Origin of the sequence: Stenotrophomonas sp. 8(2023) (genome assembly GCF_030345295.1) — a bacterium.
Taxonomy (GTDB): Bacteria; Pseudomonadota; Gammaproteobacteria; order Xanthomonadales; family Xanthomonadaceae; genus Stenotrophomonas; species Stenotrophomonas muris.
This window is the reverse complement of the sequence record NZ_CP128404.1, coordinates 3,088,958-3,146,628: the sequence shown is the minus strand read 5'-3', so window position 1 is coordinate 3,146,628 and position 57,671 is coordinate 3,088,958. Positions and strand designations below refer to the sequence as shown.

Annotated in this window: 48 protein-coding genes and 3 tRNA genes (1 of these 51 cut by a window edge); 44 read left to right on the top strand and 7 right to left on the bottom strand. The window is 66.7% G+C overall.

Annotated elements, in window-relative coordinates:
- Positions 1 to 6 precede the first annotated feature (6 nt).
- The 9 genes from QP609_RS14795 to QP609_RS14755 all read left to right on the top strand — a co-directional run bounded on the left by QP609_RS14795 (position 7) and on the right by QP609_RS14755 (position 14,053).
- A complete protein-coding gene (locus QP609_RS14795) occupies positions 7 to 2,019 on the top strand; it encodes a FimV/HubP family polar landmark protein (RefSeq protein WP_046431834.1) in 2,013 nt (670 codons plus the stop codon).
- A gap of 26 nt (positions 2,020 to 2,045) precedes the next feature.
- Positions 2,046 to 2,408, top strand: coding sequence for a VOC family protein (locus QP609_RS14790; protein WP_014647889.1), 363 nt, complete (start codon positions 2,046 to 2,048; stop codon positions 2,406 to 2,408).
- 32 nt (positions 2,409 to 2,440) lie between these two features.
- Positions 2,441 to 3,211 (top strand): tRNA pseudouridine(38-40) synthase TruA, encoded by a 771-nt coding sequence (gene truA, locus QP609_RS14785; RefSeq protein ID WP_014647888.1) that lies wholly within the window; start codon positions 2,441 to 2,443, stop codon positions 3,209 to 3,211.
- Positions 3,208 to 3,864 (top strand): phosphoribosylanthranilate isomerase, encoded by a 657-nt coding sequence (locus QP609_RS14780; protein WP_014647887.1) that lies wholly within the window; start codon positions 3,208 to 3,210, stop codon positions 3,862 to 3,864. Before truA ends, QP609_RS14780 begins: the two co-directional genes overlap by 4 nt.
- 168 nt (positions 3,865 to 4,032) lie before the next feature.
- The gene (locus QP609_RS14775; protein WP_014647886.1) at positions 4,033 to 4,707 is read left to right on the top strand and encodes a hypothetical protein; all 675 of its coding nucleotides are present in this window, start codon (positions 4,033 to 4,035) and stop codon (positions 4,705 to 4,707) included.
- On the top strand, positions 4,704 to 6,722 hold the full coding sequence (locus tag QP609_RS14770; protein WP_014647885.1) for a hypothetical protein: 2,019 nt from the start codon (positions 4,704 to 4,706) through the stop codon (positions 6,720 to 6,722). The genes QP609_RS14775 and QP609_RS14770 overlap by 4 nt, the downstream gene beginning before the upstream one ends.
- Positions 6,723 to 6,807: 85 nt before the next feature.
- Positions 6,808 to 12,195: a DNA repair ATPase gene (locus QP609_RS14765; protein ID WP_197621711.1), complete on the top strand. Its 5,388-nt coding sequence runs from the start codon at positions 6,808 to 6,810 to the stop codon at positions 12,193 to 12,195.
- Between the two features lie 2 nt (positions 12,196 to 12,197).
- Positions 12,198 to 12,899, top strand: coding sequence for a hypothetical protein (locus tag QP609_RS14760; protein ID WP_289213801.1), 702 nt, complete (start codon positions 12,198 to 12,200; stop codon positions 12,897 to 12,899).
- 44 nt (positions 12,900 to 12,943) lie between these two features.
- Complete coding sequence (locus tag QP609_RS14755; protein WP_014647882.1) at positions 12,944 to 14,053, top strand: toxic anion resistance protein; 1,110 nt, start codon at positions 12,944 to 12,946, stop codon at positions 14,051 to 14,053.
- A 71-nt stretch (positions 14,054 to 14,124) separates the two neighbouring features.
- Here QP609_RS14755 and QP609_RS14750 read toward each other — a convergent pair whose 3' ends face one another.
- Positions 14,125 to 15,012, bottom strand: a complete 888-nt coding sequence (locus QP609_RS14750) for a LysR family transcriptional regulator (protein ID WP_032957497.1) — start codon at positions 15,010 to 15,012, stop codon at positions 14,125 to 14,127.
- A gap of 97 nt (positions 15,013 to 15,109) precedes the next feature.
- Here QP609_RS14750 and trpB point away from each other — a divergent pair, with 97 nt between their 5' ends.
- From trpB to glmM, 5 genes are all read left to right on the top strand, one after another.
- Positions 15,110 to 16,327, top strand: coding sequence for a tryptophan synthase subunit beta (trpB, locus tag QP609_RS14745; RefSeq protein ID WP_032957499.1), 1,218 nt, complete (start codon positions 15,110 to 15,112; stop codon positions 16,325 to 16,327).
- On the top strand, positions 16,324 to 17,004 hold the full coding sequence (locus QP609_RS14740) for a hypothetical protein (protein ID WP_014647879.1): 681 nt from the start codon (positions 16,324 to 16,326) through the stop codon (positions 17,002 to 17,004). Before trpB ends, QP609_RS14740 begins: the two co-directional genes overlap by 4 nt.
- A gap of 1 nt (position 17,005) precedes the next feature.
- A complete protein-coding gene (gene trpA / locus QP609_RS14735) occupies positions 17,006 to 17,815 on the top strand; it encodes a tryptophan synthase subunit alpha (RefSeq protein ID WP_014647878.1) in 810 nt (269 codons plus the stop codon).
- A gap of 261 nt (positions 17,816 to 18,076) precedes the next feature.
- Positions 18,077 to 18,952 (top strand): acetyl-CoA carboxylase, carboxyltransferase subunit beta, encoded by an 876-nt coding sequence (gene accD / locus QP609_RS14730; protein WP_005410473.1) that lies wholly within the window; start codon positions 18,077 to 18,079, stop codon positions 18,950 to 18,952.
- On the top strand, positions 18,952 to 20,313 hold the full coding sequence (gene glmM / locus QP609_RS14725) for a phosphoglucosamine mutase (protein ID WP_046431825.1): 1,362 nt from the start codon (positions 18,952 to 18,954) through the stop codon (positions 20,311 to 20,313). The genes accD and glmM overlap by 1 nt, the downstream gene beginning before the upstream one ends.
- 78 nt (positions 20,314 to 20,391) lie before the next feature.
- Here glmM and QP609_RS14720 read toward each other — a convergent pair whose 3' ends face one another.
- Genes QP609_RS14720 through QP609_RS14710 form a run of 3 tightly spaced genes read right to left on the bottom strand, consistent with a single transcriptional unit; the run spans position 20,392 to position 24,285 of the window.
- Positions 20,392 to 21,249, bottom strand: a complete 858-nt coding sequence (locus QP609_RS14720) for a polysaccharide deacetylase family protein (RefSeq protein WP_049407821.1) — start codon at positions 21,247 to 21,249, stop codon at positions 20,392 to 20,394.
- On the bottom strand, positions 21,242 to 22,387 hold the full coding sequence (locus QP609_RS14715; protein ID WP_014647875.1) for a glycosyltransferase family 4 protein: 1,146 nt from the start codon (positions 22,385 to 22,387) through the stop codon (positions 21,242 to 21,244). Before QP609_RS14715 ends, QP609_RS14720 begins: the two co-directional genes overlap by 8 nt.
- A 20-nt stretch (positions 22,388 to 22,407) precedes the next feature.
- The gene (locus QP609_RS14710) at positions 22,408 to 24,285 is read right to left on the bottom strand and encodes a sulfatase-like hydrolase/transferase (RefSeq protein ID WP_197621564.1); all 1,878 of its coding nucleotides are present in this window, start codon (positions 24,283 to 24,285) and stop codon (positions 22,408 to 22,410) included.
- A gap of 194 nt (positions 24,286 to 24,479) precedes the next feature.
- On the opposite strand from QP609_RS14710, the gene QP609_RS14705 reads away from it, so the two are divergent.
- From QP609_RS14705 to QP609_RS14565, 29 genes are all read left to right on the top strand, one after another.
- Positions 24,480 to 25,415 carry a 2-oxoglutarate and iron-dependent oxygenase domain-containing protein gene (locus QP609_RS14705; protein WP_014647873.1) on the top strand — a complete coding sequence of 312 codons (936 nt, stop codon included), beginning with the start codon at positions 24,480 to 24,482 and terminating at the stop codon, positions 25,413 to 25,415.
- A 668-nt stretch (positions 25,416 to 26,083) separates the two neighbouring features.
- On the top strand, positions 26,084 to 26,839 hold the full coding sequence (gene tpiA, locus QP609_RS14700) for a triose-phosphate isomerase (RefSeq protein WP_014647872.1): 756 nt from the start codon (positions 26,084 to 26,086) through the stop codon (positions 26,837 to 26,839).
- A 31-nt stretch (positions 26,840 to 26,870) separates the two neighbouring features.
- Complete coding sequence (secG, locus tag QP609_RS14695) at positions 26,871 to 27,308, top strand: preprotein translocase subunit SecG (RefSeq protein WP_014647871.1); 438 nt, start codon at positions 26,871 to 26,873, stop codon at positions 27,306 to 27,308.
- A gap of 51 nt (positions 27,309 to 27,359) precedes the next feature.
- Positions 27,360 to 27,444: transfer RNA gene (locus tag QP609_RS14690), tRNA-Leu, on the top strand.
- Positions 27,445 to 27,555: 111 nt separating this feature from the next.
- Positions 27,556 to 27,912 (top strand): NADH-quinone oxidoreductase subunit A, encoded by a 357-nt coding sequence (locus QP609_RS14685; RefSeq protein ID WP_008265012.1) that lies wholly within the window; start codon positions 27,556 to 27,558, stop codon positions 27,910 to 27,912.
- Entirely contained in the window at positions 27,903 to 28,457 is a 555-nt protein-coding gene (locus tag QP609_RS14680; RefSeq protein WP_005417936.1) for an NADH-quinone oxidoreductase subunit B, read from the top strand. Before QP609_RS14685 ends, QP609_RS14680 begins: the two co-directional genes overlap by 10 nt.
- 33 nt (positions 28,458 to 28,490) lie before the next feature.
- Positions 28,491 to 29,240, top strand: coding sequence for an NADH-quinone oxidoreductase subunit C (locus QP609_RS14675; RefSeq protein ID WP_014647869.1), 750 nt, complete (start codon positions 28,491 to 28,493; stop codon positions 29,238 to 29,240).
- A complete protein-coding gene (locus QP609_RS14670) occupies positions 29,237 to 30,544 on the top strand; it encodes an NADH-quinone oxidoreductase subunit D (protein WP_014647868.1) in 1,308 nt (435 codons plus the stop codon). Before QP609_RS14675 ends, QP609_RS14670 begins: the two co-directional genes overlap by 4 nt.
- 97 nt (positions 30,545 to 30,641) lie before the next feature.
- Entirely contained in the window at positions 30,642 to 31,169 is a 528-nt protein-coding gene (nuoE, locus tag QP609_RS14665; RefSeq protein WP_014647867.1) for an NADH-quinone oxidoreductase subunit NuoE, read from the top strand.
- A 4-nt stretch (positions 31,170 to 31,173) separates the two neighbouring features.
- On the top strand, positions 31,174 to 32,514 hold the full coding sequence (gene nuoF, locus QP609_RS14660) for an NADH-quinone oxidoreductase subunit NuoF (RefSeq protein ID WP_014647866.1): 1,341 nt from the start codon (positions 31,174 to 31,176) through the stop codon (positions 32,512 to 32,514).
- Positions 32,511 to 34,745, top strand: a complete 2,235-nt coding sequence (gene nuoG, locus QP609_RS14655; protein WP_014647865.1) for an NADH-quinone oxidoreductase subunit NuoG — start codon at positions 32,511 to 32,513, stop codon at positions 34,743 to 34,745. The genes nuoF and nuoG overlap by 4 nt, the downstream gene beginning before the upstream one ends.
- Positions 34,742 to 35,836, top strand: a complete 1,095-nt coding sequence (gene nuoH / locus QP609_RS14650; protein ID WP_014037948.1) for an NADH-quinone oxidoreductase subunit NuoH — start codon at positions 34,742 to 34,744, stop codon at positions 35,834 to 35,836. Before nuoG ends, nuoH begins: the two co-directional genes overlap by 4 nt.
- Positions 35,837 to 35,840: 4 nt before the next feature.
- Positions 35,841 to 36,329, top strand: a complete 489-nt coding sequence (gene nuoI, locus QP609_RS14645) for an NADH-quinone oxidoreductase subunit NuoI (protein ID WP_005410456.1) — start codon at positions 35,841 to 35,843, stop codon at positions 36,327 to 36,329.
- Between the two features lie 9 nt (positions 36,330 to 36,338).
- Positions 36,339 to 36,995 (top strand): NADH-quinone oxidoreductase subunit J, encoded by a 657-nt coding sequence (locus QP609_RS14640; RefSeq protein ID WP_014647864.1) that lies wholly within the window; start codon positions 36,339 to 36,341, stop codon positions 36,993 to 36,995.
- Positions 36,992 to 37,297, top strand: a complete 306-nt coding sequence (gene nuoK / locus QP609_RS14635) for an NADH-quinone oxidoreductase subunit NuoK (protein ID WP_005417921.1) — start codon at positions 36,992 to 36,994, stop codon at positions 37,295 to 37,297. Before QP609_RS14640 ends, nuoK begins: the two co-directional genes overlap by 4 nt.
- A 7-nt stretch (positions 37,298 to 37,304) precedes the next feature.
- Positions 37,305 to 39,479 (top strand): NADH-quinone oxidoreductase subunit L, encoded by a 2,175-nt coding sequence (gene nuoL, locus QP609_RS14630; RefSeq protein WP_046431809.1) that lies wholly within the window; start codon positions 37,305 to 37,307, stop codon positions 39,477 to 39,479.
- 23 nt (positions 39,480 to 39,502) lie between these two features.
- A complete protein-coding gene (locus QP609_RS14625) occupies positions 39,503 to 41,011 on the top strand; it encodes an NADH-quinone oxidoreductase subunit M (RefSeq protein WP_019660580.1) in 1,509 nt (502 codons plus the stop codon).
- A 15-nt stretch (positions 41,012 to 41,026) separates the two neighbouring features.
- Positions 41,027 to 42,487 carry an NADH-quinone oxidoreductase subunit NuoN gene (nuoN, locus tag QP609_RS14620; RefSeq protein WP_032957446.1) on the top strand — a complete coding sequence of 487 codons (1,461 nt, stop codon included), beginning with the start codon at positions 41,027 to 41,029 and terminating at the stop codon, positions 42,485 to 42,487.
- A 127-nt stretch (positions 42,488 to 42,614) separates the two neighbouring features.
- Positions 42,615 to 42,691, top strand: a tRNA-Met gene (locus QP609_RS14615).
- Positions 42,692 to 42,773: 82 nt separating this feature from the next.
- Positions 42,774 to 42,850: transfer RNA gene (locus QP609_RS14610), tRNA-Met, on the top strand.
- Positions 42,851 to 43,216: 366 nt separating this feature from the next.
- Positions 43,217 to 43,807: a ribosome maturation factor RimP gene (gene rimP, locus QP609_RS14605; RefSeq protein WP_014647860.1), complete on the top strand. Its 591-nt coding sequence runs from the start codon at positions 43,217 to 43,219 to the stop codon at positions 43,805 to 43,807.
- Between the two features lie 4 nt (positions 43,808 to 43,811).
- Positions 43,812 to 45,323: a transcription termination factor NusA gene (gene nusA / locus QP609_RS14600; protein WP_014647859.1), complete on the top strand. Its 1,512-nt coding sequence runs from the start codon at positions 43,812 to 43,814 to the stop codon at positions 45,321 to 45,323.
- A 92-nt stretch (positions 45,324 to 45,415) separates the two neighbouring features.
- A complete protein-coding gene (gene infB, locus QP609_RS14595) occupies positions 45,416 to 48,061 on the top strand; it encodes a translation initiation factor IF-2 (RefSeq protein WP_197621562.1) in 2,646 nt (881 codons plus the stop codon).
- A 132-nt stretch (positions 48,062 to 48,193) separates the two neighbouring features.
- Entirely contained in the window at positions 48,194 to 48,577 is a 384-nt protein-coding gene (gene rbfA, locus QP609_RS14590; protein WP_005410447.1) for a 30S ribosome-binding factor RbfA, read from the top strand.
- Between the two features lie 107 nt (positions 48,578 to 48,684).
- Positions 48,685 to 49,593, top strand: a complete 909-nt coding sequence (truB, locus tag QP609_RS14585) for a tRNA pseudouridine(55) synthase TruB (RefSeq protein WP_014647857.1) — start codon at positions 48,685 to 48,687, stop codon at positions 49,591 to 49,593.
- Positions 49,594 to 49,766: 173 nt separating this feature from the next.
- The gene (gene rpsO, locus QP609_RS14580) at positions 49,767 to 50,027 is read left to right on the top strand and encodes a 30S ribosomal protein S15 (RefSeq protein ID WP_005417886.1); all 261 of its coding nucleotides are present in this window, start codon (positions 49,767 to 49,769) and stop codon (positions 50,025 to 50,027) included.
- Between the two features lie 151 nt (positions 50,028 to 50,178).
- Positions 50,179 to 52,287: a polyribonucleotide nucleotidyltransferase gene (gene pnp, locus QP609_RS14575; protein WP_046431803.1), complete on the top strand. Its 2,109-nt coding sequence runs from the start codon at positions 50,179 to 50,181 to the stop codon at positions 52,285 to 52,287.
- A 280-nt stretch (positions 52,288 to 52,567) separates the two neighbouring features.
- Positions 52,568 to 53,758: a glycoside hydrolase family 18 protein gene (locus QP609_RS14570; protein ID WP_197621855.1), complete on the top strand. Its 1,191-nt coding sequence runs from the start codon at positions 52,568 to 52,570 to the stop codon at positions 53,756 to 53,758.
- 97 nt (positions 53,759 to 53,855) lie between these two features.
- Positions 53,856 to 54,260 (top strand): VOC family protein, encoded by a 405-nt coding sequence (locus QP609_RS14565; RefSeq protein ID WP_041863657.1) that lies wholly within the window; start codon positions 53,856 to 53,858, stop codon positions 54,258 to 54,260.
- A 24-nt stretch (positions 54,261 to 54,284) separates the two neighbouring features.
- Here QP609_RS14565 and QP609_RS14560 read toward each other — a convergent pair whose 3' ends face one another.
- Genes QP609_RS14560 through QP609_RS14550 form a run of 3 tightly spaced genes read right to left on the bottom strand, consistent with a single transcriptional unit; the run spans position 54,285 to position 56,414 of the window.
- Positions 54,285 to 55,844 carry a PepSY-associated TM helix domain-containing protein gene (locus QP609_RS14560; RefSeq protein ID WP_197621480.1) on the bottom strand — a complete coding sequence of 520 codons (1,560 nt, stop codon included), beginning with the start codon at positions 55,842 to 55,844 and terminating at the stop codon, positions 54,285 to 54,287.
- Between the two features lie 10 nt (positions 55,845 to 55,854).
- Positions 55,855 to 56,118, bottom strand: coding sequence for a hypothetical protein (locus tag QP609_RS14555; protein WP_032957460.1), 264 nt, complete (start codon positions 56,116 to 56,118; stop codon positions 55,855 to 55,857).
- A complete protein-coding gene (locus QP609_RS14550) occupies positions 56,118 to 56,414 on the bottom strand; it encodes a hypothetical protein (protein WP_005410439.1) in 297 nt (98 codons plus the stop codon). Before QP609_RS14550 ends, QP609_RS14555 begins: the two co-directional genes overlap by 1 nt.
- Before the next feature lie 429 nt (positions 56,415 to 56,843).
- Between QP609_RS14550 and thrS the strand changes: the two genes are divergently transcribed.
- Positions 56,844 to 57,671, top strand: the 5' end (the start) of a protein-coding gene (gene thrS / locus QP609_RS14545) for a threonine--tRNA ligase (RefSeq protein WP_032957627.1). 1,074 nt of this gene lie beyond the right edge of the window; the window shows 828 of its 1,902 coding nt (coding positions 1-828); it begins with the start codon at positions 56,844 to 56,846; its stop codon lies off the right edge, out of view.

Sequence of the window (57,671 nt, the reverse complement as noted above, 5' to 3'; positions counted from 1 at the left end):
GTCGCCATGAATAAACGGGCCAGGGGCGCAAAGCGCCCCCTCCTCTATCTTTCCACCGCGCTGCTGGCCCTGGCCAGCAGTTCGGCGCTTGCCCTGGGCTTGGGCGACATCCGTGTCCTGTCCAAGCCGGGCCAGCCCCTGCTGGCCGAAATCCCGGTGGTCTCGGCCGATCCGTCCGAGCTGGAGAACCTGCGTGTCGCGTTGGCCTCACCGGTCACCTTCGAGCGCGTCGGCCTGCAGCGGCCGACCGGGCTGGTCGGCGAACTGCAGTTCGAACTGACCCGCAATGCGCAGGGCAGGGCAGTGGTGCGGGTGACCTCGCAGACGCCGGTCGAGACCCCGTCGCTGAGCTTCCTGATCGAGGCGGACTGGGGCCAGGGCCGCCTGGTGCGCGAGTACTCGGCGCTGGTCGATGCACCGTCCAGCGCACTGGCCGTGGCCGAGCCGGAAATCGTTGCACCCGCAGGTACGCTCTCCAACACCATCGCCCGTGAGGCCGCCCCGGCGCCCGCCGCCGCGGAGAGCGTGAGCGCGCCTGCGCCGTCCACCGCCACCACGCCGGCACCCGCACCGGCTCGCCCGCGTGCAGTGGCTGCACCCGCTGCCGCACCGGCAGCCGATGGCAGCGTTACCGTCCAGCGTGGGCAGACCTTGTCGCAGATCGCCAGCGTGGTGGCCCGCGGCAACCAGGTCAGCCGCGACCGCGCAATGATTGCGCTGCTGCGGGCCAACCCGGAGGCCTTCATCCGTGGCAACGTCAACCTGCTCAGGCAGGGCGCCGTGCTGCGCATGCCCGGCAGCGATGCACTGGCGGCGGTCGATGCCGCCGAGGCCGCCGCGCTGGTGCGCGAGCATGCCGCACAGTGGCGTCAGGCGCGCACCGTGCCGCAACCGGCGGGTACTGTCGCCCCGGTCGCCACGGCGGGAACCACGAAGGCTTCTTCCCCGGCTGCGGCCACTGGGGCACGACTTGAAATCGCTCCGGCGCTGGCCTCCGACGCCGCGCACGCGGGCACAACCACCGGCACTGCAGCCGGCAGCGAGGGTGACATGCTGGGCAACGAACAACTGCGCCAGGCACGCGAGGACATCGCGACCCGCGATGCCGAGATCGGCGAGCTGAAGCAGCGGGTGGCCGACCTGGAAAAACTCAAGGAACAGCAGCAGTCGCTGATCGCGATGAAGGACAACGACCTGGCCGCGGCGCAGCAGCGCCTGGCGCAGGCACCGGATGCCCGCGATGCGGCAACGCCGTGGTACTGGCTGGGTCTGCCGGTGCTGTTGCTGGCGGCCGGCGCGGCCTGGCTGCTGCGTCGTCGCAAGCCGTCGCCACTGCCGCCGCTGCGCGAGGAAGGCGACGCCGCCGGCCTGGCCGCTGCGGTACCGGCCGGCGCGGCGCTGGATACGCTGGCCGAGCAGTCTTCGTGGTCGACGGCGGTGTCCGACAGTGGCCGCCAGGAACCGGCGATGCCTGCCTGGGCGACCGAAGCCGAGGTGCAGGATGACGTGGCTGCCGAAGCGGTCGCCGACGTCGCCGCCCAGACTGACTGGCAGGCGCAGACGCTGCGCGATGACGAAGTAGTGGAGCTGCCCGGGGCCGTGACCGACCTGCCGCGCTGGGACGAGCCGGTGGCCATGCAGGACACCCCCGTGCAGGATGAGCCGCCCGCGCAGGCGGTCCCTGACGAGATCGCAGTACCGGACTACGCGCTGCACGCCGAACAGCAGCCGCAGTTCCGCGGCGTGTTCGACCTGCCGGCCGAGCATCATGACGGCGGGGATTCGAGCGCGGCGCCGCACGACGCGCTGGCCGCGGCCGCGCATGAAGACGGTACTGCCGCGCCGGCCAGCGATGCCGGCTGGGCGCCGCGCGCCGGGCAGGAACGCCTGGAACTGGCCATCGCCTACCTCGACCTGGGCGATGCGCAGACCGCACGGACGTTGCTGCTGGAAGTGGCCGAGGGCGGCGACCTGCACTGCCAGGCCCAGGCTCGCGAATTGCTGGCCCGGCTGCCGTGACCGAACCCGCCGACAAGGACCGTGCCATGAGCCGCGAGCGCCGTATCGACTACGTTGAATTCGCCTCCAGTGACCCGGCCGACAGCCGCGCCTTCTTCGAAAAGGTGTTCGGGTGGTCGTTCGTCGACTATGGCAGCGATTACACCGCCTTCGACGATGGCCGCCTGCAGGGCGGCTTCTTCCGCGGCCAGCCGCAACGGGCCAGTGACAGCGGCGCGCCGCTGCTGGTGCTGTATGCCGACCAGCTGGCGCCCATCGAGGCGGCGGTGCGCGACGCTGGCGGTGAGATCGTACGGCCGGTGTTTTCTTTCCCCGGTGGCAGCCGCTTCCAGTTCGTCGAGCCCGGTGGCAACGAACTGGCGGTCTGGTCCGAACGCGATCCGGCCTGAGCGCCGCCCCTCCCGCAACATCGAGGTAGCACATGCGTTACGCGCTTGGCGTCGAGTACGACGGCAGCGATTTCAGGGGCTGGCAGAACCTCGGCGAGGGTGGTCCCAGCGTGCAGGCCAGCCTTGAGCAGGCCCTGTCGTCGGTGGCCGATGCGCCGCTGCAGGTGGTCTGTGCCGGTCGCACCGATGCCGGCGTGCACGGCCAGTGCCAGGTCGTGCATTTCGACACCGACGTGGTGCGCGATCCGCGCGCCTGGATGCTGGGCACCACCACCCGCCTGCCGCGCTCGATCGCGGTGCGCTGGTGCGTGCCCGTGGCCGATGATTTCCACGCCCGCTTCTCGGCGCGGGCACGCCGTTACCGTTACCGCCTGCTCAACCGCGAAGTGCGGCCGGCGCTGCAGCGGCAGACCCTCAGCTGGGAGCGCCGTGCGCTGGACGCGGGCCTGATGCATGCCGCCGGCCAGGCCCTGCTAGGCGAGAACGACTTCAGCGCGTTCCGCTCGGTGCAGTGCCAGGCGCTGCATGCACGGCGTGAACTGCAGTCACTGCAGGTCAGCCGCCAGGGCGAGGTGATCGAGGTCGCCGTGCAGGGCAATGCATTCCTTCATCACATGGTCCGCAATATCGTCGGATCGCTGATCCTGGTGGGCAGTGGCGAGAAGCCGGTGGAATGGATCGCCGAACTGCTGGCCGGGCGCGATCGCACCGTAGCCGGTCCCACCGCACCGCCGCAGGGCCTGGTGTTCCTTGGGCCCCTGTACCCCGACAACTGGCATCTGCCCGCCGAGGTCACGCTATGAGCCGCTCCTACTACCGCACGCGCATCAAGTTCTGTGGCATGACCCGGGCCGGCGACGTCCGCCTGGCCGGTGAGCTGGGCGTGGACGCGGTGGGTTTCATCTTCGCCCGTGAAAGCAGCCGCCGGGTCGCTCCAGCCGAGGCACGCGCGATGCGCCAGGCGATCGCGCCCATGGTCGACGTGGTGGCGTTGTTCCGCAACAACAGCAAGGAAGAAGTGCGCGAGGTGCTGCGCACGGTACGACCGACCCTGCTGCAGTTCCACGGCGAGGAAGACGAGAGCTTCTGCCGCAGCTTCAACATGCCGTACCTGAAGGCGATTGCCATGGGCGGCCGTGAAGAGATCAACGCCCGCACCCTGCAGCTGCGCTATCCCAGCGCCGCCGGCTTCCTGTTCGACAGCCACGCGCCGGGCGGCGGTGGCGGCACCGGCGTGGCCTTTGACTGGGGCCGGATCCCGACCGGCCTGCATCGCCCGTTCCTGCTGGCCGGCGGCCTGAACCCGGAAAACGTCTACGACGCGGTGCTGGGTACCCTGCCGTGGGGCGTGGATGTCTCCAGTGGCATCGAACTGGAGCCGGGCATCAAGGACGGCTACAAGATGCGCACCTTCGTCGAGGAAGTGCGCCGCGCCGATTGCACGGTTCTCGAGTGATTGGCGTCATTATTTGCCGTGATTTGGACCTGGATTTGAGCCTGCACGCATTCTTCACATAGGATGGTCCCAAGCGCGCCTGCCATGAGGGCTGGCGCGGGGATCGACGGGACGCGCGCGGCGCGCCCCGAACGGGCGGCCGCCGCCCACAGCCTAGGAAGGCAAGCGATGCAGGAGTTTCTCACCGTCGTACTCGGTTACCCGACGCTGCCGTACAGCATTCTGCTGTTGGTGTCGGTGATGTATTGGGCGGTTGCGGCGTTCGGCCTGGTCGATGACGGTTTTGGCAATCTCGGCGCCGATGGCGCGCTCGAGGCGGGGACCGACCTCAGTGGCCTGTCAGCCATGCTGGCGCGCTGGGGCCTGGGTGGCGTCCCGATCATGGTGGTGGTCACCCTGCTGAGCCTGTTCGGCTGGCTCATCACCTATTTCATCCATCTGTTCGTACTGCTGCCGCTGCCGGACCTGCTGCGCTGGGGCCTGGGTACGCTCGTGGCGGTGCTGGCACCGCTGCCAGCGGTACCGCTCATCGCGCTGATCCTGCGCCCGGTCCGGCGCTTCCTGCTGCGCCTGCGGCCTGTGCCGCAGGCATCGCTGCTCGGCCGGGCCGGCGTGGTCGCGTCGCCGAAGGTGGACGCACGCAGCGGTCATGCCACGGTCGATGATGGCGGCGCCGGGCTGGTGCTGCAGATCCGCAGCGACATCGAACTGCAGCGTGGCGAGCGCATCGTGCTGGTCGAGCACATGGCCGAACAACACTATTACCGGGTGGTCCGCGCCGATGCGATCGCCCTCGATTTCCAGGACAACCTGCTTCCGGGCAACAAGGAGACTCATCAATGACGTTGGCATCCCTCTTACCGTTCCTGGCCGTCGCCGGCGGCCTGCTCGTCCTGCTGCTGGGCGTGGCCGGGCTGTTCAAGGCCTTCTACCGCAAGGTCGACCAGGGCGTGGCCCTGATCGTCAACGACATGAGCTCCACGCCCAAGGTGCACTTCACCGGTGCGCTGATCATCCCGGTGCTGTACCGCGCCGAGCTGATGCGGATCAGCCTGATCACCCTGCAGATCGACCGCCGTGGCAAGGAAGGCCTGATCTGCCGCGACAACATGCGTGCCGACATCGCCGTGGCCTTCTACCTGCGGGTGAACGAGACCCAGGCCGACGTGCTGCGCGTGGCCAAGGCCATCGGTGCCGACCGTGCGTCGGACAAGCATGCCGTCGATGAGCTGTTCAACGCCAAGTTCTCCGAAGCGTTGAAGACGGTCGGCAAGAAGTTCGACTTCACCGAACTGTTCGAGAAGCGCCAGGAGTTCCGCGACGAGATCATCGCGGTGATCGGCAACGACCTCAACGGCTATGTGCTGGAAGACGTGGCGATCGATTACCTGGAGCAGACCCCGAAGGCGCTGCTGGACCAGTTCAACATCCTTGACGCGCAGGGTATCCGCAAGATCACCGAGCTGACCGCCGCGCAGAACGTGGTGACCAACGAGCTGGAGCAGAACGAGAAGCTCGCCATCACCAAGAAGAACGTGGAAGCGCGTGAAGCGCTGCTGGCGCTGGAACGCCAGCAGGCCGAAGCCGAAGCACGCCAGAAGCGCGAGATCGAGACCATCCGCGCGCGCGAGGAGGCCGAGACCGCCAAGGTGCAGGAAGAGCAGCGCCAGCTGTCCGAGAACGCCCGCATCGAAGCACAGCAGCTGATCGAGATCCGCGACCAGAACCGCCTGCGCGAAGTGGAAGTGGCCGAGCAGAACCGCCAGCGCGCCGTGGCCATCGAGGCCGAGCGCGTCGAGCGCGCACGCCAGCTTGAGCAGGTCACCACCGACCGCGAAGTGCAGCTGCAGGGCGTGGAGCGCGACAAGGTGGTCGAGCAGGGCAAGATGGACGTGGCCAACATCACCCGCGAACGCATCTCCATCGACAAGACCGTGGCGCAGGAGGAAGAGCGCATCAAGGAAGTGCGCGAGGTCTCCGAGGCCGACCGCCAGAAGCAGGTGCTGATCCTGGAAGCCGAGGCCAAGGCACAGGAATCGCTGGTGCGCGAGGTAAAGGAAGCGCAGGCACGCGAGACCGCTTCCAAGCACCGCGCAGTGGAACTGACCACGCTGGCCCAGGCCGAACACGAAGCAGCCGGCAAGCAGGCCGAAGCCAAGCGCCTGCTGGCCGACGCGCTGCGCGCCGAGCAGGCCGCACCGGGCCTGGCCGAAGCGCAGGTGCGTGAAGCTTCGGCACTGGCCATCGAGAAGGTCGGCATCGCCGAGGCCCGCGTGATCGAAGCCAAGGCCGAAGCCAGCCTGAAGCAGGGCAGCAACGAAGCCCGCGTGCTGGCCGAGACCCTGCAGGCGCAGGCGCAGGGTGAGGAGAAGATGGGCCTGGCCCGTGCCACCGCCACCGAATCGCTGGGCAACGCCGAAGCCGGCGTGGTGCAGAAGAAGCTGCTGGCCGAGGCCGAAGGCCTGGTGCGCAAGTTCGAAGCGATCGCTTCGCTGAGCGACCAGGCACGTGGCCACGAAGAGTTCCGCATGATGCTGGACAACAGCCTGAAGCAGGCGCTGGCCTCGATCGAAGCCGGCAAGGAAGTCTCGCGCGAGAATGCCAACGTCATCGCCAGCGCGCTGCGCAACGCCGATATCGATCTGGTCGGTGGCGACGGCGGCATGTTCGAGAACCTGGTCAAGGCGGTGTCGCTGGGCAAGTCGATCGAAGGCTTTGCCGGCAAGAGCCCGATCGTGCAGGAGCTGATGCAGCGCTACCTGGGCGTGGCCGTGGCCGAACCGGCGCCGCGCCAGATCGCCGAGGATGCCGAAGCGGTGCCGACCGTGTCGGCCACCGTGGTCGACAGCGCCCGTTGATGCATCGGGCGATGGCTGCTGCGGCCATCGCCCGCCCGCGCCGGCCGCAACCGCGGCCGTCCGCCCGTGAGCCGGAAGCCTGCTGATGTCTGATACCCATCCGTCCGCCGAATCCACTGCACCGGAGGCCGGCGGCACTACCGTCGACCAGGCCGTTGCCCAGGGCGGTGCCTATGAAGTCCTGCGCCGCCGCCTGGCCGAGCAGGGCCAGCGCCTGCAGGGCCTGGCCGAAACGCTCAACCGCCAGCGCCTGGCCGAGTTCGGCGACAGCCGCCTGGAGGTAGTCGGGCGCTTCCGCATCCGCAGCGAAAACAACTGCGTCGGCCGTGACATCGTGCAGGTCGGGCCGGACCGCCTGCTGTTCGGCTACAACGTGTTCATCGGGCTGAAGACCCAGACCCGCATCGAGGACGTGTTCGGCCTGTACCGGCTGGTGCAGGGCAGCGACGGCTACGACGTGGCGGCGCTGGAGCTGAAGGGCAGCTTCCTCGACCAGCCCGGCTTCGTGCACGACTTCAACGAACTGTACGCCTACTACAAGCACGCGCGCCTGCTGCAGCTGATCGTGGTGGGCGACAAGCTGCTGGCGTCGTTCCAGATCGGTGAGCGCAGCAGCGACGTGCGCGTGTTCCGCTGGGCGCTGTCGCGCGATGGCGAACTGACCTATCTGGATGCGCGCGGTGAGCGCGATATCGCACTGCCGCCGCCGTTCGACTTCGAATGGACCCGGGCGACCCGCGACCTGGCGGTCAATGGCCGCCATTCGCACCTGAACATCCTCGATACCCTGTTCGTGGAGACCACCGGCGGCGACCTCACGATCAAGGTCGAGAACAACACCGAAACCGGGCAGGGCATCTACAGCGAACCGGTGGAGGACAGCACGCAGTCGCTGGACGACGCCCAGTTCGAGTTCGCCCGGGTCGGCTCGCTGGTGCTGCTGAAAGTGCTGCCGTACCGCGAGACGGAGTGGCGCGGGCTGATCTACAACACGCTGACCGGCGGCATCGTGCGCAACGATGCGATCGTGCAGGCCTGCGTGCAGCTGCCCGAAGACCACGGCGTGATCTTCCCGGGTGGCTATTACCTGCAGGGCGGCGAGCACAAGGCGTTCGACGCCTCGATGGCCGGCATGCAGTTCAAGCGCAGCATCCGTTCGCCCAACGGCGAGGACGTGCTGTACATCTTCTACGAGCGCGAAGGCGGGCGCTCGGCGCTGTTCGTCTACAACACCATCCAGCGCGTGCTGCAGAACCCGGTGTTCGGCCATGGCTACGCCTTGATGCAGGACGGGCGCATGGTGCTGTTCCATGCCGAAGGCAGCGAACCGACCCGCATCCATCCGATGCAGGTCTGGCAGACCCCGTTCAGCAGTGACGAGTTTGCTGCAAGCCGGCCACCCGGCAACACCTTCATGGGCCGCATCGGCAATGCCGAACTGGTGCGGGGCATCTCCAACCTGTTCAACTTGGCGCGCGAGATCGATGGCCAGGACGTGTCGGTGCAGCGCTACCAGCGCCTGGTGGCCGACACCCGGCGCCTGTTCGATGCCCACCACTGGTTGGGCGACGCGGCCTGCGATGGCGCCGAGGCGCTGCTGCGGCAGATCAGCGCCACCGGCGAATCGGTGCTGGACGAGTACGAGAAGGTGCAGTCGATCCGCCAGCAGTCGGCGCAGGCGATGGTCGAGGCAGAGGCCGCGCACAAGGCGCTGCTGGGCCGGCTGCAGCCGCAGAACTGGAACGAGGTGCAGGCCTTCGTCGAGGCCCTCAATGCGATCACCGCATTGCGTGGACGGCTGCTGACCATCCGCGAGCTGCGTTACATCGACACCGCGCGCATCGAGACGATGACGGCCGAGCTGGTGGAGGCGCAGGATCGTGTCGGCGCCGCCACGGGTGACTTCCTCGCCGGCGATGCCGCGCTGGTGCCGCTGACCACGCGCCTGCAGGCGCTGGATGAAGCTGCGCAGCAGGCGCAGAGTGCCCGCCAGCTGGATGAGCAGCTGGAGGGGCTGCGCGGGATGGCGGCCGATCTGGATATGCTGTCTGAACTGATGGCCGGCCTGAAGGTGGACGATGCCACCGCCCGCACCCGCGTGGTCGAGTCCATTTCGGTGCTGTACGGCCGCCTCAACCAGGCCCGCGCGCGTGCCGATCAGCGCCGCAGGTCGCTCGGCTCAGCCGAGGCCGTGGCGCAGTTCGCCGCGCAGTTCGCGCTGTTCTCGCAGTCGATCACCAGCGCGCTGGCGCTGGCCACGGACCCGGAGCGTGCCGACGAGCAGCTGTCGCGCCTGCTGGTGCAGCTGGAGGAGCTGGAGAGCCAGTTCGGCGAACACGAGCAGTTCCTCGGCGACATCCTGAGCAAGCGCGAAGAGCTGGTTGAAGCCTTCGAAACGCACAAGCAGGCGCTGCTGGATGACCGCCAGCGCAAGGCACGTTCGGTGCTGGATGCGGCCAGCCGCATCCTCGATGGCCTGGCCAAGCGCACCGAGCGCTTCGCCACCGCCGATGAGCTCAATGCGTTCTTTGCCGGCGATCCGCTGATCCTCAAGCTGCGTGAGCTGGCCGAACGCCTGCGCGCGTTGCATGACAACGTCAAGGCCGACGACATCGAAGCGCGCCTGAAGGGCGTGCGTGACCAGGCGGTGCGCCAGCTGCGTGACCGCAGTGATCTGTACGAGGCGGGCGGCAACGTGGTGCGGCTGGGGCCGCGCCATCGCTTCAGCGTCAACACCCAGGCGCTGGACCTGACCCTGCTGCCGCGTGGTGACACGCTGGCGATCCATCTGACCGGCACCGACTTCCTGGAGACCCTGCACGATCCGGAGCTGGATGCGCTGAAGCCGTTCTGGCCGGTCACCCTGGACTCCGAATCACCTGCACTGTATCGCGGCGAGTATCTTGCCGGCAGCCTGTTGATGGCCGCGCAGGAGGGGAGCGACGGGCTTGACCTGGCCACGCTGCAGCACGACGTCGCCACGCCCGAAGCACTGGACCAGCGCGTGCGTGCGTTTGCCGCACCGCGCTACTGCGAAGGCTACGAGCGCGGCATCCATGACCATGATGCCGCGCTGATCCTGCGTGCGTTGCTGCCCTTGCAGCAGGCGGCCGGCAGCCTGCGGCATGCACCGCGGGTGCGTGCGCTGGCGGTGCTGTTCTGGGCTGCCGAGCAGCGGCGCGAAGCGGTGGCGCAATGGCCGGCCCGCCAGATGGGTGCTGAAGCGCTGGCACGCCTGCTGGGGTCCGACGAAGGGCGCCTGGCGTTGCGTGCGGAGATGGCCGAGGCACTGCTGGCGTATGCGCAATCCCACGCGTTGCCGTTCGATGCCGATGCCGCAGAGGCCGCGGCCGCTTATCTGGGCGAGGAACTGGCGGCCGGCGAACCGGTGTTCAGCAGCAGCCGCCATGCGGTAGCGCTGCTGGAGGCACTGGCTCGGCAGCTGGAACAGGCCGGGCAACGCGAGGCGGTCGAACGCGCCCTGCAGCGCAGCCAGGATCCGCTGGCCACGCGCTGGGCGCTGGCCGGTCAGTGGCTGCGGGCGCTGGCGCGGATGCCGGCGCATGCCCCGCATGCCGGCTACGTCGACGAGGCTGCAGCACTGCTGCTGGTGCAGCGCCAGCTGCGTACCCGTGCCAGCGACGCCGCGCTGCAGGCGGAGGTCAGTGGCCTGCTGGGTGAACACGCCCGCATCAGCAACGGCACGCTGGTGGTATCGCTGGATGATTTCCTGGCGCGCCTGAAGCAGCACCTGCGTCATTTCGTGCCAGCGTTCCATGCCTACCAGGCGCTGCGCCAGGGCATCATCGGCCGCGAGCGCGAGACCCTGCGGCTTTCCGAGTTCAAGGCGCGGCCGCTGTCCTCGTTCGTACGCAACAAGCTGATCAATGATGTCTACCTGGGCGTGATCGGTGACAACCTGGCCAAGCAGATGGGCACGGTCGGCGAGAACAAGCGCAGCGACCTGATGGGCCTGCTGATGATGATTTCGCCGCCCGGCTACGGCAAGACCACGCTGATGGAATACGTGGCGCACCGCCTGGGCCTGGTCTTCATGAAGATCAACGGCCCGGCGCTGGGTCACGAGGTGCGGTCGCTGGACCCGGCCCAGGCACCGGACGCGACCTCGCGGCAGGAGCTGGAGAAGCTCAACCTGGCGCTGGAAATGGGCAACAACACCATGCTGTATGTGGACGACATCCAGCACACCCATCCGGAGTTCCTGCAGAAGTTCATCTCGCTGTGCGATGGCACCCGCCGTATCGAAGGTGTGTGGCGCGGTCGCACCCGCACCTACGACATGCGCGGCAAGAAATTCTGCGTGGTGATGGCCGGCAACCCGTATACCGAGTCCGGCGAGGTGTTCAAGATTCCGGACATGCTGGCCAACCGTGCCGACATCTACAACCTGGGTGATGTGCTCGGTGGCATGGAGGCGGCCTTTACCCTCAGCTACATCGAGAACAGCCTGACTTCCAACCCGGTGCTGGCGCCGCTGGCTACGCGCGACATGGCTGACCTGTACACGCTGGTCGACCGGGCGATGGGCAAGGAGGTCTCGACCAACGGCCTGAGCCACGCCTACAGCAGCGCGGAGATCAACGAAATCACCGCCACCCTGCAGCGCATGCTGCGCGTGCGCGACGTGGTCTACCGCGTCAACCAGCAGTACATCGCCAGTGCCGCGCAGGACGACCGCTACCGCACCGAGCCGCCGTTCCGGCTGCAGGGTAGCTACCGCAACATGAACAAGCTGGCCGAGAAGATCTCGCCGGTGATGAACGAGGACGAGCTGCAGCAGTTGATCTCCGACCACTACCTGGGCGAGGCACAGCTGCTGACCACCGGCGCCGAAGAAAACCTGTTGAAGCTGGCCGAGCTGCGCGGCGTGCTGGACGACACGCAGGCGCAACGCTGGACGCAGATCAAGCGCGACTTCCTGCGCAACAAGGCCATGGGGGCCGACGACAGCGACGTCGGCGGGCGCGTGGTCGCGCAGCTGGCCGACATCGCCACCGCCCTGCAGCTTCCGCCGCCGGCGCCGGAAGCGATTGCCGTTGCCGACCCGGCACCGTGGCCGGCGTTGCTGGAGGCCCTGCATCGTCTTTCTGAAACACGTCCGGCCGCCGCGCCGGTGCCGGTCGCGGCAGCCGCCAGTGTGCCGACGACGGTCCTGGCCGACGACCTGCAGGCTGGCCTGGCACCGTTGGTGGAACTGTTGGCGGCATCGCAGGCGCAGCAGGCACAGGTGTCGCAGACCCTGGCCGCGTTCGCCGGCTGGGCGCGGCAGCAGGTCGAGCGTGGGGTGCCGAACAGTGCGGTGGCGCAGCGTGCGCGTGTGCGCCGTGCCACGACGCCGGAGGAGCGCGCGCTGGATGAGGCGCTGATGCGTCACTTCTACGGCGAGTCGTTGCCGCCGGACGACGGTGAGGAGATTCCAGCGACGACACCGAAGCCGCCGCCGCTGCCGTGACCATGCAGGCGCCACTGCCGCCACCGAGCTTGCCGGACACGGCCGATGTCGCCGCGCTGGCTGACTATGGTGCGCCGTTGCTGCAGGCGCTGGCGCGGCGCGAAACACCGTTGCCGCCGGGCGCGGGCGCAGGGCTGGTGGCCGCACTGGAACGCATCGCGCTGGCCCTGCAGGCCGATAACCCGGCGCAGATCCGGCAGCAGGCGGGCTGGTGGGGCCGCCTGCTGGGGCGCGATGTCGATCGCGAGGCGGAAGGACGTGCGCTGCAGTCGCAGCTGGGCCTGCTGGCCCTGCAGGCGCGCGAGCAGGCCCAGCAGCTGCAGCAGCAGCTGCAGCTGCGGGTCATGGCCATCGCCGGACATTCAGCGGCGGCCGCAGCGCTGGACGCCTGGGTCGAGCTGGCAGCGGTGCGGCTGGCGTCGCTGGATACCGCCGGCCAGGCCGCGCTGTCGCAACGGCTCGATCACCTGCGCCGGCTGGCCACGCTGCGCCGTCTCGAGGCCGGCCAGTGGCAGCTCCTGCAGGACCAGGACAACGTGCTGCTGCAACGCTTCGCGCGCATCCATGACGTCCTGTTGCCAGCCTGGCGGCAGGCCGCCGCGGCGGGCCAGGCCGCGGCCGGCGCCACATTGGCGGCGAAGGCCGCCACGCTGCACGCACAGATCGATGACGAGGTCGCGGCGGCTCAGGCTAGACTGCCTTGAGCCGGCCGCCGCTGCCGCTTACCCAACTGCAAGGAGACTGCCCGATGACCCAGGACAGCCAGACCCCCGGTGCCCTCGTGCCCGGCACGACTACCGCCGTTCCGCTCGATGAAGGCGCATTGCAGGCGCTTGGCCTGGTCCGCGAGGATCTGCCGCGCATCGCCGAGATCCGTCTGGAGCTGGATGACCTGCGCCCGGGCAACCTGCAGGTCTTTGGTCGCGAAGCGGCCACGCGCACCGCAGCGTTTTCCAGCCAGTTGCTGGACCAGGTGCGCAATCGTGACCTCGATGCCAGCGGCGAGAAACTGGGCGAAGTGGTGCGCATCGCACGCAGCCTGAAGCTGGACGGCTTCGCGCAGCGGTCGAAGGTGCCGGTGATCGGTGGCCTGATCGACCGCCTGCGCGTATCCAAGGGCGAGCTGGTGCAGAAGTTCAGCGACACCAATGCGCAGATCGAGCAGCTGCTGGGTGATGTCGGTGTGCAGCAGGCGTTGATGGGCAAGCGCGTGGGCGAGTTCGACCGCATGCATGACATCGTCCGCGAAGAACGCCATGCGCTGGGCCTGTATGCTGCGGCCGGCAAGCAGCGCCTGGCCGAACTGCAGGCCGAGCAGCAGGCCGGGCAGGGCAGTGAGGATCCGCAGCAGCGCATCCGCCAGAGCGAAGTCGACAACGCGATCCGCCTCCTCGAAAAGCGCGTGTCCGACCTGCAGCTGATGCAGCATGCGGCCGACCAGTCGCTGCCGATGATCCGCCTGATCCAGGCCAACGCGCTGCAGCTGATCGAGAAGTTCAACACGGTGCGCGAGATCACCATCCCGTCGTGGAAGCGCCAGTTCGCCATCCAGCTTTCGCTGGGTGAGCAGAAGGCCGCGGTCGAGCTGTCCACCGCCATCGACGATGCCACCAACGAGCTGATGCGCCGCAACGCCGACCTGCTGCGCCAGGCCTCGGTGGATACCGCGCGCAGCAACCAGCGCGGCGTGATCGACGTGGCCACGCTGCGCCACGTGCACGACCAGTTGATCGCCACGGTCGAGGAAGTGCGCAGCATCCATCGCGAAGGAATGCAGCAGCGGCAGCAGGCCGAAGTCGAGCTGTCGCGCCTGCGCGAAGACCTGCAGCAGCGACTGGCCACCCCGACTGCCAGCTGAAAAAAGGGGACGGAGGGGATTAAGTCGTTTGTGCCACTTGCGACTTAATTCCCTCCGTCCCCTTTTTGTTGTCAGCGCAGTTGCTGGCCCAGCCAGTCGGCCAGCGCATCCACGCGCCCATCTGCCGGTCCATCCGGTCGCGCCAGCACCCAGAAGCCACCGGTGGCGGCAAATCCCCACGGCGCGACCAGTCGCCCGGCGGCCAGGTCCTCGGCCACCAGGGGCTCGGGTGCGATCGCCGGGCCCAGCCCGGCCACCGCTGCCTCCAGCAGGTAGTACAGGTGTTCGAAGGCAGTACCCAGCTGCAGCTTCGAGGTGTCCAGATCGTGCGCTTGCGCCCACGCCGGCCATGCCTGCGGCCGTGAGCTGGTGTGCAGCAGCGTCTCCTGCAGCAGCGCCGAAGGCGGCACATGCCGCAGTCGCTGCGCGGCCGGATGCGAGGGGGCCACCACCACGCCGACCCGTTCCGGCGCCAGCTCACGCACCTGCCAGCCCCGGGGCCACGGCCCCTGCGCCAGCAGCAGCACCGCGTCCAGTGCGGCCTGCGCCTCGGTGAAGCTGCCATCCAGCGCCGACCACTGCAGGCGCACGCCGGGCAGTGCGGCCTGAAGTGCGGGCAGGCGCGGAATCATCCAGCGCGCCAGCACGCTGCCGCTGCAGCCCAGCACCAGCGCCGGGGCCGCGGTCGGCCGGCGCAGTTCGCGCACGCAGTCTTCGATGCCGCTGAAGGCCTCGCTGCACGCTGCCTGCAGGCGCGTGCCCGCAGCGGTCAGGCGCAGGCCGCGACCGGCCCGCTGGAACAGCGCCAGGCCGAGGTGGTCTTCCAGCAGCTTCAGCTGGCGGCTGACCGCGCCGTGGGTCACGTGCAGGTCCTGCGCGGCGCGGCCAACCCCGCCCAGGCGGGCGGTGGCCTCGAACGCGCGCAGCGCATTGAGCGGTGGCAACAGCGAACGGCTCATGTGAGATTTCCTGACGGTATATGCCAGATAATATCCATTTTCCGGTCACGACCCGTGCGCTAGAGTATCCACCTGTCTCGAACCAGCGGTCGCTTCCATGTCTGCCTCCCCCATTGCCGACTACCACGCCTTCCCGGATGCCCAGGGCCATTTCGGCCGCTACGGTGGCAGCTTCGTTGCCGAAACCCTGGTCGGCCCGCTGCAGGAACTCGCCCAGGCCTATGACCAGGCCCGCCAGGATCCGGCCTTCCAGGCCGCCTACGACCGCGACCTGGCCCACTACGTGGGCCGGCCGAGCCCGATCTACCACGCCCAGCGGCTGAGCGACCATGTCGGCGGCGCGCAGATCCTGCTCAAGCGCGAAGACCTGAACCACACCGGCGCGCACAAGATCAACAACACCATCGGCCAGGCGCTGCTGGCGGCGCGGATGGGCAAGAAGCGCATCATCGCCGAGACCGGTGCCGGCCAGCACGGCGTGGCCAGCGCCACGGTTGCCGCGCGGTTGGGCCTGGAATGCGTGGTGTACATGGGCGCCACCGACATCGAGCGGCAGAAGATCAACGTCTACCGCATGAAGCTGCTCGGCGCGACGGTGGTGCCGGTCACCTCCGGTTCGGCCACCTTGAAGGACGCGCTCAACGAAGCGATGCGCGACTGGGTGACCAATGTGCAGGACACCTTCTACATCATCGGTACGGTCGCCGGTCCGGATCCCTACCCGCGCATGGTGCGCGACTTCAACGCCATCGTCGGCCGCGAGGCACGCGAGCAGATGCTGGCCGAGTACGGCCGCCTGCCCGATGCGATCACTGCCTGCGTCGGCGGCGGCAGCAATGCCATCGGCCTGTTCCATGCCTTCCTCAACGACCGCCAGGTCGAGATCGTCGGCGCCGAGGCCGCAGGTGATGGCATCAGCACCGGTCGCCATGCTGCATCGATCGCCGCCGGTCGCCCGGGCGTGCTGCATGGCAACCGCACCTATGTACTGTGCGACGACGACGGCCAGATCATCGAGACCCATTCGGTGTCGGCCGGCCTGGACTATCCGGGCGTCGGCCCCGAACACGCATTCCTGGCCGATACCGGCCGCGCGCGCTACCTCGGCATCACCGATGACGAAGCACTGCAGGCCTTCCACCTGCTGGCGCATACCGAGGGCATCCTGCCGGCGCTGGAGTCCAGCCATGCGCTGGCGCAGGCGATCAAGCTGGCGCGTGAGCGTCCGCGTGACCAGATCGTGCTGTGCAATCTGTCCGGCCGTGGCGACAAGGATGTGCATACCATCGCCGCGCGCGAAGGGCTGGTGCTGTGAGCGCGCTGCTGCGCAACAGTGGCGTGCTGCTGCTGGCGCTGGGGTTGGCCGCGTGCCAGCCGCCGGAGCCGCCGCTGCTGGCACCGGCCGCCAAGGCCACCACGCAGCCGGCACAGCAGGCGGCCGCGAATGATGACCTCGACCCGATGGCACGTGCGCCGATCGTCGATCCGCCGTCCACGGAAGATATGGACAGCGATGGCGCGCCTGCGGTGGTCTCGGTGGCGCTGGACCATGCCGGCGAGGTGCTGATCGGCCAGCACATGAGCGATCTGAAGGCACTCGGGCCGTGGACCGCGCAAGGGGCGGTCGAAGCCATCGGCGGCAGTTGCGAGTACTACGACGGCAAGGGGCTGCCGCCCGGCGTGTCGATGATGACCGATGAAGATCGCGTCGTCCGTTTCGATCTCGGCCTGGATCCGGACAGCGGGGCGCCGACCCAGCAGCCCGGTCCGTTCGGCCTGCGTGTCGGCATGACCCGCGCCCAGGCCATGGCCCAGTTCCCGAAGCCGCCGGTATCCAGCCCGCATGCCTACGACGGTGACCAGGGCGAGTACCTCACCTGGCAGGACCCGGGTTCGGACCTGGGTATCCGCGTGGAACTGTTTGAAGGGCGGGTCACCCAGATGTACTGGGGAACCAGCGATGCGATTGAACTGATTGAAGGATGTGCCTGAAATGTCCGTATCCCGACTCGATGCCTGTTTCCAGCGTCTGCGCGAACAGCAGCGCAAGGCGCTGATCCCCTTCGTCACGGCCGGTGATCCCTCGCTGGAGGCCACCGTGCCGGTCATGCACGCACTGGTCGACGCCGGCGCCGACGTGATTGAACTGGGCGTGCCGTTCTCCGACCCGATGGCCGATGGCCCGACCATCCAGCGCAGCTCCGAGCGCGCGCTGGCGCGCGGCGCCGGCAGCCGCTACGTCCTGCAGGCCGTGGCGCAGTTCCGCGAGCGCGATGCGCAGACCCCCGTGGTGCTGATGGGCTACCTGAACCCGGTGGAGATCCACGGTTACGCGGCCTTCGCCAAGGCCGCCGTCGACGCCGGCGTGGACGGCGTGCTGCTGGTCGACCTGCCGCCGGAAGAAGCGGGCGACGCCCAGCAGGCGTTCGACGCAGCCGGCCTTGCGCTGGTACTGCTGGCGTCGCCGACCACCAGCGAGGCGCGAGCCGACAAGCTGCTGGCGCTGGCCCGTGGCTATCTCTACTACGTCAGCTTTGCCGGTGTCACCGGCGCGTCCGAGCGCCTGGACAGCGATGCCGCCAGTGCCCGCCTGCAGGCGTTGCGCGCGCGTGCGTCGGTGCCGGTGGTGGCGGGCTTCGGCATCAAGGATGCCGCCAGTGCCGCGGCCATGGCCCGGCAGGCCGACGGCGTGGTGGTGGGCAGCGCGCTGGTGGCGGCGCTGGCCGAAGCGGGCTCGGCGGAAGAGGCCGCGCAGCACGCCCGGGCCTTCCTCGCCCCGCTGCGGCAGGCGCTGGACGCGTAACGGTAGTGCCGGCCGCTGGCCGGCATCCTCCTGAGGGCTCGCGTGCAAGGGCTGCCGGCCAGCGGCCGGCACTACCCATCGGTCTGCACGCAAGGGCTGCCGGCCAGCGGCGGGCACCGCCCCAGCACCTAAACGTACGTCCCAGCATGGTTTTTTCCGGCTGCCCCGTGGCTGGCAAGGGGGTGCACGGGCGGGGAAAGCGGAGCTAGACTGTCCGCCTTTGCGGCCCCCGGGCCGCCCTGAACGGAAGTGTCCTCCCGCATGAGTTGGCTCAGCAAGTTGATGCCGTCCGGCATCCGCACCGACAACACCCCCAGCAAGAAGCGCAGTGTCCCCGAGGGCCTGTGGGAAAAGTGCAGCAACTGCGGCAGCGCGTTGTACCGTCCGGAACTGGAAGAGAACCTGGAAGTCTGCCCGAAGTGCGGCCATCACATGGCGATCCGTGCGCGTGCGCGCCTGGCCGCCCTGTTCGATGCCGACAGCACCACCGAGATCGGTGCGCGCCTGGGGCCGACCGACCTGCTCAAGTTCAAGGACCAGAAGAAGTACAGCGAGCGCATCAAGATCGCGCAGAAGAACACCGGCGAGTACGACGCGCTGATCGCCATGCGCGGCCTGCTCAAGGGCCGTGCGCTGGTGGCATCGTCGTTCGACTTCGCCTTCATGGGCGGCTCGATGGGCTCGGTGGTCGGCGAGCGTTTCGCACTGGCCGCGGAAACCGCGGTCGAGATCGGTGCGCCCTACGTGTGCTTCTCGCAGAGCGGTGGCGCCCGCATGCAGGAAGGCCTGTTCTCGCTGATGCAGATGGCCAAGACCTCGGCCGCGCTGGGCAAGCTGCGTGAAGCCGGCCTGCCGTACATCTCGGTGCTGACCCATCCGACCACCGGCGGCGTGTCGGCTTCCTTCGCGATGCTGGGTGACATCAACATCGCCGAGCCGCAGGCGCTGATCGGCTTCGCCGGCCCGCGCGTGATCGAGCAGACCGTGCGCGAGAAGCTGCCGGAAGGCTTCCAGCGCTCGGAATTCCTGCTGGAGCACGGCGCCATCGACCAGATCTGCGACCGTCGCGAAATGCGCGACCGCCTGTCCGATCTGCTGGCAATGCTGGGCCGTCAGCCGGCGCCGGAGGTGGCTTGATGGGAGGCCGCAAGTACTTCGGTACTGATGGCATCCGTGGACGGGTCGGCCAGGGCGTGATCTCGGCCGACTTCGTGCTGCGCCTGGGCAACGCCCTGGGCCGTGTCCTGGTCGACCAGCGCGGCCAGGATGGGCGCCGGCCGATCGTGGTGATCGGCAAGGACACCCGCATCTCCGGTTACATGTTCGAAGCGGCACTGGAAGCCGGCCTGGTCGCCGCCGGTGCGGACGTGCAGTTGCTGGGGCCGATGCCGACCCCGGCGGTGGCGTTCCTGACCCGTACGCTTGGCGTGGACGCTGGCATCGTCATCAGCGCCTCGCACAACCCGCACTACGACAACGGCATCAAGTTCTTCTCCGCCCAGGGCGAGAAGCTCGACGATGCGACCGAGCTGGCCCTGGAAGCGGCGCTGGACATCCCGTTCACCACCGCCGAATCGGAAAAGCTGGGCAAGGCGTCGCGTGCGCGCGAAGCGGTCGGCCGCTACATCGAGTTCTGCAAGGCCAGCGTGCCGCGCGCGTTCGACCTGCGTGGCGTGCGCCTGGTGCTGGACTGCGCGCACGGCGCCACCTACCAGATCGCGCCGCTGCTGTTCCGTGAACTGGGCGCCGAGGTGATCGGCATTGGTGCCGAGCCCAACGGCGTCAACATCAACGCCGGCGTGGGTTCCACCCACATCGACAACCTGGCGGCCAAGGTCCGCGAAACCCGCGCCGATCTCGGCATCGCCTTCGATGGGGATGGCGACCGCGTGCTGATGGCCGACGACCAGGGCAACCCGGTCGACGGCGATGACCTGCTGTATATCCTGGCCCGTGCATGGAAAGCCGAAGGCCGCCTGCGCGGCCCGGTGGTCGGTACGCTGATGAGCAACTACGGCATCGAGAAGGCATTTGCCGACCTGCAGATTCCGTTCGTGCGCAGCAATGTCGGCGATCGCTACGTGCACCAGGCGCTGATGGAAGGCGGCGGCGTGCTCGGCGGTGAAGCCTCCGGCCACCTGCTGTGCCTGGATCGGGCCACCACCGGCGACGGCATCGTCAGCGCGCTGCAGGTGCTGGTGGCATTGCGCAACAGCGGGCAGACCCTGCGCCAGGCGCTGGAAGGACTGGTGCGGGTGCCGCAGAAGACGGTCAACGTGCGGCTGGGCAATGTCTCGGCCAAGGCCACGGTGCAGGCCGGCAGCGTGCAGGCCGCGCTGGCTGTCGCGCAGCAGTCGGTGGCCGGCCGCGGCCGTGCGTTCCTGCGCCCGTCCGGTACCGAGCCGGTGGTGCGGGTCACGGTCGAGGCCGATGATGCGACGCTGATGCAGGACACGCTGGATCGACTGTCCGCGGCGGTACGTGAAGCCGCCGCCTGAGGCCGCTGCACATCCGCCCAACGAAAACGCCCCGGAATGCCGGGGCGTTTTCGTTGAAGGGGCAGGGCGGTGGGTTGCCTACGGCCCCGGCACCATCTTCTTCTGGCGTGCCTTGAAGCCATTGAACAGCGGTGCGATCAGCGGGTTGTAGCTCTGTGCGATGCGTTTTCGCAGCCAGCTGGCCGGGCGGTTGCGGATCGCGAAACGATAGATGCGCTCCGGGTCGCCGCCCACCACATTGCGTCCGAACGGGTGGGTGGTATGCAGGTAGCGGAAGCCGTGCTCGCGCGCCACCTCGATGTGGTCCTGGTCGAAATCGCCGTAGGGCCAGCACAGCGTATCGGACACCTCGCCAAGCTTGTCCTGCAGGACGTCGCGCGAGACTGCCAGGTCGTGGCTCAGGCCGGCACGGCGCTGTGCGCGGTCCAGGTCGTCGCGGCGCAGCCAGCGGGTGTGGGTATGGGTGTGGCAATGCACTTCGAAGGTGCCGGCGGCGATGGCCGCGCGCGCTTCGCTCCAGCGCATCATCACGTCGTCGCTGCGGTTCTGCTCGTAGATCGCGGCTTCGCAGCCGCGATGGTCCGGCGTGGCAGGCAACGTTGCCCCGGCAAGCCCGGCGTGGGGCCGCTCCGGGCCTTCGCCCATCCAGCCGGTGACCACGAATACCACCGCGTGCATGCCGTACTTCTGCAGGATCGGGTGCGCATACACCCAGTTGTCCAGGTAGCCATCGTCGAAGGTGATCACGATCGACTTGCGCGGCACCGGCTTGCCGGCCAGGAAGCCGGCGTACTGGTCCAGTGTCAGCGACGTCCAGCCGTTGCCGGCCAGCCACGCGATCTGGCTTTCGAAATTCTCCGGTGACACGGTGATCATGCCCGGCGACGGACTGACGTGGTGGTGCATCAGCACCGGTACGGTTCGGGCATCAGCCATGTCCCAGCTCCTTCAGCCACTGGTGGTAATAGTGTTCGGTGGTCTCACCGTGGCCGTCGGGAGTGAACCGGTGCGCGCTGCGCATCCAGTCCCACCCGGCGCGGCCCATCTGCCGCCGCCGTTCCGGATCGTCCACCAGCAGGCGCAGGGCGCCTGTCAGGGCTGCATTGTCGCCCAGCCGGGTGAGGATCGCATTGCTGCCATCCACCACCATCTCCGGCACGCCACCCACCCGCGTGGCCACGATCGGCACCCCGACATAGGCGGCCTCCAGGAAGACGGTACCGGCCGCTTCCTTGTGCGATGCCAGCGCGAAGATGTCGAAGCCAGCCATCAGCCGGCATGCGCCATCGCGATAGCCGAGCAGATGGACCTGCTGCTGCAGCCCGTGCTCGTCGCGCAGCGCCTGCAGCCGGTCCATGACCGGCTGGCCATCGCCGACCACCACCAGGTGCAGGTTCGGGTGCGTCTTGCACAGCGGTACCATCGCCTGCAGCAGGTCGGCATGACCCTTGGGTTCGCGCAGCACCGCCACGCAACCGACCACGATGTCCTGTTCGCCGAAGCCGAGTTCGGCGCGCACGTCCGCGCGTACCTCCTGCAGGCATTGCCAGGGGTCGTCCTTGCGGATTTCGCTCCAGCGCGGCGGGACCGCGATGGGCGGCACGATACCGATGTGTTCGGCCGGAATGCCGCGCGCGGCCAGCAACTGCTTGACGAAGCTGCTGACGGTCAGCACCCGGTGCGGCAGGCCGGTATAGGTCAGCAGCGAGTTGACCGGGCTCATCAGGTGGCGCGAGCGCACCACCAGCGGCGTGCCGCCCAGGCGTGCACCGGCGGCGGCGATCAGTGCGTCACGGCGGCTGGTGGTGTTGACCACGTCATAGCGTTCGCGGCGCACCAGGCGCGAGACCGACCAGATGCCGCGCAGCAGGCGCAGCAGGCCACCCATGCGCAGGGTATGCACGGTGAAACCATCATCGCGTGCCAGCTGGGCCAGTCGCGCTTCGGGCTGGCACAGCAGCGCCACCTCGTGTCCACGCGCGCGCATCACCTGCATGTGGCGGAAGATGTAGATCTCCTGCCCGCCCATTCCCTTGGCGGCTTCAGTGTGCAGGATGCGCAGCGGACGGTTCATGCAGGATCGATCCTTGAGGGTCAGCGGTTGCGGAAGCGGGTCAGCGCTTCCCATGCAGTGCGTACGGCGGCCGCATCGGGCGCCTGCTGTGGCAGCGGCCGGTAGCGCAGGTCCAGGGCGGTGGCGTTGCCGAACTTGTCGAACACATAGATGGCATCGCCATGGCGCACCGCGCGCTGCGACCAGCTTTCGACCACCAGCGCACGCGTGCCCTGCGGCTCGGCCAGCAGGTCCTGGCCGGTGCTGTAATCGGCCGGTGCGTTCTCGCAACCCAGTGCGTGGCGCATCAGTGTCGGCACCCAGTCTTCGTGCGAGCTGGTGCGTGCGTCGTGGCCAGCGGCCTTGCCCGGCCAATGCAGCACGAACGGGACCTGCAGCTGATAGTCGGAGAAGTTGCCGTTGTGGCCCCAGTAGTTCAGCTTGAGGTCGTTGAACTCTTCGGCATGGTCACCGGTGACCAGCACGATGGTGTCCTCGGCCAGGCCCTGTGCGCGCAGGTCGTCCAGCAGCGAGCCGATCAGGCTGTCGGCATAGTGCACGGCGGTGCGGTAGCGGTTGAGTTCCGGCGTCGGGTCATGCTCCGGGCCGAATTTGAGGAAATCGATATCGGCGGCCATCGGTGTGGCCACCGCCGGATAGCCCTCGGGCATGTGGTAGGGCGCATGGGTGGAGTCGAGGAACACGAAGCCGAACCACGGGCGCTGCGCGGCCTGGCTGGCGCGGATGTCCTGCTGCAGCGCACTGATGATCGCGCGGTCGCGGCCGTCTGACTTCAGCGCTGCCGGCCCCTGGTGCAGCTGGTCGCGGACATCGGCGAACACCGTGCGATCGAACTCCGGGCTGTACAACGGCGCACTGCCGTACAGGTGCAGGTCGTAGCCCTGCTGGCCCAGCACCTGGAACAGCTGCGAGCCACGCTGCTCGTCAAGCATGCTCGGCCAATAGCCGCCGGGCAGGCCGTAGAGCAGCCCGAACAGGCCGTAGCGGGTGGCATTGCCGGTGCTGAAATGGTGGTCGAAGACGCGCGCATCCCGCGCCAGCGTCGACGTGTTGGGCATCAGCTGCGGTGTCAGCACATCGTGGCGCAGCGACTCCAGTACCACCATCAGTACGTTGGGACGATGTGGGCTCTGGCAGCGCAGCGGATGCAGCGGGTACAGCAGCTGCGCATGGCGCGGGTCGGGCAGGCCGGCGTGCTGTTGGCTGACCACGCCCAGGCGCCGCATGAAGCTCTTGGCCGTGATCGGCTGCGCCCACGGCAGGTAGTTCCACTGCGCGATCACATCACGGTCGCCGCGGGCGTCGTAGTAGGCCGTGGCGACCTGGCCGCCGGCCATCACCAGCGCGACCACCGCCCAGGCCTGCAGCACCCGTCGACGGCGCGGCGCGGCCGGCAGCAGTTTCCAGCATGCCCAGGCCAGCAGGCCCTCGGCGGTGAAGACCGCGGCAACCAGCAGGCCGACCTGCAGCCAGGTCTTCCAGGACAGGGCAACCTGGTCCTGCAGGGCGCCGCCGAACACCATGTTCACGACCATGGCATTGAGGTGGAAGCGGTACAGGGTGAAGACCTTGGCGTCGACCAGCAGCAGGCACAGCCACAGGCCCTGCAGCACGGCCGCGCTGATGCTCAGCGTACGCGCGCTGCGTGGCCACAGGCCCAGCAGCAGCGGCAGCAGGCCGGCCAGCACACCGAACGCGAGCAGGTGGCCGGGCAGGGCGACCGCCAGATAGGCCAGGCCGGCGCCGCCGCCCGGATTGTCACGCAGCGGTACATTGCCCAGCGCAATCGCCGCGGCCAGTACCGCATTGCCGGCGATGAACAGTGACCACCAGGCCAGCCGCCGCCAGTGCCGGGCGGAACCTTCAATGGCAGGGGCGGCAGGGGCAGCTGCGGGCATGGTGGGGCAGGTTCAGGGGGTGCAGGGGAGGGGCGGGGCCAACGTGACGGAAGCGTTGCTCCGCGCGCGGGTCGCGCATTGTATCGGTTTGTTTCCGTGTATCGAGTGGCGTCCCCCGGGCGATCTGTCACAATGTTCAGGCGGGCCATGAATGCGTTGGCCCCCTCAGACCCAACGACAAGCCAGGAACCGCTGTGAGCCAGATCCCCACCCTCGACATCACCCGTTTCGACAGCGACCGCGAGGCCTTCGTGGCCGAGCTGGGCGCGGCCTACCGCCAATGGGGATTCGCGGGCATCCGTAACCACGGCATCCCGCAGGCCGACATCGACGCGGCCTACGATGCCTTCAAGGCTTTCTTCGCCCTGCCGGAAGAGGTCAAGCGCAAGTACCACGTGGCCGGCAGCGGCGGCGCCCGCGGCTACACCCCGTTCGGCGTGGAAACCGCCAAGGGCTCCAAGCATTTCGACCTGAAGGAGTTCTGGCACATCGGCCGCGAGATCGCCGACGATTCCAAGTACCGGGACGTGATGGCGCCGAACCTGTGGCCGGCCGAGGTCGAAGGTTTCCGTGAGCGCGGTTACGGCCTGTATCAGGCGCTGGACAACCTGGGGTCGCGCGTGTTGTCCGCGTTGGCCCTGCACATTGGCCTGCCGGAAGACTTCTTCGCCGACAAGACCAACTTCGGCAACTCGATCCTGCGCCCGATCCACTACCCGCCTATCACCACTGACGACATCCCGAACGTGCGTGCCGGTGCCCATGGCGACATCAACTTCATCACCCTGCTGGTCGGCGCCAGTGCCGCAGGCCTGGAAGTGCAGTCGCATGACGGCGAGTGGGTGCCATTTACGTCAGATGCGGACACGATCGTGGTCAACATCGGCGACATGCTGCAGCGCCTGACCAACCACGTGTATCCATCGACCATCCACCGCGTGGTCAACCCCCCGGGTGACCTGGCGCGCCAGCCGCGCTACTCGGTGCCGTTCTTCCTGCACCCGAACCCGGACTACCTGATCGACGTGCTGCCCTCGTGCATCACCCCGGAGAACCCGAGCCGGTATCCGGAGGCGATCACCGCCCACGGCTTCCTCGAGGAACGCCTGCGCGAGATCAAGCTGAAGTAAGGAAAAGTGAGGCCGCCGAAAGGCGGCCTTTTTCTTTGCAGGGTTGCACCCTGCACCCGCGGTAGTGCCGGCCGCTGGCCGGCAAGTCCAAAGCCAAAGCGGCTCTGGGGTGTTCCGTGGGGAGGCGGGGAGGTGTCGGATGGCGGGGACGCCGTAAACCCATCCCTGGGGGCTTGGCCACGGCATCCATGCCGCGGACACCCCGCCATCCGACACCTCCCCGCCTCCGACAGTTTCCCGGTGACGGTTGGTGGGTGTCGACCTTGCTCGACACGGTAGATCCACGCCATGCGTGGATGAGATCTGTTAGATCGAAGTGGGGCAGGGCACGTGGTATGCCGCTTTTGCTCTTGCTCTTCTTTTTTCTTTCCGTGGCGGGCGGAACCGCCGGAATGTGTCGGAGGCCGGGCGGGTGGGGATGACGGGGGTGTCCGCGGCATGGATGCCGCGGCCAAGCCCCCACGGACGGGTTTACGGCGTCCCCCGCCATCCCCACCCGCCCGGCCAAGCCCACCAATCCAACCGGGCTTTCCGCGACCAACCCAAACAAACTCCCGCCACGAGGGGCTGCGCCGTTGGCTGAAAACCCATGTAACCGCTTACAATGAAACGGATTTTGCCGCAACGGGTATCATGACCGGCTGACTTCACACAGGAGCCACCCGCTCATGCGCCGCAAGATCGTCGCCGGAAACTGGAAGCTGCATGGCAGCCGTCAATTCGCCAATGAACTGCTGGGGCAGGTGGCCGCCGGGCTTCCGCTGGAGGGGGTGGACGTGGTGATCCTGCCGCCGCTGCCGTACCTGGGCGAGCTGGTCGAGGACTTCGGCGAGACCAGCCTGGCCTTCGGCGCGCAGGACGTGAGCAGCAACGAGAAGGGCGCCTATACCGGCGAGGTCTGCGCGGCCATGCTGGTCGAGGTCGGGGCCCGCTATGGCCTGGTCGGCCATTCCGAGCGCCGCCAGTATCACCATGAAAGCAGCGAGCTGGTCGCGCGCAAGTTCGCCGCCGCCCAGCATGCCGGCCTGGTGCCGGTGCTGTGCGTGGGCGAGACCCTGGAGCAGCGCGAGGCCGGACAGACCGAAGCGGTCATCGCCAGCCAGCTGGCGCCGGTGCTGGAACTGGTCGGCGCGGCCGGCTTTGCCAAGGCCGTGGTCGCCTACGAGCCGGTCTGGGCCATCGGTACCGGCCGTACCGCTACAAAGGAGCAGGCACAGCAGGTGCACGCGTTCATCCGTGGCGAAGTTGCGCGCTTCGATGCTAGAATTGCTGATTCACTGCCCATTGTTTACGGCGGTAGCGTGAAGCCCGACAATGCCGGGGAACTGTTCGCGCAGCCGGATGTCGATGGTGGGCTGGTCGGCGGCGCCTCCCTGGTGGCCGCGGACTTCCTGGCCATCGCACGGGCGGCGGCCGCGAACTAATCCTAGAAGTATTGTCCGAGGGCGGTTTCCAATGCTGATGTTGATCCTCAATGTCGTCTACGTGCTGGTCGCTGTGGCCATGATCGCGCTGATCCTGATGCAGCGTGGCTCGGGTGCGGCGGCGGGTTCGGGCTTTGGCGCCGGCGCCTCGGGCACGGTGTTCGGTGCGCGTGGCGCCTCGAACTTCCTGTCCAAGTCGACCAAGTGGCTGGCCGTCGTGTTCTTCGGCATCAGTCTTTTCATGGCCTGGTATGCCGGTCACGGCACCCGTCCGGCGGCCGACCAGGACCTGGGCCTGATGTCCGCCCCGGCGGCCAGCGCGCCGGCGGCTCCGGCGGGCGAACTGCCGGCCGTTCCGAAGGCCGATCCGGTCCCGGCCGCCCCGGTTCCGGCGGCGAATGTGCCGGCTCAGGCGGAATCTTCGGTTTCTGGTGAAGAAAAGCCTTCGGAAGGCTCCCAGAAACACTGAAGCCGGTTACAATACGCGGCGCATCGGGAAGATAGTCTGATGTGATCGTTTGCCCAGGTGGCGGAATTGGTAGACGCACTACCTTGAGGTGGTAGCGACGCAAGTCGTAGGGGTTCGAGTCCCCTCTTGGGCACCATTTGTAAGTAAAGCGGGTTCGTCTGGCGCGCAAGGCGCCAGGCAGGTTCCCGTCCACTCCCCCATGCCAAAGCGCCTGCAGGCGCGGCGGCAGAGGCAAGAGAGAATCGCTGTGCTGGCCGAATATTTGCCTTCTCTGCTGTTTCTGATCGTTGCCACCGGTATCGGCATTACGCTGATGCTGGTTGGTCGATTCCTCGGTCCCCGCCGCCCCGATCTGGAAAAGCTGTCGCCGTACGAGTGCGGCTTCGAGGCCTTCGAAGACGCGCGCATGAAGTTCGACGTGCGCTACTACCTGATCGCGATCCAGTTCATTGTCTTCGACCTGGAAATCATCTTCATCGTGCCGTGGACCCAGGTCTTCATGGAGCTGGGCGCCCGTTCGCTCATCACCATGGGCCTGTTCGTCGGCATGCTGTTCCTCGGTTTCATTTACGTCTGGAAGAAGGGAGCGCTGGAATGGGAGTGATTCAGACTCTCGATGGCCTCATGAACAACCCGTCGCCGGAAGGCCGGGTTGATGACATCCTGCGGCCGGAAGGCGACAACCCGCTGCTGGAAAAGGGCTTCGTCACCACCAGCGTCGACGCACTGCTGAACTGGGCGCGCACCGGCTCGATGTGGCCGATGACCTTCGGCCTGGCCTGCTGCGCGGTCGAGATGATGCACGCCGGCGCCGCGCGCCTGGACCTTGACCGTTACGGCGTGGTGTTCCGCCCGTCGCCGCGTCAGTCCGACGTGATGATCGTGGCCGGTACCCTGGTCAACAAGATGGCCCCGGCGCTGCGCAAGGTCTACGACCAGATGCCGGACCCGAAGTGGGTCATCTCGATGGGTAGCTGTGCCAACGGTGGTGGCTATTACCACTACTCCTATTCTGTCGTGCGCGGCTGTGATCGCGTGGTGCCGGTGGACGTCTACGTCCCGGGCTGCCCGCCGACCGCCGAGGCGCTGGTGTACGGGATCCTGCAGCTGCAGAAGAAGATCTGGCGTACACAGACCATCGCCCGCTGACCCCTTCACCTGACAAGAGCGCGCCAAGCCCCCATGGCAGAGCAAGCATCCTTCATCGACCGACTCTCCGCACGTTTCGCTGGTGCGAAGGTCATCGTGGTCGAACCCCGCGGCGAAGTGACGCTGGAAGTGCCTGCCGCCGAGTGGCACGCCACCGCCCTGGCGCTGCGTGACGAGTTTGGTTTCGAGCAGGCCGTGGATCTGTGCGGCGTCGACTACCTCGGTTATGGCTCCGACGAATGGGACACCGCCGACGTGTCCTCGCAGGGCTTCAGCCGTGGTGTCGAAGGCAAGGCCCAGGGCCGCTTCGCGTGGGGCGAGTTCCCCACCGAGGAAAACGGTGCCGACGGTGCCCGCCCGCAGCACATGCCGACCCAGCGTTTCGCCGTGGTCGCCCAGCTGCGCTCGTACCAGCACAACCTGATGATGCACCTGCGCTGCTTCGCCCCTGACGAAGCGCTGCCGGTGGTGTCCTCGCTGACCAGCGTGTGGCCGGGCCTGAACTGGTTCGAGCGCGAAGCGTTCGACCTGTACGGCGTGATCTTCGAAGGCCACCCGGACCTGCGCCGGATCCTGACCGACTACGGTTTCGTCGGCCATCCGTTCCGCAAGGACTTCCCGCTGATCGGCAATGTCGAAGTCCGCTACGACGAAGAAAAGAAGCGCGTGATCTACGAACCGGTCACCTCGGTGGAGCCGCGTGTCGGCGTGCCGCGCGTGATCCGTGACGACGCCCGTCTGCAGACCGCAGCCGGTGAGCGCGCGCAGGAGGCAGTGAAGTGAGCCACGTACACCAGGCCGGCGAAGCGTTCGCCAGCAACGCCGCCGAAAGCCGGCAGGAAATCCGCAACTACACCATGAACTTCGGCCCGCAGCATCCGGCCGCTCACGGTGTGCTGCGCCTGATCCTGGAAATGGACGGCGAAACCATCATGCGTGCCGACCCGCACGTGGGTCTGCTGCACCGTGGCACCGAGAAGCTGGCCGAGTCCAAGCCGTTCAACCAGTCGATCGGCTACATGGATCGCCTCGACTACGTGTCGATGATGTGCAACGAGCACGCCTACGTGCGCGCGATCGAGACCCTGATGGGCATCGAGGCGCCGGAGCGTGCGCAGTACATCCGCACCATGTACGACGAGATCACCCGCATCCTCAACCACCTGATGTGGCTGGGCTCCAACGCGCTCGACCTGGGTGCGATGGCCGTGATGCTGTATGCCTTCCGTGAGCGCGAAGAGCTGATGGACTGCTATGAAGCGGTCTCCGGCGCGCGCATGCACGCGGCGTACTACCGCCCGGGCGGTGTCTACCGCGACCTGCCGGACCACATGCCGAAGTACAAGGAATCGCGCTGGCACAAGGGCAAGGCGCTGAAGCAGCTCAATGCTTCGCGCGAAGGCTCGCTGCTGGACTTCCTGGAGAACTTCACCGTCGAGTTCCCCAAGCGCGTCGACGAATACGAAACCCTGCTGACCGACAACCGCATCTGGAAGCAGCGTACCGTCGGCATCGGCGTGGTCACTCCGGAACTGGCGCACCAGTGGGGCATGACTGGCGTGATGCTGCGTGGCTCGGGCGTGGCCTGGGACCTGCGCAAGAAGCGCCCGTACGCCAAGTACGATGCTGTCGATTTCGACATCCCGCTGGGCAAGGAAGGCGACTGCTACGACCGCTACCTGGTCCGCGTCGCCGAAATGCGCGAATCCAACCGCATCATCAAGCAGTGCGTGGCGTGGCTGAAGGCCAACCCCGGCCCGGTCATGGTCAAGAACTTCAAGGTCGCTCCGCCCAAGCGCGAGGACATGAAGGACGACATGGAAGCGCTGATCCACCACTTCAAGCTGTTCAGCGAAGGCTATTGCGTACCGGCGGGTGAAACCTATGCGGCCGTGGAAGCGCCCAAGGGCGAATTCGGCTGCTACCTGGTCTCCGATGGCGCCAACAAGCCCTTCCGCGTGCACCTGCGCGCACCGGGCTTCGCCCACCTGTCCTCGATCGATTCGATCGTGCGCGGCCACATGCTGGCCGACGTGGTGGCGATGATCGGTACCTATGACCTGGTGTTCGGCGAGGTTGACCGGTAATGCCGTCCGCCACGCCAACGCCCGCTGCAGGCAGCCGGCGCAAGCCGGCGCCGCAGTTTCTGGAATTTCACGTTATGCATTTCGCTGAGGTCGGCCGATGAAGGCGACAGGTAATTTCGAGGCGGCGCGCGACGTCGACCCGATGGTGGTGCTGAGCGACAAGACCCGCGCTCACATCGATCACTGGCTGTCCAAGTTCCCGCCGGACCGCAAGCGCTCTGCCGTGCTGCAGGGCCTGCATGCGGCCCAGGAGCAGAACCAGGGCTGGCTGACCGACGAGCTGATCGCCGCCGTCGCCAAGTACCTCGACCTGCCGCCGGTGTGGGCCTACGAGGTCGCCAGCTTCTACTCGATGTTCGAGACCGAGAAGGTGGGCCGCAACAACGTGGCCATCTGCACCAACATCAGCTGCTGGCTCAATGGCGCCGAGGACATCGTCCGCCATTGCGAGAAGAAGCTGGGCATCAAGCACGGTGAATCGACCCCGGACGGCCGCGTCTACCTCAAGCGCGAGGAAGAGTGCCTGGCCGGTTGTGGCGGCGCGCCGATGATGGTCATCAACGGTCACTACCATGAGCGTCTGACCCTGGAAAAGGTCGACGAGCTGCTGGACGGGCTGGAGTAAGGGCATGGCACATCACCACGAATCCAAGGGTCCGGTCGGCCCCGCGCCGCTGCCGCACCAGGTGGTCTACACCACCCTGCATTACGACACCCCGTGGTCGTACGAAAGCTACCTGAAGACCGGTGGCTACGCCGCCCTGCGCAAGATCCTCGAAGAGAAGATCCCGCCGGAGCAGGTCATCGAGATGGTCAAGGCCTCGGGCCTGCGCGGCCGCGGTGGCGCAGGCTTCCCGACCGGCCTGAAGTGGTCCTTCATGCCCAAGGGCAACATGCAGAAGTACATCCTCTGCAACTCGGACGAATCCGAGCCGGGCACCTGCAAGGACCGCGACATCCTGCGCTACAACCCGCATTCGGTGGTGGAAGGCATGGCGATCGCCTGCTACGCCACCGGTTCGACCGTGGGTTACAACTACCTGCGCGGTGAGTTCCACCACGAGCCGTTCGAGCACTTCGAGCAGGCCCTGGCCGACGCCTATGCGAACGGCTGGCTGGGCAAGAACATCCTCGGCAGCGGCGTGGACATCGACATCTACGGCGCGCTGGGCGCCGGCGCCTACATCTGCGGCGAAGAAACCGCGCTGATGGAATCGCTGGAGGGCAAGAAGGGCCAGCCGCGCTACAAGCCGCCGTTCCCGGCCAATTTCGGCCTGTATGGCAAGCCGTCGACGATCAACAACACCGAAACCTACGGTTCGGTGCCGGCGATCATCCGCAACGGTCCGGAGTGGTTCAAGGGCCTGAGCCTGACCGCCAACGGCGGTCCGAAGTGCTTCTCGGTGTCCGGCTGCGTGCAGAACGGCGGCAACTTCGAAGTGCCGCTCGGCACCAAATTCCACGACCTGCTGGAAATGGCCGGTGGCCTGCGTCCGGGCCGCACGCTGAAGGGCGCGATCCCGGGCGGCGTGTCGATGCCGGTGCTGACCGCGGCCGAGCTGGAGGACCTGCCGATGGACTACGACACCATCCGTGCACTGGGCTCCGGCCTGGGTTCGGGCGCGATCGTGGTGCTCGACGACAGCGTCTGCTGCGTCAAGTTCGCCTGCCGCATCAGCCAGTTCTTCCACAAGGAATCCTGCGGCCAGTGCACCCCGTGCCGTGAAGGTACCGGCTGGATGCACCGCGTGCTGGAGCGCATCGTCGCCGGCAAGGCCACGATGGAAGACCTGCACCAGCTGAAGGCGGTGGCGGGGCAGATCGAAGGCCACACCATCTGTGCGTTCGGTGAAGCGGCTGCATGGCCCATCCAGGGCTTCCTGCGCCAGTTCTGGGACGAATTCGAGTACTACATCGTCAACGGTCATTCGATGGTTGACGGCAAGAAGGTGGAGGCAGCCGCCGCATGAGCGCGCAACCCGTAAACCCGAACGTGCCACCGGATCACGTGACCATCGAGATCGATGGCAAGTCGCTGGTCGTGCCCAAGGGTTCGATGATCATCCAGGCGGCCGACAAGGCCGGTATTCCGATTCCGCGCTTCTGCTACCACGAGAAGCTGCCGATCGCCGCCAACTGCCGCATGTGCCTGGTGGACGTGGAGAAGTCGCCGAAGCCGGCGCCGGCCTGCGCCACCCCGGTGATGGACGGCATGAAGGTCGCCACCCGCAGCGAAAAGGCACTGAAGTTCCAGCGCTCGGTGATGGAGTTCCTGCTCATCAACCACCCGCTGGACTGCCCGATCTGCGATCAGGGCGGCGAGTGCGAGCTGCAGGACGTATCGTTGGGCTATGGCCGTTCGGTCAGCCGCTTCAACGAGCGCAAGCGCGTGGTGCCGGACGAGGACATGGGCCCGCTGGTCGCTACCGAGATGACCCGCTGCATCCAGTGCACCCGCTGCGTCCGCTTCACCGCCGACGTTGCCGGTACCTACGAACTGGGTGGCATGTACCGCGGTGAGAACCTGCAGATCGGTACCTTTGACGGCAAGCCGCTGACCACCGAGCTGTCCGGCAACGTCGTCGACGTCTGCCCGGTCGGCGCGCTGACCAACAAGGTGTTCCAGTTCCGCGCCCGTCCGTGGGAACTGACCGCGCGCGAATCGCTGGGCTACCACGACGCGATGGGTTCGAACCTGTTCCTGCACGTGCGTCGCGGTGAAGTGCTGCGCACCGTGCCGCGCGACAACGAAGCCGTGAACGAGTGCTGGCTGTCCGACCGTGACCGCTACTCGCACCAGGGCCTGTACAGCGAAGACCGTGCGGTCAAGCCGCTGCGCAAGGTCAATGGCGAGTGGAAGGAAGTGAGCTGGGCCGAAGGCCTGGCCGCGGCCGCCGAGATCCTCAAGGCGAACCAGGGCGACAACCTGGGCGTGCTGGTGCACCCGTCCACCTCCAACGAGGAAGGCGCGTTGCTGGCCCGCCTGGCCAAGGGCCTGGGCACGGGCAACATCGACCACCGCATCAACAACCGCGATTTCTCCGACGCCGCAACCGCCGAAGTGTTCGGCCTGCCGCTGGCCGAAATCGAAGGCGCTGACCGCATCGTCGTTCTGGGCAGCAACATCCGCCACGAACTGCCGCTGCTGCACGCCCGCCTGCGCAAGGCGCAGACCACCAAGGGCGCGAAGATCCATGTCGTCAACCCGGTGGACTTCGACTTCGCCTTCAGCATCGCCGGCAAGCAGATCGTCGCACCGTCCAAGTTCGTCGACGCGCTGGCCAACGCCGAGCTGCGTTCGGCAGTGCAGGGCGGCAACAACACCGTGCTGATCGTCGGTGGCATCGCCGAAAGCCACCCGCAGGCTGCCGCGATCCGCGCTGCTGCGCGTGAGTTCGCCGCCGCCACCGGTGCCAAGCTGTGCCGCATCCCGCAGGGCGCCAACGCCGTTGGCCTGACCCGCGCCGGTGTGCTGCCGGCTGGCAAGGACGTCGCCGCGATGCTGGCGCAGCCGCGCCAGGCCTATGTGGTGTACGGCCTGGAGCCGGGCCTGGACTTCGCCGATGCCCCTGCCGCGCGCAAGGCGCTGGCCGGTGCCCAGGTGGTGGCTTTCAGCCAGTTCGCCTGTGCCTCGACCCGCGACGTCGCCGACGTGATCCTGCCGATCGGTGCGCTGCCGGAAATCGACGCCACCCTGACCAACCTTGATGGTCGCGAGCAGTCGGCCCGTGCCGGCGGCAAGCTGCCGGGCGAGGCCCGTGAAGGCTGGCGCGTGCTGCGCGCCCTGGGCGGCGAGCTGGCCGTGGCCGGTTTCGACTTCACCGACCTGGCCGGCCTGCGCGCCAGCCTGGCCCCGGTGTCGGTCACCGTTGCCGCTTCGGCGCAGCCGGTGGTTGCCGGCGAAGGCCTGGAAGTGGCTTCGACCGCCGCGATCTACCGCACCGATGCGGTGGTCCGTCGCGCCCCGGCGCTGCAGTCGCATCCGCTCAACAACGCCCCGCGCATCGTGCTGAACGCTGAAGATGCCGCTCGCCTGCAGCTGCAGGAAGGGCAGATGGCCAAGGTCGGCACCGATGCCGGCAAGGCCACCCTGCCGGTGGTGGTCGACGCCCGCGTCGCTGCGGGTTCGGTCTGGATTGAATCGGGCCACGGCGCGACCGCGCCGCTGGGTGCCGCTCGCGTATCGGTGGTGGCTGCATGAACGAATTGCTGTTGAACGCGGTCGACCCGCTGCACCAGTGGCTGCTGGGCCTCGGTGACATCGGCGCGCTGATCTGGATCATCCTGAAGATCCTGGTGATCGCCGTTCCGGTGATCATCTCGGTGGCCTTCTACGTGGTCTGGGAACGCAAGCTGATCGGCTGGATGCACGTCCGCCACGGCCCGATGTACGTGGGCATGGGCATCTTCCAGGCCTTCGCCGACGTCTTCAAGCTGCTGTTCAAGGAAGTGGTCCAGCCGAGCAGCGCCAACAAGGCGATCTATCTGCTGGCCCCGCTGATCACCCTGGCCCCGGCCTTCGCGGCCTGGTCGGTGGTGCCCTTCGATTCGCAGATCGTGCTGTCCAACGCCAACGCCGGCCTGCTGTACCTGCTGGCGATGACCTCGCTGGGCATCTACGGCATCATCCTGGCCGGTTGGGCATCCAACTCGAAGTATGCGTTCCTGGGTGCGATGCGCGCCTCGGCGCAGATGATCAGCTATGAAATCGCCATGGGCTTCGCCCTGGTCGGCGTGATGATCGCCTCGGGCAGCCTGAACCTGAGCAACATCGTGATGGCGCAGGCCGGCAGTTCCGGCTTCTTCGACTGGTTCCTGCTGCCGCTGTTCCCGCTGTTCGTCATCTACTGGGTCTCGGGCGTGGCTGAAACCAACCGCGCGCCGTTCGACGTGGTGGAAGGCGAATCGGAAATCGTCGCCGGCCACATGGTCGAATACTCCGGCGGTGCCTTCGCCCTGTTCTTCCTGGCCGAATACGCGAACATGATCCTGATCAGCTTCCTGATCTCGATCTTCTTCCTCGGCGGCTGGCTGAGCCCGGTCCAGGGCTGGGTCAACTTCGGCGATGTCTCGCCGCTGGTCGACTGGATCTGGAAGGGGGGCGCGCCGTGGCTGTTCGTCAAGGTGTTCTTCTTCGCCAGTGCCTACATCTGGTTCCGTGCCAGCTTCCCGCGCTTCCGCTACGACCAGATCATGCGCCTGGGCTGGAAGGTCTTCATCCCGCTGGCCATTCTGTGGATCGCGGTTACCGCCGTCATGGTGTTCTTCGGCGTGATTCAAAAGGGCGTCTAAAGTGATGAACAGGATTACCCATTACTTCAAGAGCCTGCTGCTGCTCGAACTGCTGGCGGGCCTCTGGCTGACGCTGAAGTACAGCTTCAAGCCGAAGTACACGATGATGTACCCGATGGAGAAGTTCCCGCAGTCGCCGCGCTTCCGTGGCCTGCATGCGCTGCGCCGTTATCCCAACGGCGAAGAGCGCTGCATCGCCTGCAAGCTGTGCGAAGCGGTGTGCCCGGCGCTGGCCATCACCATCGACTCGGCCAAGCGCGAGGACGGCACCCGCCGCACCACGCGTTATGACATCGACCTGTTCAAGTGCATCTTCTGTGGCTTCTGTGAGGAAAGCTGCCCGGTGGACTCGATCGTCGAAACCCACATCCTCGAGTACCACTTCGAGAATCGTGGCGAAAACATCGTTACCAAGCCGCAGCTGCTGGCCCTGGGCGACCGTCTCGAAAACGAGATCGCCGAGCGTCGCGCCGCCGATGCCGCTTACCGCTGAGGTCGAGAGATGGATTGGGTAAATATCGCTTTCTGGGTGTTCGCCATCGCGGCAACGGTTTCGGCCGGTGCGGTGATCAGCGTGCGCAACCCGGTTCACGCCGTGCTCTGCCTGGTGCTGACCTTCTTCTCCATCGCCTGCGTGTGGCTGCTGGTGGGCGCCGAGTTCCTCGGTGTGGCGCTGGTGCTGGTCTACGTCGGTGCGGTGATGGTGCTGTTCCTGTTCGTGGTGATGATGCTGGACATCGACCCCACCAAGCTGCGTGAGGGCTGGGTGCGCTACCTGCCGGTCGGCCTGATTGTCGCGGTCGCGATGCTGGCGCAGATGCTGATCCTGATCGGGGTCAAGGCGCGTTCGGTCACGCCGTTCCCGGCCGACAACGCCGCTGCGGTCGCCGCCGACAGCTCCAACATCACCTGGCTGGCACGCACGCTGTTCACCGAGTACCTGCTGCCGTTCGAGTTCGCCGCCGTCATCCTGACCGTGGCCGTGGTTGCCGCCGTGATGCTGACCCTGCGTCGCCGTACCGGCGTGAAGAGCCAGAACCCGGGCCAGCAGACCATGGTCAAGGCCGGCCAGCGCCTGCGCATGGTCAAGATGGGTGCCGAAGCACCGGTCGTGCACAGCAACAGCAAGCCGGTCGCCGGCGAGGAGACCCAGCCGTGATCACCCTTGGCCATATCCTCGCGCTGGGCGCGGTGCTGTTCGCCATCAGCCTGGCCGGTATCTTCCTCAACCGGAAGAACGTCATCGTCCTGCTGATGTCGATCGAGCTGATGCTGCTGTCGGTGAACATCAACTTCGTCGGCTTCTCGCGTCAGCTGGGCGATCCGTCCGGCCAGCTGTTCGTGTTCTTCATCCTGACCGTCGCCGCCGCGGAAGCCGCCATCGGCCTGGCGATCCTGGTGACTCTGTTCCGTACACGCCGCACGATCAATGTCGGCGAAGTCGATTCGTTGAAGGGCTGATCCACAGATGGAAATCACTCTCTCCAAGAGTCTGTTGATCGCAGTGGTGCTCGCACCGCTGTTCGGCAGCATCATCGCCGGCCTGTTCGGTCGCCAGGTCAAGCGCTTCGGCGCGCAGACCATCACCATCCTCGGCGTCGCGGTGGCCTGCGGCCTGTCGATGTATACGCTCTACCAGCTGCTGTGGGGTGGGGCGCAGCCGTTCAACCAGAACATCTACACGTTCTTCGAAGTCGGCCAGTACTCGGCCCACGTCGGCTTCATGGTCGACAAGCTGACCGCGATGATGATGGTGGTGGTGACCTTTGTGTCGCTGCTGGTCCACATCTACACGATCGGCTACATGCAGGACGATCCGGGCTACCAGCGGTTCTTCAGCTACATCTCGCTGTTCACCTTCTCGATGCTCACCCTGGTGATGAGCAACAACTTCCTGCAGCTGTTCTTCGGCTGGGAAGCGGTGGGCCTGGTGTCGTACCTGCTGATCGGCTTCTGGTTCAAGCGCCCGACCGCGATCTTCGCCAACATGAAGGCGTTCCTGGTCAACCGCGTCGGTGACTTCGGCTTCCTGCTGGGCATCGCCGGCGTGCTGTGGGTGTTCGGCACCCTGGACTACTCGCAGGTGTTCTCGCAGGCCGGCATGCTGGCCGACCCGCGCGCCCAGCTGCAGATATGGGACGGCACGCTGCTGGGCATGCAGCTGCTGAACGAGCCGGTGATCTGGTCGATCGCCACCGTCATCTGCATCTGCCTGTTCATCGGTGCCATGGGCAAGTCGGCCCAGGTCCCGCTGCACGTGTGGCTGCCGGACTCGATGGAAGGCCCGACCCCGATCTCGGCACTGATCCACGCCGCGACGATGGTGACCGCCGGTATCTTCATGGTCACCCGCATGTCGCCGCTGTTCGAGCTGTCGCAGACCGCGCTGAACTTCGTGCTGTTCATCGGTGCCACCACCGCGTTCTTCACTGGCCTGATCGGCATCGTGCAGAACGACATCAAGCGCGTGGTCGCGTACTCGACCCTGTCGCAGCTGGGCTACATGACGGTTGCACTGGGCGTGTCGGCCTATTCGGCTGCCGTGTTCCACCTGATGACCCACGCCTTCTTCAAGGCCCTGCTGTTCCTGGGCGCCGGCTCGGTCATCATCGCGATGCACCACGAGCAGGACATGCGCAAGATGGGCGGCCTGCGCAAGTACATGCCGATCACCTTCATCACCATGTGGATCGGTACCCTGGCGCTGGTCGGCACGCCGTTCTTCTCCGGCTTCTACTCGAAGGACACCATCATCGAGGCGGCCGAGCTGCACGCGCACCTGTCCAACAGCTGGGTGGCCACCTATGGCTACTGGGCGGTGCTGGGTGGCGTGATCGTCACCAGCTTCTACAGCTTCCGCCTGCTGTTCCTGACCTTCCACGGCAAGGAGCGTTTCCGCGACGCGCATGACGATCACGGCCATGGCCATGACGATCACCACGCCGCCGACGCCCACCACGGCGATGCACACCATGGTGATGGCCACGACGACCACGGCCATGGCCACGGTCCGCACGAGCCGCACGAAACCCCGTGGGTGGTGACCCTGCCGCTGATCCTGCTGGCCATCCCGTCGATCGCCATCGGTTTCTTCAGCATCGGCCCGATGCTGTACGGCACCGACTGGGCCGGCAACCACGCGCACGATGCCATCAAGGGCCAGGCGCACACGTTCTTCACCGGCATCGTCGACTTCTACGATCCGGCCAAGAACACCATCGGCTTCCTGGGTGAGGAGTTCCATGGCCCGGTCGCCTTCGCGCTGCATGGCATGATGGCTCCGGCGTTCATGCTGACCGTTGCGGGCTTCCTGCTGGCCGCACTGTTCTACCTGTGGAAGCCGGACCTGTCGGGCAAGGCCCGCAAGACCTTTGCTCCGCTGGTGTCGGTGCTTGAAAACAAGTACGGCTTCGACAAGCTGTGGATCGATGGCTTTGCCGGTGGCAGCGTCAAGCTGGGCAAGGTCTCGCGCTGGATCGACAGCAACATCGTCGACGGCGTGGTCAATCTCTCGGCACGTGTTGTGGACGTCGCAGCCGGCGTGCTGCGTCGTACCCAATCCGGTTTCCTCTATCACTACGCCTTCGCGATGATCATCGGCCTGATTGCCCTGCTGGGCGTGCTGATGCATTACCTGCGTTGATGACCTGTACGGAATAAGAAGACGTGTCGAACTGGCCTCTACTCAGTGTCCTCATCTGGCTGCCGATCATCGGTGGTGCCCTGATCCTTGCGATCCGTGATGCGCAGACCGCCCGCTGGGCGTCGCTGGGCGTAGCGGTGCTGACCTTCGTGGCGAGCCTCTCGCTGCTGAGCGGCTACAACGCAGGCGTCGATGGTCTGCAGTTCGTCGAGACCCATGCCTGGATCCCGGCGTACAAGATCGGCTACAACCTGGGCGTGGACGGCATTGCCGTGGCGCTGATCCTGCTGACCACCCTGGTCAGCGTGCTTGCCCTGATCGGCGCCTGGAGCGCCATCGACAAGCGCGTGAACCAGTACGTGGCGGCCTTCCTGATCCTGGAAGGTGTCACCGTCGGCATCTTCGCCGCGACGGACGCGATGCTGTTCTACGTGTTCTTCGAAGCGATGCTGATCCCGATGTTCCTGATCATCGGTGTCTGGGGCGGTCCGCGCCGCATCTACGCCGCGCTGAAGTTCTTCCTGTACACCTTCCTCGGCTCGGTGCTGATGCTGGTGGCGCTGATCTACCTGTACATGAAGGGCGGCAGCTTCCAGCTGGCCGACCTGTACGCGCTGCCGCTGTCGGCCAAGGAGCAGACCTGGATCTTCTTCGCCTTCCTGATCGCCTTCGCGGTCAAGGTGCCGATGTTCCCGGTCCACACCTGGCTGCCGGACGCCCACGTGGAAGCGCCGACCGCCGGTTCGGTGATCCTGGCCGCGATCGCCCTGAAGATCGGTGGCTACGGCTTCCTGCGCTTCAACCTGCCGATCGTCCCGGACGCGTCGCAGGAATGGGCCTGGCTGGTGATCGCGCTGTCGCTGATCGCGGTGATCTACGTCGGCCTGGTCGCCCTGGTGCAGGACGACATGAAGAAGCTGATCGCCTATTCGTCGATCGCGCACATGGGCTTTGTCACCCTGGGCACCTTCATCGCCCTGTGGCTGGTGCGCGAAGCCGGCAACGCCGACGCCGCGCGCCTGGGCCTGCAGGGCGCCATGGTGCAGATGATCTCGCACGGCTTCGTGTCCGGCGCGATGTTCTCCTGCGTCGGCGTGCTGTACGACCGCATGCACAGCCGCCGCATCGCCGATTACGGCGGCGTGGTCAACGTGATGCCGTGGTTCGCCACCTTCGCGATGCTGTTCTTCATGGCCAACGCGGGCCTGCCGGGTACCAGCGGTTTCGTTGGCGAGTTCATGGTCATCCTCTCGGCCTTCCAGCGTAATCCGTGGATCGCCCTGGGCGCGGCCACCACCCTGATCATCGGCGCCGCCTACACCCTGTGGCTGTACAAGCGCATCTTCTTCGGTGAAGTGGCCAACAGCCATGTTGCCGAACTGAAGGACATCAACGGCCGCGAATGGCTGGTGCTGGGCGTGTTCGCCATCGGCGTGCTGGCCCTGGGCATCTACCCCAAGCCGCTGACCGACCTGATGGAGCCCTCGATCGCGAAGCTGGCGATGCAGATCGCATCCAGCAAGCTGCTGTAATTCCAGGATTTGATGATGACCACCTCGCCGCTGCTGCCATTGACCGCCGCTGACCTGCCACCGCTCGCTCCCGAGCTGGTGCTGATCGGCAGCGCCTTCGCCCTGATGATCCTCGACCTGTTCGTCAGCAACCGGAACAAGATCGTCACCCACCTGTTCTCGCTCGCTGCGCTGGCCGTGGTGCTGTTCATGCTGGCCACCGGCGTGGGCGGGCAGGGGGAGGTCTTCCATGGCATGTTCGTGCGCGATACCGCCGCGGACGTGATGAAGACCGGAATCGTGCTGCTCAGCGGCCTGACCCTGGTCTACGGCTGGCGCTACCTGCGTGATCGCGACCTGTTCCAGGGCGAGATCCCGGTGCTGATCCTGTTCGGCACCGCCGGCATGATGATCCTGGTCTCGGCCGGCAGCCTGCTGATGGTCTACCTGGGCCTGGAACTGCTGGCGCTGTGCTCCTACGCCCTGGTCGCCAGCAACCGCGAAAGCGGCCTGGCGTCGGAAGCGGCGATGAAGTACATCGTGCTGGGTTCGCTGGCCTCGGGCCTGCTGCTCTACGGCATGTCGCTGATCTACGGCGCCACCGGCAGCCTGCACCTGGATGTGATCCGCGAGGCCATCCCGCACTCGGAAGAGCGCGTGCTGCTGATCACCGGTGCGGTGTTCATGATCGCCGGCGTCGCCTTCAAGCTGGGTGCCGCGCCGTTCCACATGTGGCTGCCGGACGTGTACCAGGGTGCCCCGGCACCGATCGCACTGTTCATCAGCTCGGCGCCGAAGCTGGCCGCGTTCGGCATGGCCTACCGCCTGCTGGAAATGGGCGTGGGTCCGCTGTCGACCGAACTGCAGCTGCTGATCGCCGGCCTGGCCGCGGTATCGCTGGTCATCGGCAACCTGATGGCCATCGCGCAGAGCAACCTCAAGCGCATGCTGGCGTTCTCCACCGTCTCGCACATCGGCTTCCTGCTGATGGGCATCGCCGGTGGCGGTTCGCAGGGCTACGCCGCCGCGCTGTTCTACGCACTGGCCTACGCGATCATGTCCACCGCCGCCTTCGGCGCGATCATCGCGCTGTCGCGTGCCGGCTTTGAAGCCGAGAACATCGAGGACTTCAAGGGCCTGAACGCCCGCAACCCGTGGATGGCCGGCCTGGTGCTGTGCATCATGGCGTCGCTGGCCGGCATCCCGCCGTTCCTGGGCTTCTGGACCAAGCTGGCGGTGCTGGGCGCGGCCGTCAACGGCGGCCTGCTGTGGCTGGCCATCCTCGGCGTGCTGTGCGCCGTGGTCGGCTGCTTCTACTACCTGCGCGTCATCAAGGTCATGTACTTCGATGAGCCGGTGGGCGAGGCCATGCCGCGCAGCAACGACCGCGTGCTGGGCGTGGTGCTGGGCGTGAATGCCCTGGCGCTGCTCGCGCTGGGCCTGGCCTGGAACCCGATCATGGTCTGGTGCCAGCAGGCATTTGCGCATCTTGCATAAAAGTTGACACAAAGCTGCGCGATTCGTGTAATATGCGCAGCCTGAGTTGTCACTGCAGCGGTTCAGCCAGAACATCGTTGCGGTAGCCCTCCTCGAAAGAGCAGGGCAGCAGTTCAAACACTTCCGGTGCGGGGTGGAGCAGTCTGGCAGCTCGTCGGGCTCATAACCCGAAGGTCGCAGGTTCAAATCCTGCCCCCGCTACCAACGTCGGATCGGCGCCAACCGGTTCGATGAATGAGGGAAAGCTTGCATTTGTCGCAGCAATGCCTCATGATTCCGCTTCTGATGCGGGGTGGAGCAGTCTGGCAGCTCGTCGGGCTCATAACCCGAAGGTCGCAGGTTCAAATCCTGCCCCCGCTACCAAGTAAAGAGATCGCCTTCGAAGTCCTGCTTCGAGGGCGTTTTTCTTTGGGGTCTGCGTTGTTTCTGCGTGATCGGGGTCAGATCCCTTATCCACGGGAAAAGGGATCTGACCCGGGTCCGCACCTTGCACCAGCGCGGTGCAGTCGCTATCATCAGCGGCCTAGCAGTACCCCTGAAGGCGGCCTCCCAGCGGGAGTCCGGACCCGGAAGGAGGGCCGCAACCGGCAGGCAATGCAGGTTGCAACCGGAATCCAGTCACCGGAGTCTTTCCGGAAAAGGGGCCCAACGGGCCCTTTGTCGTTTCCGGGGCGTCACGTTTCCACGCCGGCCAAGGCCGGCACCCAATCATAGAGATCAAGGCAGGCTGTGAGCGACAAGGCAACCGACATCGCGAATCTGCTCGCCCCGACCGTTGTGTCGCTGGGCCTGGAGCTGCTGGGCGTTGAGTATCTGCCGGCCCCCGGCGGTGCGACCCTGCGCCTTTACATCGACGTGCCGCTGGCTGAACAGCCCGAGCGCATCATCAATGTCGACGACTGCGAGCGGGTCAGCCGCGAAGTGTCGGCGCAGCTGGACGTCGAGGACCCGATCAGCGGCAATTACACGCTGGAAGTGTCCTCGCCGGGCGTCGACCGTCCGCTGTTCAGCCTGGAGCAGTTCGGCCGTCACCTCGGCGAATCGGCCAAGGTCACGCTGAAGCTGCCGCAGGACAACCGTCGTCGCCTGCAGGGTCGTATCGAGGCGACCGACGAGGCGGCGGGGACCATCACTTTCATCGTCGACAAGGCCGAAGTGGTCGTGTCGGCCGACAACATCGACAAGGCACGGATCATGCCCGACTGGGTGGCGCTGGGGCTGGCCCCGAGCAAGCCGACCGGTCCGGCGCCGAAGCGTCCGAAGCCGAACACGAATTCTTCTTCCAACGAGCCGGCGGCAAAGAAGCCGCGCGCGGAGTGAGCCAATGAGCAAGGAACTGTTGCTGGTAGTCGACGCAGTCGCCAACGAGAAGGGCGTGCCGCGTGAAGTGATCTTCGATGCCATCGAGGCCGCCCTGGCCTCGGCAGCGAAGAAGCGCTATCCCGACGAGGAAGTGCTGACCCGCGTGGTCATCGACCACAAGGACGGCAGCTACGAAACCTTCCGCCGCTGGGAAGTGGTGGCCGATGACGTGGTCATGGAATCGCCGGACCGCCAGATCCGCCTGATGGACGCCGTCGATGAAGCCGAAGGCGTCGAGGTCGGTGACTACATCGAAGAGCAGATCGAGAACCCGGATTTCGGCCGCATCGCTGCCCAGGCCGCCAAGCAGGTCATCGTCCAGCGCGTGCGCGAAGCCGAGCGCCAGCAGGTCGTGGATGCGTGGAAGGATCGCGTGGGTGAGCTGATCACCGGCGTGGTCAAGCGCGCCGAGCGCGGCAACATCTATGTCGACCTCGGCGGCAACGCCGAAGGCTTCATCCCGAAGGACAAGGGCATCCCGCGCGACGTGCTGCGCGCCGGTGACCGCGTGCGCGGCTACCTGGCCGAAGTGCGCTCGGAGCCGCGTGGCCCGCAGCTGTTCATCAGCCGTGCCGCCCCGGAATTCATGATCGAGCTGTTCAAGCTGGAAGTGCCGGAAGTCGGCCAGGGCCTGGTGGAAATCAAGGCCTGTGCACGTGACCCGGGCGACCGCGCCAAGATCGCCGTGCTGGCCCACGACCAGCGCACCGATCCGATCGGCGCCTGCATCGGCATGCGCGGTTCGCGCGTGCAGGCCGTGTCCAACGAGCTCAATGGCGAGCGCGTGGACATCGTGCTGTGGAACGACAACCCGGCCAACTTCGTCATCAACGCGATGGCGCCGGCCGAAGTGCAGTCGATCATCGTCGATGAAGACAAGCACTCGATGGACCTGGCCGTTGCCGAAGACCGCCTGGCCCAGGCGATCGGCAAGGGCGGCCAGAACGTGCGCCTGGCCAGCCGCCTGACCGGCTGGCAGCTCAACGTGATGACCCAGGACCAGGTCACCGCCAAGTCGGAAGCCGAGCAGGCTGCGGCTCGCCAGCTGTTCATGGACAAGCTGGAAGTGGACGAGGAAATCGCCGGCATCCTGGTCAGCGAAGGCTTCGGCACCGTCGAGGAAATCGCATATGTCCCGGTCGGCGAACTGCTGGCCGTGGAAGGTTTCGACGAGGACATCGTCGAAGAGCTGCGCGCTCGTGCCCGCGATGCGCTGCTCAATGAGGCCCTGGCAGTCGAGGAAGGCCTTGAAGACGGCCAGCCGGCGCAGGACCTGCTGTCCCTGAAGGGCATGGACGAAGCCACCGCATACGCGCTGGCCGGCCACGGCGTGCGTACCAGCGAGGATCTGTCCGACCTGGCCGCCGACGAGGTCATGGACTTCGGCATCGAAGGACTGGATCAGGCGCGCGCCGCTGCGCTGATCCTGGCCGCCCGTGCCGAGGAGATCGCCCGACTGGAACGCGGCGAATGAGCCGGCAATGAACAGGGCCCTGAGCCGCTCAGGGCGTAGAATCCGCGCCACCTCCACATGCGGGGGGGCGCCCACAAGATCATAGGATCCGAATGTCGCAGCAAACCACCATCCGCAAGCTTGCCGAACTGGTCAATACGCCGGTCGAAAAACTGCTGGAACAGCTGGCCGGTGCCGGCATGAAGTTCAGCGGTCCCGACCAGGTCGTGACCAGCTCCGAGAAGGTGAAGCTCCTGGGCTTCCTTCGTCGTTCGCACGGCAAGCCCGAGCAGGCCCCGGAAGAGACCGATCAGTCTGCGAAGAAGATCACGCTCAACCGCCGGAAGCAGCAGGAAGTGACGGTCAATTCCGGTCGCAGCAAGACGACCGTGAATGTCGAGGTGCGCCAGAAGCGTACCTACGTCAAGGATGGTGCTCGCGCCATGACCCCGGACGAAGAGCGCGCCGACATCCTGCGCAAGCTGGAAGAGTCGCGTGCCCGCAACCTTGCCGAACAGCAGGCCCTGGCCGAGAAGGATCGTCTGCGCGACGAAGCCATCGTCCGTGCCCGTGAGGAAGAGGCCGCCGCCAAGGAACGCGCCGAGGCCGAAAAGAAGGCCGCCGAGGAAGCTGCGGCTGCCGCCAAGGCGGCCGAGACGCTGGCTGCCAGCAAGCCCAAGCGTGCTCCGATCGACGAAACCGCGCCGCGCCCGCCGCGCACCCCGGCCGCAGCCCCGGCTGCGCCGCGTGGTGCACCGCCGCCGCCGCGCAACGACGACCGCAACAACCGCAGCGCGCAGCGCAACGAGCGTGGCCCGGGTGACCGTTTCGCTGGCCAGATGCACCTGTCGGCCGCCGACCGTGCGCGTCGTGGCAACAGCAACAACAGCAACACCCGGGGTCGTCCGGGCGGGCGCAACCAGGCCGGTGGCCGTCGCGACATGTCGCGCGGTGGCAACAATGCCGGCCCGCACGCCTTCGAGCGTCCGACTGCACCGGTGGTGCGTGAAGTGGCGATCGGCGACACCATCACCGTGGCCGACCTGGCGCAGAAGCTGGCGCTGAAGGGCGGCGAGGTGGTCAAGGCGCTGTTCAAGATGGGCGTGATGGCGACCATCACCCAGTCCATCGACCACGACACCGCCGCGCTGGTGACCGAAGAACTCGGCCACAAGGCGATCCGCGCCAACGACAACGACGCCGAAGACGCACTGCTGGCCTCGACCGGTGAAAACCAGGGCGAAGCCACCCAGCGTCCGCCGGTGGTCACCATCATGGGCCACGTCGACCACGGCAAGACCTCGCTGCTGGATTACATCCGCCGCACCAAGGTCGCCACCGGCGAAGCGGGTGGCATCACCCAGCACATCGGCGCTTACCACGTCGATACGCCGAAGGGCGTGATCAGCTTCCTGGACACCCCGGGCCACGCCGCCTTCACCTCGATGCGTGCGCGCGGCGCCAAGCTGACCGACATCGTGGTGCTGGTCGTGGCCGCCGATGACGGCGTCATGCCGCAGACCAAGGAAGCGATCCAGCACGCCCGTTCGGCGGGTGTGCCGCTGATCGTGGCGATCAACAAGATCGACAAGTCCGACGCGGATCCGATGCGGGTCAAGAACGAACTGCTGTCCGAGCAGGTCGTGGCCGAAGACTTCGGTGGTGACACCCAGATGGTGGAGATCTCGGCCAAGACCGGCCTGGGCATCGACGACCTGCTGGACGCCATCTCGATCCAGGCCGAACTGCTGGAACTGAAGGCGGTCGATGAAGGCCGCGCCTCGGGCGTGGTGATCGAATCGTCGCTGGACAAGGGCCGCGGCCCGGTCGCGACGGTGCTGGTGCAGCAGGGCCGCCTGAAGAAGGGCGACTACCTGGTGTGCGGCATCCAGTACGGCCGCGTGCGTGCGCTGTTCGACGAAACCGGCAAGCAGCCGGAGTTCGCCGGCCCGTCCATCCCGGTGCAGGTCCTGGGCCTGTCCGGCGTGCCGGAAGCTGGTGACGACTTCGTGGTCGTCGAGGACGAGCGCCTGGCCAAGGACGTTGCCCAGCAGCGCGAGACCAAGCGCCGTGAATCGCGCCTGGTGGCCACCGCTGGCAGCCGCATGGAAGACATCATGGCGACCCTGGGCAAGGGCGAGGGCCAGCAGGTCCTCAACTTGGTCATCAAGGCCGACGTGCAGGGTTCGGTGCAGGCGCTGAGCCAGGCACTGGTCGCGCTGTCCAACGAAGACATCCGCATCAACGTGATCCACTCCGGCGTGGGTGGCATCACCGAGTCGGACGCCAACTCGGCCGCCGCTTCGAAGGCCACCGTCATCGGCTTCAACGTGCGTGCGGACGCTTCGGCCCGTCGCATCATCGAATCCAATGGTGTCGACCTGCGTTACTTCTCGATCATCTATGACGTGATCGACCAGGTGAAGCAGGTGGCCTCCGGTCTGCTGGGCGTGGAGATCCGCGAAGAGATCATCGGTATCGCCGAGGTCCGCGACGTCTTCCGCAGCTCGAAGCTGGGTGCCGTCGCCGGCTGCATGGTCATCGAGGGTGTGGTCAAGCGCAACAAGCCGATCCGCGTCCTGCGCGACAGCGTGGTGATCTTCGAGGGCGAGCTGGAATCGCTGCGTCGCTTCAAGGAGAACGTCGAGGAAGTCCGCAACGGTACCGAATGCGGTATCGCGGTGAAGGCCTACAACGACGTCAAGCCGGGTGACCAGATCGAGTGCTTCGAACGTATCGAAGTGCCGCGCACCCTGTAATGCTGCAAGGTGGCCCGACCAACGGTCGGGCCCCACCATGTACCTGTAGCGCCCGACCGTTGGTCGGGCGACAATCGAATCAAAGGTAGTGCCCGACCGTTGGTCGGGCGACAACTGAACCAAGAGCTCCTCGTGCCCAAGACTTTCCATCGAACCGACCGTGTCTCCGCCCAGCTGCGCCGTGAACTCGGCACCCTGGTGCACAACGCCGTGCGCGAGCACGGGTTGCCCTCGGTGAGCGTGTCCGACGTGGAAATCACCCGCGACATGGCCCATGCCAAGGTGTTCGTCACCGCGCTGATGCCGGAACGTTCGGCTGAAGCCGTGGCCGGCCTGAAGGAACTGGGCTACCGCCTGCGCATGGACCTGGCCCGCGCGATGAAGCTGCGCCACGTGCCGGAGCTGCATTTCCACTACGACGACTCGGTCGACCGTGGTGAGCACATCGACAACATCCTGCGCGACCTGCCCGATACGCTGGCCGCCGAGAAGCGTCGCGAGAGCGACGAAGAATAACCGCGCGACGCCGGGCATGCCCGGCGTTGCTGCATTCCGGCTGCGCGATGTCTGATGCAGGCCGCGCTGCGGCAGCCGAGCATGGCCCGTCCCAACACTTTCCTGTCATGACCCGAATTCAGTTCCGTCGCCTGGATGGCATCCTGCTGCTCGACAAGTCGACCGGCATGAGCTCCAACGCCGCCCTGCAGGTGGCGCGCCGCCTGTTCCGCGCCGAGAAGGGCGGCCATACCGGCAGCCTCGACCCGCTGGCCACCGGCCTGCTGCCGCTGTGTTTCGGCGAGGCGACCAAGATCGCCGGCCTGCTGCTGGGTTCGGCCAAGGCCTACGACGCCGAGATCGTGCTCGGCCAGACCACCGATACCGACGATGCCGAAGGCCAGGTACTGCTGCAGCGCCCGGTGCCGGCGATCAGTGCCCAGGCCCTGCAGGCTGCGCTGGCGCCGCTGACCGGCACCATCCGCCAGCGTGCCCCGATCTATTCGGCGCTGAAGCAGGGCGGTGAACCGCTGTATGTGAAGGCCCGCCGCGGTGACGTCATCGAAGCGCCCGAACGCGAGGTGCAGGTACACGCCATCGAGGTGCTGGAGCAGCAGCCGGAACGGCTGCGGCTGCGCGTGACCTGTGGTTCCGGCACCTATATCCGCAGCCTGGCCCGCGACCTCGGCGAACGCCTGGGCTGTGGCGCCCACATCAGCGCGCTGCGCCGGCTCTGGGTCGAGCCGTTCCGCGAGCCTGCCATGGTCACCCTGGACCAGCTGCGGGCGATGGTCGAGGCCGGTGACGAGGCTGGCATGGACGCGTTGCTGCTGCCGCTGGCGGCCGGCCTGGCTGAATACCCGAGGGTCGACCTGGACGCCGACCAGGCCCACCGGTTCTGCGTGGGCCAGCGCCAGCGCGACCTGTCCTGGCCGCGCGGCCTGGTGGCCGTGTTCGGTCCGGACGATGCTGTCCAGGGCCTGGGCCAGGTCGACGAGAGTGGCCTGCTGGCCCCGCAGCGCCGTTTCAACCTCTGACCGGGGCCTGCCGGTTCAGCCCCGGTCCTTGTCCCGGACGCCCCCGGCCGTTACAATTTCGCGGCCGTTTTCCGGCAACCTGCCTCGCGCAGGTTTCATCCTCGTAGTCCACGGCGAGCCTGGCGGTGCGCGAAGCGCGTTCCTGCCGGCCACGCATCACAGAGAAAAAAGAAATGTCGATCGACACCCAGAAGGTCATTGAAGACAACAAGCGCAGCGCGGCTGACACCGGCTCCCCGGAAGTCCAGGTTGCACTGCTGACCGCCCGCATCGAACTGCTGACCGGCCACTTCAAGACCCACAAGAAGGACCACCACAGCCGCCGCGGCCTGCTGCAGATGGTCAACCGCCGTCGCAGCCTGCTCGACTACCTGAAGAAGAAGGACGTCGAGCGCTACAAGGCCCTGATCGAGAAGCTTGGCCTGCGTCGCTAAGCAACGAATCCCCCGCGGCGCAGCGATGCGCCGCGGTTTTGTTTTGTAGTACCGCAATCCCCGATTCAGGCCGGAACGATCCGGCCACCCGCTGGCGGCAAGGGTCGCCGACGGTCCAAATTCGCAGACAGCATCCCCAAGGACACCCTCCGTGGCAAAAATCACCAAAACCTTCCAGTACGGCAAGCACACCGTCACGCTTGAGACCGGCGAAGTCGCCCGTCAGGCCAGCGGCGCCGTCATCGTCAAGATGGACGACACCGTACTGCTGGTCACCGCCGTCGCCGCCAAGAGCGCGCGCGAAGGCCAGGACTTCTTCCCGCTGACCGTCGATTATCAGGAAAAGTTCTACGCCGGCGGCCGTATCCCGGGTGGTTTCTTCAAGCGCGAAGGCCGTGCGACCGAGAAGGAAACCCTGATCTCGCGTCTGATCGACCGTCCGATCCGCCCGCTGTTCCCGGAAGACTACAAGAACGAAGTGCAGATCATCGCCACGGTGATGTCGCTGAACCCGGACGTGGACGGTGACATCCCGGCCCTGATCGGTGCTTCGGCTGCCCTGGCCCTGGCTGGCACCCCGTTCATGGGTCCGATCGGTGCGGCCAAGGTCGGTTACAAGAACGGCGAGTACATCCTGAACCCGACCGTCAGCGAACTGGCTGACTCGCAGCTGGAGCTGGTCGTCGCCGGTACCTCCAACGCCGTGCTGATGGTTGAATCCGAAGCCGCGCTGCTGTCCGAAGAAGTGATGCTGGGCGCCGTGACCTTCGGTCACCGCGAAATGCAGAAGGTCATCAACGCGATCAACGAGCTGACCGTCGAAGCCGGCACCAAGCCGTCGACCTGGGAAGCCCCGGCCAAGAACGAAGCGCTGATCTCCGCCCTGAAGGAAGCCATCGGCCCGCGCCTGGGCGAAGCCTTCCAGGTGCGTGACAAGCTGCAGCGCCGCGACGCCATCTCGGCGATCAAGAAGGACGTGTTCGAAGCCCTGGCTGGTCGCGTGGCCGCTGAAGGCTGGAACCCGGCCGAGCTGTCGAAGGAATTCGGCGAACTGGAGTACCGCACCATGCGTGACTCGGTGCTGGACACCAAGGTCCGTATCGACGGCCGTGCGCTGGACACCGTCCGCCCGATCACGGTGAAGACCGGCGTGCTGCCGCGTACCCACGGTTCCTCGCTGTTCACCCGTGGCGAAACCCAGGCCATCGTGACCATCACCCTGGGCACCGCCCGTGACGGCCAGGTCATTGACGCCGTTGCCGGTGAGTACAAGGAAAACTTCCTGTTCCACTACAACTTCCCTCCGTTCTCGGTGGGTGAGTGCGGCCGCATGATGGGCCCGAAGCGCCGCGAAATCGGCCACGGTCGCCTGGCCAAGCGCGGCGTGCTGGCTGTCATGCCGTCGCTGGAATCCTTCCCGTACACCATCCGCGTCGTCTCGGAAATTACCGAGTCGAACGGTTCCTCGTCGATGGCATCGGTCTGCGGCTCGTCGCTGGCCCTGATGGACGCCGGCGTGCCGGTGAAGGCGCCGGTGGCCGGTATCGCCATGGGCCTGGTCAAGGAAGGCGAGCGCTTCGTCGTCCTGTCCGACATCCTGGGTGACGAAGATCACCTGGGCGACATGGACTTCAAGGTGGCCGGTACCGCTGAGGGCATTTCCGCCCTGCAGATGGACATCAAGATCGAAGGCATCACCGAAGAGATCATGAAGCAGGCTCTGCAGCAGGCCAAGGCTGGTCGTCTGCACATCCTGGGCGAAATGGCCCACGGCCTGACCGCTCCGCGTGAAGAGCTGTCGGACTACGCGCCGCGCCTGCTGACCATCAAGATCCACCCGGACAAGATCCGCGAAGTGATCGGCAAGGGTGGCTCGACCATCCAGGCCATCACCAAGGAAACCGGCACCCAGATCGACATCCAGGATGACGGCACCATCGTCATCGCTTCGGTCAATGCCATCGCTGCCCAGGCCGCCAAGGCCCGCATCGAGCAGATCACCTCGGACGTCGAGCCGGGCCGCATCTACGAAGGCAAGGTCGCCAAGATCATGGACTTCGGTGCGTTCGTCACGATCCTGCCGGGCAAGGACGGTCTGGTCCACGTGTCGCAGATCTCCAGCGATCGCGTCGAGAAGGTCGGCGACGTGCTGAAGGAAGGCGATGTGGTCAAGGTCAAGGTGCTGGAAGTCGACAAGCAGGGCCGTATCCGCCTGTCGATGAAGGCCGTGGAAGAAGGCGACGCCGTCAGCGCCGAGTAATCGGTACTGCTGATTGTGCGGTGGGTGAGGACCGTCGGTCCTCACGCTTCCGCAAATGAAAAAGCGGGCTTCGGCCCGCTTTTTCTTTGCCTTGATGTCATGCAGTGCCGCTCATCCAGGTCGCTGCATGTCCTGCTGCAGTGCGTGAGCGCCGCCACGTGGCCATCGTTCTGTCACGGTTGCGCGGATCACGCCTGTCCACGGGACGACATGCCGCGACAACCGTCCCGCAGCCACATCGGTTTGCTAACGTGGCGGCGCCTTCGAACCGGGAGATCCCATGTTCCGCCAGACCGTGGCCGTCCTTGCCGTGCTGATTGCCGGTGCCGTGCCCATCGCTGCGCGCGCCGCGCCGGCGCCGCCGCCGATCTTCGGTGCCTACTACCCCGGCGGCTCGGCCGAGCGCTATCCGGTGTCGAGCATTCCCGCCGAGCGCCTGACCCATCTGTTCTATGCGTTCTCCACCATCGATGACGGCCGCTGCGCGGTCGGCGCGGAAGCGCCGAAGAACTTCGCCGCGCTGGCCGAGCTCAAAAAGGCGCATCCGCACCTGCGCACGCTGATTTCGATCGGTGGCTGGGGTGCGGGTGGGTTCTCCGATGCAGCGTTGACCGAGGCCAGCCGCAAGCGCCTGGTGAACTCATGCATGGCACTGTTCTTCGATCACCATGCCGGCAGCTTCGATGGCGTGGATATCGACTGGGAGTTCCCGGTCAGTGGCGGGCCGAAGGAGCTGGCGCATCGCCCGCAGGATCGCGCCAACCTGACCAGGCTCGCGCAGGCGTTCCGCGTGGCACTCGACGCGCACGGGCGCAAGGTGGGGCAGCCAATGCTGTTGAGCGCCGCGCTGGCCGCCGGTCGCCTGCAGACCGATGGCCCCTATGATCCGGCGGCGAGCTACGACCTGCCGGCGCTGGCCAAGGTGTTCGATTTCATCAACCTGATGAGCTATGACATGGGCACCGGCTTCTCATCGGTGTCGACCTTCAATGCGCCCCTGCATGAAGTGCCGGCCGATCCGCTGGCGCCGGAGCTGCGGCGCTGGAACAACGTGGCCGGCGCGGTGCAGTACTACCGCGAGCACGGTGTGCCGGCCGACAAGCTGGTGCTGGGCGTGCCGTTCTATGGGCGCGGCTTCAAGGTCACCGGCGATGCGCCGGATGGCCTGTATCAGCCCTACAGCGCACCGGCCGACGCCGGCGACTGGCGGGTGATCAAGGCGCGCTATCTCGACCAGCCGGGTTGGGTGAAGCACTGGCAGCCGCAGGCGCAGAGCCCGTGGCTGTACAACGCCGTGCAGAAGATCTTCATCAGCTATGAAGACCCGCGCTCGATCGGCCTGCGTGCCCGGTTCGCCCGCGAGCAGGGCCTGGCCGGGGTGTTCATGTGGGAGCTGACCGGCGACGACGAGCAGGCCAGCCTGCTCAACGCGATGCTCGGCCCGTGGCAGAAGGCGCGCATCGGCGATTGAGTCACTGGTGGCGCCGGGCCATGCCCGGCGCCAGGCGGCAACGCCATCGACCCGACACCGCACATTGCGACGACGCCGGCGGCGCTACGCTTTGGGCATGATCCATCTCGAACGCCTGGACCACCTGGTCCTCACCGTCGCCGACATCGAACGCAGCTGTGACTTCTACCAGCGCGTGCTCGGCATGCAGGTCGTGCGCTTCGGCGCTGGCCGTACCGCGCTGCAGTTCGGCCAGCAGAAGATCAACCTGCATCCGGCCAGCGCGCCACTGCAGCCGCATGCGCTGCGACCCACGCCGGGCAGTGCCGATCTGTGCCTGGTCACGCATACGGCAATGGTCGATGTGCTGGCGCACCTGCAGGCGCAGGCCATCGCGGTGGAGGAGGGGCCGGCCACACGTACCGGTGCGCTGGGACCGATCGAATCGGTGTACTTCCGCGACCCGGATGGCAACCTGATCGAAGTGAGTCGTTACCCGGGCGAAGAACACCCGCAGCGGTAGCGCCGGGCCATGCCCGGTGAAGGCTTAGTTGGCCCAGACGCTGTTGGGGTCGCCGTTGCGGGCGCGGCGCTGGCTGGCGACGGCCAGGCGAGCGAAGCCGAAGGCCATGGCCAGCGCGATGGCATCGACCCAGAACAGCGGCCAATGGCCACGCGCGGCGGCGCGCCACAGCCAGTCACCATTGAGTGCGCCGTGCAGGACCGGCACCAGTGCAGTGCTGAGCGCTGCGGCCCACAGCAGCTCGCGCGCCGCCTGCGCGGGGCGGCGCAGTGCAGCCCACAGCGCACAGGCTGCCCAGCTGCCGAAGCAGGCCCAGCGGATGCCATGGTCGACCGCCGACGGTGCCAACCGCTCCAGCACCAGCGCGGTGATGAAAGCGACCGAGATCGCCACGCACAGGCCGATGCACACGCCAACCGTGGCCCGTGCCATGTTCACCCCGGCACGCGGCTGTTGCGGCTGGCGACGCTTGCGCCGCGACTCGATCCACAACAGGTTGCCGGAGTAGAACAGGAACGCACCGCCGAGGCCGAGCAGGAAGTACAGCCAGACCACCACGCCGTTGCCGAACTCGCCGAAGTGCAGGGCATAGGCGGCGCTGAGCGTGGCGTGGTTGGCATCGCGCTGGCCCGGCAGCTGGGAGGCCAGGACGTTGCCGGTGGCCACGTCCAGGGCCACCGAACCGAGCGGCCCGAGTGTGCCGGTGGATTCGCCCGTGATCTCGATCGTGGCGCTGGCATCGCCGGCGTTGGCCAGCTTCAGGTAGGCCGGCTCGAAGTTGGCCACGCCCTGTGCGCGGGCTACTTCAAGCGCGCGCGCATGCAGCAGGCGCAGGCTGCCCGGCGGTGCCGGGATGCCACTGGCGTCGCGCACCGGCGCGGTGTCCATTGCAGTCGGTACCGCCTGCAGGGCCTTGCCGTCGTAGATCAGTGGATTGAGCAGGGCCATCTGCACGAACACCAGGCAGAGCAGGGCGCCAGTGACCGCGAACATCAGGTGGAAGGGCAGGCTGAGCACGCCGATCACGTTGTGCGCGTCCTGCCACAGCTGTTTCAGGTTGCGGCCCGGACGCAGCGCGAACAGGTCGCCGAACAGCTTCGGCAGGTGGATCACCAGGCCGCTCAGCAGCGCCATGCCATACAGCAGGCTGACGATGCCCATCACGTAGATGCCGGCCACCGGTAGTCCGAGGCTGTAATGCAGTTCGTTGACCAGTTCGGCCAGCCCGGTCTGTGGCGGCGTCGGGCTGCCGGCGATCTCGCCCGGCCAGGCATAGCGCCAGCTGCCGTCGTCGGCCTGCCAGTAGGCCAGGGGTTGCGGATGTTCGGCGCCGGGGAACGTCATGCCGACGTGGCGGCGGGCTTCCGGGTGTGCCGCCAGCACGTCTTCCAGCAGGTACTGCGCATCGTCCAGGCCCGCCGGCAACGCGGTGGCTGCACCGGGCGTCTGCCACAGCGGCAGGTCGTGGTGGAACAGGGTCAGCGCACCCGCGTAGAAGGCCACGAACAGGCCGAAGCCGGCAACCAGGCCGACCCAGGTGTGCAGGGTGGTGAACGTACGCAGGGTCTGCGAGCTGAACTTCATGGGGGGAGTCTCATTGCACCGCGCCGGTCAGGCGCAGCAGCGTCAGCACGGCGAAGCCGGCCGCAGCGCTGCCGGCCAGTGTCACCCAGGCGCGCAGCGCGCTGCGGAAGCTGAACGCCCACAGGGCAGCCAGCATCCACAGCGGGATGAACGTGATCAGGCTGGGCACCAGCGCGTTCTGCCAGGGGCCCGGCGGCAACCACGTCACCAGCCCGGTCGCGGCGGCGGCCAGCAAGAAGCCGGCCACGATGCCGGCGAAGGCGCGCGGCCACATCAGGGCGACTCCGTGCCCGGGCGATGCCAGGCGGCCAGTGCCGGCAGCAGCATCGCGGCCAGCATCCAGGTGCACAGCATCGCCACCAGGCCAGCGGCAAAGCCGAGTTCGGCCATCCACAGCCACAATGCGGCAGCCGCGGCGACCAGGCCGATCTGGCGGCCGAGGCGGCCGGCGCGGCGCAGGCGGGGCCAGCGGCAGTGCGGCGAGGCGGCATAGAAGGCCAGTGCCGAGAACATCGCTGCCAGCATGCCCAGGCTGCAGAAGCCCAGCGTGGAAAGGCCGACGGTGATCATTGCGGGCGGCCGCCATGGCAGCGGGCCAGCGAACGCGGGGCACGGGCGGGGCCGGCGGGAGCCGGTCGGAGCGGGTGGCGCATCACGAGGTCCTGGGGGGAAGCGGGCAGGCTGGCACGGGGCGGGCTGCGCGGACATGGTAATCATTGCGTTTTCACGCCGCCAGCGAGGACCATTCAGCGGACCGTACGGTAGGCCTTGGGCTTTCCGGTGTGCTGGTTTAAGATCGTCGCAGAACCCTGACTGGAACAAGGTGGCCCGCGCCCAGCGCCGGCCGAGCGTGCGACATGAGCACTACCACCGCCCACTGTTGACCTGCCCCCGAAGGCCCTGTGTTCCAGGCGCCCTCGTGGCGCTTTTTTATTGCCCGGGCAATGGCCCGGGAACGCCTTCCAGCCCGCCCAGCGGGCCCCGCACGAAGCCAATGCGATGATCAACATTACCCTTCCCGACGGCAGCCGCCGCGAGTTCGAAAACCCCGTCAGCGTCATGGACGTCGCCCAGTCGATCGGTGCCGGCCTGGCCAAGGCCACCATCGCCGGTTCGGTCGATGGCGTGCTGGTCGATGCCAGTGACGTCATCGACCACGATGCCAGCCTGCGCATCATCACCGCCAAGGACGAGGAGGGCGTGGAGATCATCCGCCACTCCTGCGCCCATCTGGTCGGCCACGCCGTCAAGCAGCTGTACCCGGACGTGAAGATGGTGATCGGCCCGGTGATCGCCGAGGGCTTCTACTACGACATCTATTCCGAGCGCCCGTTCACCCCGGACGACATGGCCGCGATCGAGAAGCGCATGGGTGAGCTGATCGCCCAGGATTACGACGTCATCAAGAAGATGACCCCGCGCGCCGAAGTGATCGAGATCTTCAAGGCCCGTGGCGAGGACTACAAGCTGCGCCTGATCGAGGACATGTCCGACGACATCCAGGCGATGGGCATGTACTACCACCAGGAATACGTGGACATGTGCCGCGGCCCGCACGTGCCGAACACGCGCTTCCTGAAGGCCTTCAAGCTGACCCGCATCTCCGGCGCCTACTGGCGCGGCGATGCGCAGAACGAACAGCTGCAGCGCATCTACGGCACCGCCTGGGCCGACAAGAAGCAGCTCGAGGCGTACATCAAGCGCATCGAGGAAGCCGAGATGCGCGACCACCGCCGCATCGGCAAGCAGCAGGACCTGTTCCACCTGCAGGAAGAGGCGCCGGGCCTGGTGTTCTGGCACCCGAAGGGCTGGGCGTTGTGGCAGGTG

Excerpts from the sequence above, each read along its gene's own strand:
- QP609_RS14795 (WP_046431834.1), top strand. The coding sequence starts at position 7 with ATGAATAAACGGGCCAGGGGCGCAAAGCGCCCCCTCCTCTATCTTTCC.
- QP609_RS14790 (WP_014647889.1), top strand. The coding sequence starts at position 2,046 with ATGAGCCGCGAGCGCCGTATCGACTACGTTGAATTCGCCTCCAGTGAC.
- truA (WP_014647888.1), top strand. The coding sequence starts at position 2,441 with ATGCGTTACGCGCTTGGCGTCGAGTACGACGGCAGCGATTTCAGGGGC.
- QP609_RS14780 (WP_014647887.1), top strand. The coding sequence starts at position 3,208 with ATGAGCCGCTCCTACTACCGCACGCGCATCAAGTTCTGTGGCATGACC.
- QP609_RS14775 (WP_014647886.1), top strand. The coding sequence starts at position 4,033 with ATGCAGGAGTTTCTCACCGTCGTACTCGGTTACCCGACGCTGCCGTAC.
- QP609_RS14770 (WP_014647885.1), top strand. The coding sequence starts at position 4,704 with ATGACGTTGGCATCCCTCTTACCGTTCCTGGCCGTCGCCGGCGGCCTG.
- QP609_RS14765 (WP_197621711.1), top strand. The coding sequence starts at position 6,808 with ATGTCTGATACCCATCCGTCCGCCGAATCCACTGCACCGGAGGCCGGC.
- QP609_RS14760 (WP_289213801.1), top strand. The coding sequence starts at position 12,198 with ATGCAGGCGCCACTGCCGCCACCGAGCTTGCCGGACACGGCCGATGTC.
- QP609_RS14755 (WP_014647882.1), top strand. The coding sequence starts at position 12,944 with ATGACCCAGGACAGCCAGACCCCCGGTGCCCTCGTGCCCGGCACGACT.
- QP609_RS14750 (WP_032957497.1), bottom strand. The coding sequence starts at position 15,012 with ATGAGCCGTTCGCTGTTGCCACCGCTCAATGCGCTGCGCGCGTTCGAG.
- trpB (WP_032957499.1), top strand. The coding sequence starts at position 15,110 with ATGTCTGCCTCCCCCATTGCCGACTACCACGCCTTCCCGGATGCCCAG.
- trpA (WP_014647878.1), top strand. The coding sequence starts at position 17,006 with ATGTCCGTATCCCGACTCGATGCCTGTTTCCAGCGTCTGCGCGAACAG.
- accD (WP_005410473.1), top strand. The coding sequence starts at position 18,077 with ATGAGTTGGCTCAGCAAGTTGATGCCGTCCGGCATCCGCACCGACAAC.
- glmM (WP_046431825.1), top strand. The coding sequence starts at position 18,952 with ATGGGAGGCCGCAAGTACTTCGGTACTGATGGCATCCGTGGACGGGTC.
- QP609_RS14720 (WP_049407821.1), bottom strand. The coding sequence starts at position 21,249 with ATGGCTGATGCCCGAACCGTACCGGTGCTGATGCACCACCACGTCAGT.
- QP609_RS14715 (WP_014647875.1), bottom strand. The coding sequence starts at position 22,387 with ATGAACCGTCCGCTGCGCATCCTGCACACTGAAGCCGCCAAGGGAATG.
- QP609_RS14710 (WP_197621564.1), bottom strand. The coding sequence starts at position 24,285 with ATGCCCGCAGCTGCCCCTGCCGCCCCTGCCATTGAAGGTTCCGCCCGG.
- tpiA (WP_014647872.1), top strand. The coding sequence starts at position 26,084 with ATGCGCCGCAAGATCGTCGCCGGAAACTGGAAGCTGCATGGCAGCCGT.
- secG (WP_014647871.1), top strand. The coding sequence starts at position 26,871 with ATGCTGATGTTGATCCTCAATGTCGTCTACGTGCTGGTCGCTGTGGCC.
- QP609_RS14680 (WP_005417936.1), top strand. The coding sequence starts at position 27,903 with ATGGGAGTGATTCAGACTCTCGATGGCCTCATGAACAACCCGTCGCCG.
- QP609_RS14675 (WP_014647869.1), top strand. The coding sequence starts at position 28,491 with ATGGCAGAGCAAGCATCCTTCATCGACCGACTCTCCGCACGTTTCGCT.
- nuoE (WP_014647867.1), top strand. The coding sequence starts at position 30,642 with ATGAAGGCGACAGGTAATTTCGAGGCGGCGCGCGACGTCGACCCGATG.
- nuoF (WP_014647866.1), top strand. The coding sequence starts at position 31,174 with ATGGCACATCACCACGAATCCAAGGGTCCGGTCGGCCCCGCGCCGCTG.
- nuoG (WP_014647865.1), top strand. The coding sequence starts at position 32,511 with ATGAGCGCGCAACCCGTAAACCCGAACGTGCCACCGGATCACGTGACC.
- nuoH (WP_014037948.1), top strand. The coding sequence starts at position 34,742 with ATGAACGAATTGCTGTTGAACGCGGTCGACCCGCTGCACCAGTGGCTG.
- nuoI (WP_005410456.1), top strand. The coding sequence starts at position 35,841 with ATGAACAGGATTACCCATTACTTCAAGAGCCTGCTGCTGCTCGAACTG.
- QP609_RS14640 (WP_014647864.1), top strand. The coding sequence starts at position 36,339 with ATGGATTGGGTAAATATCGCTTTCTGGGTGTTCGCCATCGCGGCAACG.
- nuoL (WP_046431809.1), top strand. The coding sequence starts at position 37,305 with ATGGAAATCACTCTCTCCAAGAGTCTGTTGATCGCAGTGGTGCTCGCA.
- nuoN (WP_032957446.1), top strand. The coding sequence starts at position 41,027 with ATGACCACCTCGCCGCTGCTGCCATTGACCGCCGCTGACCTGCCACCG.
- nusA (WP_014647859.1), top strand. The coding sequence starts at position 43,812 with ATGAGCAAGGAACTGTTGCTGGTAGTCGACGCAGTCGCCAACGAGAAG.
- infB (WP_197621562.1), top strand. The coding sequence starts at position 45,416 with ATGTCGCAGCAAACCACCATCCGCAAGCTTGCCGAACTGGTCAATACG.
- truB (WP_014647857.1), top strand. The coding sequence starts at position 48,685 with ATGACCCGAATTCAGTTCCGTCGCCTGGATGGCATCCTGCTGCTCGAC.
- rpsO (WP_005417886.1), top strand. The coding sequence starts at position 49,767 with ATGTCGATCGACACCCAGAAGGTCATTGAAGACAACAAGCGCAGCGCG.
- QP609_RS14570 (WP_197621855.1), top strand. The coding sequence starts at position 52,568 with ATGTTCCGCCAGACCGTGGCCGTCCTTGCCGTGCTGATTGCCGGTGCC.
- QP609_RS14565 (WP_041863657.1), top strand. The coding sequence starts at position 53,856 with ATGATCCATCTCGAACGCCTGGACCACCTGGTCCTCACCGTCGCCGAC.
- QP609_RS14560 (WP_197621480.1), bottom strand. The coding sequence starts at position 55,844 with ATGAAGTTCAGCTCGCAGACCCTGCGTACGTTCACCACCCTGCACACC.
- QP609_RS14555 (WP_032957460.1), bottom strand. The coding sequence starts at position 56,118 with ATGTGGCCGCGCGCCTTCGCCGGCATCGTGGCCGGCTTCTTGCTGGCC.
- QP609_RS14550 (WP_005410439.1), bottom strand. The coding sequence starts at position 56,414 with ATGATCACCGTCGGCCTTTCCACGCTGGGCTTCTGCAGCCTGGGCATG.